The organism is Agarivorans sp. 1_MG-2023 (assembly GCF_030548385.1).
GTDB lineage: Bacteria > Pseudomonadota > Gammaproteobacteria > Enterobacterales > Celerinatantimonadaceae > Agarivorans.
Map to the genome: position 1 here is coordinate 57,672 of NZ_JAUOSJ010000010.1, position 57,671 is coordinate 115,342.

Sequence of the window (57,671 nt, forward strand, 5' to 3'; positions counted from 1 at the left end):
TGACGCCAAACCTGATGCTTACGATTGGCACAATGTTAAGGAATGGAAGGATTTAGCGCCTAAATACATCTTAATGTTGCTACGTCATTATCGTTTTCATGATGACAAAACCCTATTAAGCGATTGCTGGGAAGCGTGCCAAGCAGCCATGCATTACTTGCAAGCCATGGTAGAACCCGGCCAGTGCTTCCCACTGACTCGCGGCACTGACGATACCTTTGATAACCTATCTTCACACGGTATTTCGGTATATTGCGGGTCACTGTGGATCGCCAGCTTAGAAGCCTACGCCACCATTGCAGAACTACTAAACAAAACCGGGATCCCGCAGGAGTACCGCTACCTAGCGTCATGCGCACGTAAGCAGTTTCACAGCAGCTTATGGGACGAGCAGGCAGGCTACTTTCATTTCTATGTGACTCCGCTGCAAATACGCGACATTAAGGAACAACAACTCGAGGCCTTAAGTGATGCCTTAAAGCAGTCTCCCTTTGCTGGGCAACTTAAGCTGCAGAGCAAACCCTGTTCAGTGGAATTAGTGGAACGGCTTAACCAATGGTTAAACGAGCCAAGCCTGCCAGAGTTAGGCGATTTAGCCGAAAATGTGCAGCAGTTATGGGCCGAGCACTGCACGCCACTTAGCTGGCCTACTACTCAAGGTAACCCCAAAACGCTTCGCCAAATACGAAAACTAGCACTCCTCGCGCTAGGCGACTTTTGGCAAAGCTCTTGGCACGCCAAGTTACAACTAGATAGCGATGATAGCTTTGCCGACCAACTGTTAGCCGACAGTTACTGTCGCATGCTGCAGTTACCCGCCATTGCTAGTGAGCAACAACAGCGCCGCAGTTTGGCCTATGTTTATCGCCACAACTACCAAATAAACAGCGCACGAGTAGGCGCAGCCAACTTAGTCACACGCTTAGGTGAACCTAAAGAGTGGGATAATTTCCAAGCTCACGACGTGTGGATTGGCGTGCAATACTCCTTAGTCACGGCGATGGCAGCCTTGGATATGCAGCAGCAAGCCGCTGATTTACTCAGCGCCACTTATCGCAATCTATATCAAGATGCACGCATTCCGTTTGCTGCTCCAGAAGGGTTTAATGCTAGCTGCCGCTTTAACAGTAAGCAGTTCTCCCACTTGAAAGACGGCGAAACCGAGCAGCTTCATCAGGCGCTAATAGACTTAGGTTTACTCTACTCAGATGGACGTATTGCTGCAGATATTCCACGTCAGTTTAATGAGTTCAAACTGCGCAGTGCCGCCTTATGCCAACAATTTCAGTTAAACAGCCAAACGCTGTTCTACGCCTTACACCATACCGGACTTAAGTACACCGCAGGTCGTTACTTCCGCCCCGGCATGATCTTTTCTTTAGCCTTGGTTAAGCCTTTGACCAACGCCGAACAGCATTCAGCTTAACAATTCTGAGGTAAATATGAGCAAGCAATACGGTTATTTCGATGACCAAAACAAGGAATACGTACTAACTACGCCGAAAACGCCGATAAAATGGGCGAACTACGTGGGAACTCTCGACTTTGGCGGTTTAGTGGATACCACTGGCGGCACCGTTGTGTGTAAACAAGATCCCGCCTTAAACCGTATTACTAAATACATTGCCCAGTTGCCACAGTCTGAGTTTAAAGGCTCAACGGTGTATATTCGCCGCAAAACTGCGCAAGGTTACCAACTGTTTTCTCCGTTCTTTACGCCAACGTTAGAAGCCTTAGATAAGTTTGAATGTCGCATTGGTTTGTCTTACACCCGCTGGGTAGTTGAAGCTCAAGGTTTACGTATCGACCTTAAGATTTTTGTTCCTCAAGGTTCTAGCACCTTAATTCAAGATATCCAGGTCACTAACATTAGTGAGCAAACCCAAGCGGTAGATGTAGTTCCGGTTTACGAGTTCACCCACTTTGATGCTTTAAAACAGCTAGTGAACGCCGATTGGGTACCGCAAACCATGGCGCTAAAAGCGCACCCAGAAAGCACTGGCCACGTAGTATTAGAGCAATATGCTTTCATGAAGCGAGATAGCGCCGTGAACTACTTAAGCTGTAACCGCCCAGTTGATTCTTGGGAGGGTGACCGTCGTGCATTTTTGGGCGATAACGAATTTGGCTCTTGGTCAAAACCCTTATCACTAATGGAGCCTAGCTTAGGCAACTCTGAATGTGACCGCGGTGATAACGTAGGCGCGCTATTGGTGAACTTGGGCGAACTTGCGCCGGGTAGCACCGAGCGGGTAATTACTCAGTTAGGCCAAGTAAGCAGTTTGGCCGACGCCAAACCAAGCATTGATTTATATCGCCAAGAAAGCGCTGTAGACCAAGCCTTTGTTGAGCTATCTGGATTTTGGGAAGACTACCTACAAGTGATGCAGGTAGACACCCCAGATACAGCCATGAACTCAATGCTCAACGTACATAATCCTCGCCAATGTCACACCACTAAAAACTGGTCTCGTTACCTGTCTTTATACCAGTTGGGCTACGGCGCTCGCGGTATTGGCTTTAGGGATTCATCGCAAGATTTAATTGGTGTGATGTCGCACATGCCGCAAGAAGCACGCGAATTTGCCGAGCGTTTATTATCGGTTCAACTCGCCAACGGCTCGGCCATGCACCAGTACTTCCCACTCACTATGGAAGCCAACGAAGGCGACTCACGCGAAGAGCCAGAGTGCCCTAACTACTACGGTGACGACCATTTATGGATCGTTCTCACGGTTGCTCAATACCTAAAAGAAACTGGCGATCTGGATTTCTTAAATAAACCTATTTCTTATTACAGCAAAACCCTAGAACCTGAAGAACGCCCGCAAGCCAGCGTTTATCAACACTTGCTTAAAGCCGTTGATTTTACGTGGAACAATGTAGGTGAACATGGCCTACCACTACTCGGTTTTGCCGATTGGAACGATACTGTTAACTTGCCAACTGGTGCTGAGTCTCTGTTTGTTGCTAACTTATTTGGTAAAGCGCTAAAAGAGTTGTTAGACATTGCCAAGACCTTAGATGACCAGAGCAGCTACGATTTGCTCAATGGTTACTATCAAGAAATGAAGCAACGCGTTAATCAGCACGCTTGGGACGGCGAATGGTGGGTACGTTACTTTACTAACGAAGGCCAACCGATTGGTTCGCATAAAAACCAACATGGTAGTTTATACACCAACGGACAGTCGTGGCCGGTAATCTCTGGCTTTGCTGAAGGCGACCGCATGCTAGCCGGCCTTGATGCTGTCAATCACAAGCTAAACACCAAGTACGGCATTATGTTGTCTGGCCCTGGTTACAATGGTTTTGACCCACAACTGGGTGGTGTAAGTACTTATCCACCGGGTGCTAAAGAGAACGGCGGTATCTTCTTACACTCAAACCCTTGGGTAATGATGGCCGAAACCATAGCCGGTAACGGCGACCGTGCCTTTGAGTACTACAACCAAATTAACCCTGCTTTCCACAACGATAACTTGGATGTATTCCAATCCGAACCTTATTGTTACCCACAAAACATTCTAGGTGCGGAACACAAACAATTTGGTATGGGTCGCAACGCCTGGTTGTCGGGCACCTCTGCCTGGACTTATGTAGCTGGTACTCAATACATCTTGGGTATTAAACCCACGCTAACGGGGCTAGAAGTAGACCCTTGTATTCCAACGGCATGGCCTGGCTTTAGCGTGAAACGCCGTTACCGTGGCGCACAATACAACATTAAGGTTAGCAACCCTAACGGCGTAAGCTCGGGTGTGGTAAGTGTCACCGTAAATGGTGACGCGATCGATGGAAAAGTGCTACCTGTCTTTAGTGAAGGCGAGCATCAAGTAGAAGTGGTACTAGGCTAAACCGAGTACAGCAATAAAAAAGCCAGCGCTATGCTGGCTATTTTTGTATTTAAAATAATGACTTACTATGGCAGAGCTAAAGACTTTTGCGTCTCAGCATCAAACAAGTGCACGAAGGTAGCATCTAAAAATATCTCTAGAGACTTGGGCAATTGACCATGCTCCGCTGGAGCTTCAATCACAATATTCTGCCCGCCCATTTCTGCTTTTACGTGCATGGTCGCGCCTAATAATTCACTATCAGAGAAGGTAGCTTTGGCCGCTATAACATGGCTAGCTTCTAGCTGTTTCTCATGTAAATGAATATCGTTAGGGCGAATGCCTAGCGTTAGTGCTTGACCTTCTTGTAGCTTACCTACAAATTTCTCTGGGGCTTTAATCACCTGGCCAGCTAATTCCAATAGCCACTCGCCGTCTTGCTGTTTAGCAGTCGCTGGGATCATATTCATAGACGGTGAACCGATAAAGCTCGCTACAAACTGATTTTTAGGCTGAGTAAACACCTCATAAGGCGTACCAATTTGTGCGGTAACCCCTTTGTTCATGATCACGATGCGATCTGCTAGGGTCATCGCCTCTACTTGGTCATGCGTAACATACAAGGTAGTTACACCCAATTTGTGGTGCATGTCTTTTATTTCTGCACGCATTTTACCGCGAAGCTTAGCGTCGAGGTTAGATAAAGGCTCATCAAACAAAAATAGCTTAGGCGTGCGCACCATGGCCCGGCCCATAGCGACCCGCTGGCGTTGCCCACCAGAAAGTTGTTTAGGTTTACGATGAAGATAGTCGGTTAACTGCAGCATTTCGGCTGCCCAATCCACCGACTTTTTAATCTCTTCTTTCTTAACCCCTTGAACTTTAAGCGCAAAGGCAATGTTTTCGTACACTGTCATGTGGGGGTAAAGCGCATAGCTTTGAAATACCATGGCAAGATCGCGATCTTTTGGGTCAACGTCGTTGAGGCATTTTTCATCCATACAGATTTGACCCGAAGAAATGGTTTCTAAGCCGGCCACCATCCTCAAAATGGTGGATTTACCACACCCAGAGGCTCCGAGTAATACCACAAATTCACCATCACTCATCTCTAAGTCGAAACCTTTTACAATTTCAACTTTGCCGTAACTCTTACGTAGATCTTTAAATGACAGTGACGCCATAATTATGCTCCTGCGCGTTGTTGTAAAAATTGTTGGAAGTATTTAGCACTTTGCTTAAGCACTCGTTGCTGGCTTGCATAATCAACATAAACAATGCCAAAACGTTTCTCATAACCGAAGGCCCACTCAAAGTTATCCATTAAACTCCAAGCAAAATAGCCACGCATATCCACGCCCTGCTCCATTGCCACAGCCACCGCGTCTAGGTGCGATTGGTAGTAGTCACAACGTTGCTGATCGATCACTTCACCATTTTCCAGGCTGTCTGCACCGGCCATGCCGTTTTCAGTAATGAAGATCGGCGGCAAGGTATAGCGCTGATTAAGTTTTACCAATAAAGCGGTGAGTGCTTCAGGGCACACTTCCCAACCCATATCTGTACGCTCTACATCTGGCAACACCACTTGGCGCGGACCATTTTCACTGGCTTTAATCACGTGGCGGGTGTAGTAGTTAATGCCTAAGAAGTCGATGGGTTGGCTAATTAAGGCCAGATCGCCAGGTAAAATAGTCGGCCACCATAATGGTTGCTGCTGGCGAATCGCTGCTGGGTATTCCCCTTCAACAATTGGTTGTAAGAACCAATGAATGCCTTGTTGCTCATCAAAATCGGCAGCTAATACATCAGCCGCGTTGGTTGGGTCTGCTGGGTAAGCAGGGGTAAAGTTAAGTACAATACCGTGCTCTGCTTTAGGGGCGTTTTCACGCATTTTTGGCAGTGCTAAACCGTGAGCTAGCAATATATGGTGAGCAGCTTGAAAACCTAGCTTATCCTCTGTTAAACCGGGGGCATGCTGACCAAAGCGGTAACCTAAAAAGGCACTACATAGTGGTTCGTTAAAGGTAGCATAACTAAATACTGAATCACCTAAGGCTTTTGTCATGATGTCGGCAAATTCAGCGAATTTATAGGCTGTTTCGCGACTTAACCAACCACCTCGGTCTTCTAGATACTGAGGTAAATCCCAGTGATAAAGGGTAACAAATGGCTTAATGCCTAATTCATTAAGTTTGGCAATTAAGCGTTTATAAAACTCAATTCCTTTACTGTTTACTTGCCCTTCTACTGGCATAATACGCGGCCAAGCAATCGATAAACGGTAAGCGTCAACACCTAACTCGGCGATCATCTCTAGGTCTTGTTCCCAAAGATGGTAGTGATCACATGCTACCGTGCCGTCGTCGCCATTAGCCACTTTTCCGGGAGTGGCACAAAAACGGTCCCAAATAGACTCACAACGTTCATCTTCTTTATTCGCGCCTTCAATTTGAAACGCAGCGGTAGCCACACCAAATACAAAGTCACTACGACGAAAAGGAGACGACTCGGGAAATTCAAAAGACATAACACAACCTCAACACTACGCCTTTACTGACGCATATCATTATATTCATGGGATAAAAAAGAGACTGCCAGCAGATTTACTGCTGATCGACCTTAGCTATACATTCACAAAAACGCATAGCTAACATCAAGCAAGGAGTCGATTAAGAGTAACTGGGACAGGTCATATTCAACTCCTTAAATTGGGTAGGTAAGCTAACCGACGGGAGGTGCCGACGATTCTCGCACTATAAGTTGTGGCTCTAACTGCACACCTTTAACTAGGTCTACATTTGATAAATTCTGTAACACCATATTTGCTGCGATGGTGCCCATTTCTTCAATTGGAAAACGAATAGTGGTCATCTTTGGTCGCAAATAGCGCGAATAAAACATGTCATCGTAGCCCACCACCGAAATTCGCTCCGCTGGTGATTCATTGTCTAGCGACAAAATGTCGTATACGCCAATAGCAATGTTATCGTTACCGCACACCACTCCGGTGAACTCAACATCACGCTGGAATAACTTAGCCGCCGCTTTGTTGCCGCCATCTTCTTGGTACAAACCTTCTACGACTAACTGTGCGTCGTATTCTATGCCTGCTTCATTAAGGGCATTACGGTAACCTTGTAAACGCTCTCGCGCATCAAGGTGAACTAATGGGCCCGTGATCGAAGCGATTTTTGTATGACCTAAATCGATAAGATGTTTGGTCGCCAAATAACCACCTAATTCATTGTTCAAATAAATGCAGCGATTGGCTAACTCCGGCACATAGCGGTTTAATACAAAAATATTAGGATTACGCTGACACATCTCTATCAGCTCATCGTCACCCATGGCCTGTACCACCAGCAAAATAGCGTCGACACGACGAGAGTTTAAAAAGCGAATCGCATCTCGCTCTTGTTCTAAATCATCGTGGCCACTGGTAGCGATAAGGTGCTGGCCTTCGTTTCGCAATACCGATTCAATACTGTGCATCATGGGACCATAGAACGGGCCAGATAAGGTACCTACTACAATCCCCACGCTATAAGAGCGGTTGGTCGCCAGAGCTTGAGCAAATGAATTAGGTTGATAACCCAATTTATCCATTGCAGCCATAACACGCTCTCGGTTAATTTCCGATACCTTGTTATTGCCATTCATCACTCTAGATACGGTTGCTTGCGATACACCCGCTAGATCAGAGACTTCCTTGATCGTTGCCATTATTACTTTAGCCTCGCTGTATTAGTAAGCGCTGACACTATAGTTTCTCCGGGCACAGTCAGAGTTAACCTATCCCCGTGAAAGCGCTTTCTCTTAATATGACTGATTGCAGTTATTTATGTCAATTGCCTTTGGGGGCAGCAAATCTGATATGTGAGCCGCCGCAAAGTTTCGATTTCATTGGTGAAAATTAGATTTGAAGCCAAAAAGTCATTGGCCCGTCATTTACTAAAGACACTTGCATGTCGGCAGCAAAGACTCCGGTTTCGGTAGCTAGGCCGCGGTCTTTACAGGCACTTACAAAATGTTCGTAAAGATGTTTAGCTTGCTCCGGCGTAGCCCCTTTAGAAAACCCGGGGCGCAAGCCTTTATCGGTATCGGCCACTAAAGTAAATTGCGACACCACCAATAAGCTTCCCCCAGCTTGCTGCACATTCAGGTTAGTTTTACCGTTTTCATCGGCAAAAATGCGGTACTTAATAACCTTTTCACAAAGCTTCACCGCTTTGCTTTGATCATCGGTTTGTTCAACGCCTAGCAAAACTAATAAACCAGGGCCAATGCTGCCACTTGTTTCACCACTAATTGTGACACTGGCCTGCTGAACCCGTTGAATTAAAGCAATCATAACGACTCCTCTATGTTGCTATCTATTGCTTGTGCTTGTTGTTGCTGCTGTGAAAACTCGCCAAGAGCGGCGGTGATCTCTGCGCCTATCAATACCACTACCCAACTCACATAAACCCATACAAATAATATGGGAATACTTGCTAAGGCACCGTAGATCACTTGGTAAGAAGGAAATGAAGCCACATATAAGGCAAAACCACGCTTGCCCAACTCAAATAGCAAAGCGGCGACAACCGCACCGGTTAAACCATGTTTAAAACGAATTGATTGGTTAGGCACCAATAAGTACAACAAGCAAAACGCACCAATGGAAAACAACAAAGGCACCATACGTAACAGTTGATTCCATATTCCCAACAACGTTTCATCGGCAAACAGCTGCATAGAGAAAATATATGAACTTAAGGCTAAGCTGCCTCCCATTAACAAGGGGCCTAAAGTAAGAATCATCCAATACATAGGAAATGCGCTGCTCCAGCGTCGCTTCACCTTTACTCGCCAAATCATGTTTAAACTTTTGTCGATGGTAGAAATCAACATCAGCGCTACTACCGCCAATGCAGCTATTCCCACCGCGGTCATTTTTGAAGCGTTCTCCACAAAACCGCGCAGATTCTCTTTAACCACCTCGCCAGAGGCTGGCACAAAGTTGCTGAAGACAAAATCTTCAATATGAATTTGAAATCCAGCAAACACCGGAAAAGCACTGATAATTGAAAAAGTCACCGCCACCAAAGGCACCAGCGACAGCAACGTGACATAAGCAAGTGAGCCGGCAATCATCGTGAGTTTTTCTTGTTTGATACGCTGAATCAGAAAATGGCTAAAGCTTTTTGCGGTGGCAAAATAACCTTGCCAATCAAGCGTTTTTAAACGGCCACTCATGATTAATTTCACTCCTTTGTTTTTTATGGCTAAAGAATGACTCAGATATGCGCTCAACTCAAGTTTAACAAGGGCTTAAGCCTCTTATTTAACAAAAAAAAACTAAACAAAAGCTGATGTTTTTTTGAACTGAATCACATAAAGTGCTAGACTCCCGCCCCATTTCGTTTTGTTCTTTTTTGGATCCTAAGAACCATGTTTGAATTTCCTAAATTTCGGGGAGCTACGGTTAAAAACGACCTACTCTCTGGTTTAACTGTAGCGCTTGCGCTTGTTCCCGAAGCAGTAGCCTTCGCTTTTGTTGCTGGTGTAGAACCTTTAGTCGGTTTATACGCGGCCTTTATGGTGGGTTTAATTACCGCCGTAATTGGTGGTCGCCCGGGGATGATTTCTGGTGCCACTGGCGCACTTGCGGTAGTAATGGTCGCCCTAGTCGCAGACCATGGGGTACAGTATTTATTTGCCACCGTGGTATTAATGGGGATCCTGCAAGTGCTTGCGGGGGTATTCCATCTCGGTAAGTTTATTCGCATGGTACCCCACCCAGTAATGCTAGGCTTTGTTAATGGCTTAGCCATTGTGATTTTCTTAGCGCAATTAGGGCAGTTTCAAGTGCCTAATGCCTTTGGTGAAATGGAATGGATGCAAGGTAGCCAACTATGGATTATGTTAGGTCTAGTGGCGATTACTATGGCAGTAATCCACTTTTTACCGAAGCTTACTAGTGCAGTACCTGCTTCTCTAGTCGCCATTGTGGGAGTAACGGTATCAGTGCATGTACTTAACTTAGATACCCGCACCGTAGTAGATTTTGTACGCAGTATGACTGGCGACGCTAATGCGACAATTGCCGGCGGCCTGCCAAGCTTCTCTATTCCAAGTGTGCCTTTCAACTTAGAAACCCTAAAAATCATCTTCCCTTATGCTCTAGTATTGGCGGCAATTGGTTTGATTGAGTCTCTACTAACCTTAACGGTAGTTGATGAGATGACAGGCACCCGTGGTCACGGTAACAAAGAATGTATTGGCCAAGGTGTGGCTAATGTAACAACAGGCTTCTTTGGCGGTATGGGTGGTTGTGCAATGATCGGTCAGAGCATGATCAACATTCGCTCTGGTGGTCGTGGTCGACTGTCTGGTATTACCGCTGCTTTAGCCTTATTAGGCTTCATTTTATTTGGCTCTTCGCTAATTGAAATGATTCCTTTAGCTGCTCTAGTTGGTGTGATGTTCATGGTTGTACTAGGTACCTTCGAGTGGGCGAGTCTGCGCATGATTAACAAGGTACCAAAAGCAGATTTCTTTGTGATTGTATTAGTATCGGTTGTCACTGTATTCACTGACTTGGCGGTAGCCGTAGTGATTGGTGTAATTGTGTCGGCTTTGGTATTTGCTTGGAACCACGCAAAACACATCTACGTGACTACGTCTAGCGATGATGAAGACCACAAGGTGTATCAACTAGATGGCCCATTGTTCTTTGGTTCTGCGGCTAACTTCTTAGATTTATTTAGCCCAGCCAACGACCCAAAAGATGTTGTGATTGATTTTGCTAAATCGCGAGTGAGTGATCACTCTGCAATTGAAGCCATTGATACCTTGGCTGAGCGTTACGAGAAAGCAGGTAAAACTCTGCACCTTAAGCACCTTAGCCCTGAATGTCGCAAGCTACTAACTAAAGCAGGCAGCGCAGTTGAAGTGAATTTGATTGAAGATCCTAGCTACAAAGTTGCCAGCGATACGCTAGACAACTAAGTGCGTTAAACCTCTTCAAGATAAAGCCGTTAACTCCGAGTGAGTTAACGGCTTTTTTTGTGCTCGCATGCTAGATTAAACAGAGGTTGTGCAGGGTTAGGGGCCACAGTGCTAGATTCATTTTTGTCTGACTTAGGTTTGCTCATTTATGTTTTGCTGATTATTGCAGTGGCCCTGCAAGTGATGTTAAAACGCCGCCCAGTAGGCGTAACCCTTACCTGGCTACTACTGATTTTTGCCGTACCTTTACTGGGTATTATTTGCTACCAGCTATTTGGTGAGCGCTATTTGGGCCGCTTGCGCGCTAGACGAGCGCGAGTAATGGAAACCAAGTACAAACAAAGTGTACACCAATTCAAGCGTTCTCCTCACGCTGTAGAGCGATCCTGTTCAGAACAAGCAGAACCCCTAAATAAACTCACCCGGCGCTTGCTTGGCTTGCCAATATTGGGAGGGAATTTATTACAAAACCTTGAAGATTCCCTCTCTACGCTAAGCCAGCTAACCCAAGATATACACCAAGCAAAAACCACCATCTACCTTGAGTTTTACATTGTACAACTCGGTGGATTAGTCGACCCCTTGTTAGACGCTTTGGCGCTTGCTGCCCAACGAAAAGTAAGTGTGTACTTACTGGCTGACTCTGTAGGCTCAAGAGAGTTTTTAAGCTCTGAAAAAAGAACCCAACTCGAACATGCTGGCGTAAATGTGATTGAAGCATTACACGCCAACCCCATTCGAATGCTACTACAACGTATAGATTTAAGGCTGCACCGAAAAATTGCTGCCATTGACCAACACGTGGCGTATACCGGCTCTATGAATCTCGTAGACCCACGCTTATTTAATCAGCAGCGTGGCCTTGGCCAATGGGTTGATTTGATGTTGAGGGTGGAAGGTCCCGCTGCAGTAAACCTGCAAGCGGTGGTCGCTTACGATATTGAAATGGAAACTGGCTTGGCACTTATCGAGCAATTGGATTTAGTCTCCCCTGCCGCCTCTGCTGGCCAGCAGCTCATGCAGATTATGCCTTCAGGACCTGGCATCTTTGGCGACCATATTATTCAGTTACTGCTTTCGTCTTTATACTTAGCCAAGCAACAAATTGTATTAACCAGCCCTTACTTTGTACCTGATGAAAGCCTGCAAATGGCTTTAGTGACAGCCGCTAATCGCGGGGTAGAAGTTAACCTAATTTTACCCGCAAGAAATGACTCCTTTTTGGTACGGTATGCCAGCCATTCCTTTTATCAGCAACTATTAGATGCTGGCGTTAATATCTTCAAATTCAATGGCGGTTTATTACACACCAAAAGCCTGCTAATCGATCAACAAGTTGCTTTGGTGGGCACCGTAAATTTAGACATGCGCAGTTTATGGCTTAACTTTGAAGTGACATCGATTATTGATGACAAAGATTACGCCAAAGATTTATACAGAATCATGCAACACTACTTACAACAGAGCAGTAAAGTGGATGCTATTGCCTGGCGAAAACGTCCCGTTTATCGACGGTTGATGGAAAATATCATCCATATTTTTAGTCCTTTACTGTAGCAATTAAACGGCCTAAGTCCTAGCAAGGCACATTATTCACTACTGAATTTTTATTCAAGCGCAACACTATTACAGGAAGTAATCATTCGAGCTAAGGACAATATTCTTCAATACAATACTTAGCTAACAAGCCCTAAACGCCGAGCCTCCAACTGTTATCCACTACAATACATTTATAGCATGAATAAGGCTTTCAGCATCTATAAACTGAGCTACCGCACATTTCAATCACAAAAACATCTAAATAAAGTGACTAAATAGCCATTTAAGCATGTAATCGATTCCCCCATAATTATACATTTTCGCTCGTTATGCTTGGCGATTTATAGGATATATCTAGGTTTTCATGTGAGTCATCAACAACCCAGTTCCATTGCTCCGCGTAAATTGCAACTAAGCGCCTCCTCTGTAAAGCAATTAGCACTTCAGCACCAAGGCGAAGAACTCGCACAACGCTACCAACGTTTTTTTCAAGCGAGTATCGCGAGTAACGATTCTGAAGTGAAGAAGGTCTATCAATTACGCCATCGTGTTTATTGTGAAGAGTTTAAATTTGAACCTAGTAATAAGCTGCAGCAGGAAAAAGACAACTACGATAGCTACTCTCAGTATTGCCGAGTACAACATTTAACCAGCGGGCTTGATGCCGGTTGCTTAAGAATGGTGCACCCAAAAGGTCAGCAGAGCCTGCCTATTTTGGATGCCTGCGGTTCGGCTATTACTCATCAAGCATTGCACCCAGATAATTTTGCCAGAGAAAGTATTTGCGAAGTGTCGCGCGTGGCTTTAGATACTCAATTTCGTCGTAGGAAAATTGATAACAAAAGTGGTAATCGGCCTTCAGGCATGACCTTAGCGGAATTTAGCCAGAAAGAGCTGAGAACCTTTCCCTATATCACCATGAGCTTATATTTAGCAGCATCGATAGTTGCTGAACAAAGTGGCATTAAACACGCTTACGTGATGGTTGAACCCAAACTCGCTCGAAGCTTGTCCTTGTTTGGCATTAAGATGACGCGCATTAGCCCAAATATTGATTACCACGGTATTAGAGCGGCTTACCACATCACTCTTGAGCGCTTTCAAGAGCAACTCCCTTTGTTATACCAACCTTTGTTTGAGCTGATTAAACAAAGCGTTAACCCTAAAATAGGCTTACTCACCAACTCCCCCGCTTAACAAAAATTTTTACAAAAACTAAAAAAGGCAGCCTAAGCTGCCTTTTTTCAATCACCTTATAAGCGCTCGCTTATGGTGCTTTAGGTGGGCGACCCGCACGCTTACGTTCGTTTTCGGTAAGCAAACGCTTACGAATACGAATGCTTTCAGGCGTCACTTCTACTAGCTCGTCATCATCAATAAACTCAAGCGCTTGCTCAAGAGTCATAAGAATCGGTGGCGTTAGTACTTGTGCTTCATCAGTACCTGAAGAACGTACGTTAGTTAGCTGCTTACCTTTCAGACAGTTTACTGTTAAATCGTTATCACGGCTGTGAATACCAACGATTTGACCTTCGTATACTTCGTCGGCATGTTGAGTAAACAAACGTCCACGGTCTTGTAGGTTATACAATGAGTAAGTCAGGGCTTTACCGGTAGCATTTGAGATCAATACGCCGTTTTGACGCTGACCAATCGTACCGCCCTTATGTGGACCGTAACGTTCAAAAGTATGGTAAATCAAACCTGAACCTGAAGTTAGCGTCATGAATTCAGTTTGGAAACCCATTAGACCACGGCTTGGCATCAAGAAGTCCATGCGAACACGGCCTTTACCATCTGGTGCCATATCAGTAAGGTCACCCTTACGTAAGCCCATTTGCTCCATAACACTACCCTGATGCGCTTCTTCAACATCAATGGTTACTGTTTCGTAAGGTTCTTCAAGTTTGCCATCTACCGTACGCAGAATTACTTCTGGGCGTGATACCGCAAGCTCAAAACCTTCACGACGCATGTTTTCGATAAGGATACCTAAGTGAAGCTCGCCACGGCCAGATACGCGGAATTTATCCGGATCGTCCATTTCTTCAACACGTAAAGCAACGTTATGAACCATTTCTTTTTGCAAACGCTCAAGAATGTTTCGAGAAGTAACAAATTTACCTTCTTTACCAGCAAACGGAGAGTTGTTTACTTGGAAAGTCATGTTAACCGTAGGTTCATCAACACTCAGTGGTGTTAAGGCTTCAACGTTGTTGGTATCACAAATGGTGTCAGAGATTTTAAGCTCGCCAAGACCTGTAATAGCAATAATGTTACCGGCTTCAGCTTTCTGTGTTTCTTGACGCTCTAGGCCCAAGTAACTTAGCACAAGGCCAACTTTACCATTGCGGGTTTTACCGTCAGCGCCCACTACAGTCACTTGTTGGTTAGGCACAACACTACCGCGGGTAATACGGCCTACACCGATAACACCAACATAAGAGTTGTAATCTAACTGAGAAATTTGCATCTGGAAATCGCCACTTGGGTCAGCAGCTGGAGGAGCAACATTGTCAACAATTGCTTGGAACAATGGTTCCATGTTGTCTGATGGCTCATCTAAATCCATAGTTGCCCAGCCGTTAATCGCTGATGCGTAAACCACTTTAAAGTCTAACTGATCGTCAGTTGCGCCAAGGTTATCGAATAAATCAAATACTTGATCCATAACCCAATCAGGGCGAGCACCTGGTTTATCAATCTTGTTAATGACTAAGATTGGCTTAAGGCCTTGAGCAAACGCTTTTTGTGTTACAAAGCGTGTTTGCGGCATTGGGCCTTCTTGGGCATCAACAAGTAGCAACACTGAGTCAGCCATAGACATAACACGCTCTACTTCTCCACCGAAGTCGGCGTGTCCAGGAGTATCAACAATGTTGATATGGTAGTCGTTCCATTCAATAGCAGTATTTTTTGCAAGAATGGTAATACCACGCTCTTTCTCAATGTCGTTAGAGTCCATGACTCGCTCTTCAGCATCACCACGAGTAGTTAGCGTACCGGATTGCTGCAATAACTTGTCAACTAGGGTCGTTTTCCCGTGGTCAACGTGAGCAATAATGGCGATGTTTCTTAACTTATCTAGCACGGCTCTCAGCCCTTTTATAATGAGGTAAAAGTAAAAAGTGCGCTATTGTACATATAAACGACAACTTCTCATAGTTTTAAGTTGATCACGGTTTTTCTCCTACCCACTTAGGGTATGATAAGTGCGGCTAGAAACTTAACGCACCAAAATGGACAAGAACAGCACCACAAAAGTGCATCGCATTGCACTAAATTGATGCCCCTTCCCATAACAACCATATATATCAATATCTTATGTGTTGGCACAGTTTTAGCTTCAAGCAACACAACAGCGTTAATTCGTTATAAATACTATTAAATCGATTGAACCATCAATTTTGATGACACCGGAGGTTAAAAACATGTCTGCAGAAGTTTTAGCTTTGCTTAAAGAGCAAGAGGTTAAATTTGTTGACTTACGCTTTACCGATACTAAAGGTAAAGAGCAACACGTATCTATTCCATCTCACCAGGTTGACGAAGATTTCTTCACCGACGGCAAAATGTTTGATGGTTCTTCTATTTCAGGCTGGAAAGGTATTAACGAATCAGACATGGTATTAATGCCTGATCCTGCTACTGCAGTACTAGACCCGTTCACAGAAGAAAACACTCTAAACCTTCGTTGTGACATTCTTGAGCCAGCAACTATGCAAGGTTACGACCGTGACCCACGCTCTGTAGCTAAGCGCGCTGAAGAATACATGCGTTCTACCGGTATTGCAGATTCTGCATACTTCGGTCCTGAGCCAGAGTTCTTCTTGTTTGATGACGTTAAGTACAAAACTGACATGTCAGGTTCTATGTACAAAATTGATGCTGATGAAGCGTCTTGGAACTCAGACAAGCATTTTGAAGACGGTAACACTGGTCACCGTCCTGGCGTTAAAGGCGGTTACTTCCCAGTAGCACCAGTTGATTCTTCACAAGACCTACGCTCAGCAATGTGTTTAGTACTTGAAGAAATGGGTCAAACTGTTGAAGCGCACCACCACGAAGTAGCAACAGCTGGTCAGAACGAAATCGCCACTTTATTCAACTCAATCGTTGAAAAAGCTGATGAAACTCAAGTTCTTAAGTATGTTGTTCACAACGTAGCTCACGCTTACGGTAAAACAGCGACTTTCATGCCTAAGCCAGTTGTTGGTGATAACGGTAGCGGTATGCACGTTCACCAATCAATTTGGAAAGACGGCGAAAACTTGTTTGCTGGTGATCTATATGGTGGCCTATCTGAAACTGCATTGTTCTACATTGGCGGTATCATCAAACACGCTAAAGCGATTAACGCTTTTGCTAACGCATCTACCAACTCTTACAAGCGTTTGGTACCAGGCTTCGAAGCGCCAGTTATGCTAGCTTACTCAGCACGTAACCGTTCTGCTTCTATCCGTATTCCAGTAGTACCTTCGCCTAAAGCGCGTCGTATCGAAGTACGTTTCCCTGACCCAACAGCTAACCCATACTTAGCATTCTCTGCAATGTTGATGGCTGGCCTTGACGGGATCAAAAACAAAATCCACCCTGGCGATGCTATGGACAAGGATTTATACGACCTACCTGCAGAAGAAGCAGCTGAAATTCCACAAGTGGCGACCTCACTTGAGAATGCACTAGCTTGCCTAGATGCAGACCGTGAATTCTTAACTGCTGGCGGCGTATTCAGCAACGATTACATCGATTCTTACATCGCATTGAAATCAGCTGACGTTGAACGCATCAACATGACAACTCACCCAGTTGAGTTCGAATTGTACTACAGCGTATAAACAAAACGTTACACAGCTTAAAAAACCCGCTTTAAAGCGGGTTTTTTTATTGCTTTTCAATAGGTTTTTGCCCACCGTTAGCAGGTTGAATGGAGGAATTATCAATGAGCAAATGGTTTGCTATCATTTTTTTTATCAGTTTCGGACTAGTAAGTGTTCAAGCCGCCGACACTATTTACCAATGGGTAGATGAGAATGGCATCACCCACTTTTCAGATCGCCCCCAAGTTGGCGCTACCGAATTACAGGTAGACGTCGCTCCGCCAGCCACCGATGGCCCCTTGGCAACTCCGCGTACACCCCTGAAAAAGAAACAAAAACCAGTTAAGTATCAAGTACAAATTACCAGCCCAAGTCATGAACAAACTATTCGCGACAACGAAGGCAAAATTTCGATTACAGCAACCACTACGCCACTGCCGTTAAATAGCATGGGCTACAAGTTGGTGCTTGATGGTGTCCCCCAAGGGCAAATCACTAAAATGGGGAGCTTTAACCTCACCAATATTGATCGTGGTGCTCATACTATTCATGTGCAGTTGGTTGATGATTCGGGCAAGGAAATTGCATCGTCTAAACCCATTACCGTATTTTTGCACCGCGCTAACGCATTTGGCGCTGGAGCAGCTGCAGCAGGGGGAGGCTAACTAGCAACTCTCTGCCTTTTGAGGTTAAACTCAGTGCAGAAGCACCAACTTGGTGCGCGCATTCAGGAGAGAGTAGTGTTAGAGATCTCTGGCTTAGAACGTTTAGTATTGGAAAATCAAGTTACCGCCATCGTGCTGCTTGATGCTGAGTTAAAAATTCAATACGTAAACGCTTCTGCCGAACAGTTACTCGGGCAAAGTGCCAAGCGGCTTATTGATGAGCCGCTTGCCATGCAGGTTAAGCACAGTTCTCTAGACCTCAGCAAGCTTGGCAGTGTGTGTAGCTCTGGACAGAGCTTTACCGATAACGAAGTGACCTTAGTGTTTGATAGCCACCATGCATTAGTCGAGCTCTCGGCCACACGCATTAATAGTCAGCAATACAACTTGTTGATGTTAGAAATGCGCGCTATCGGCCAACAGAAGAAAATTTCCCAAGAGTTATACCAACACGCCCAACAACAAGCCGCAAAGGAATTAGTTCGCGGCTTAGCCCATGAAATTAAAAATCCATTAGGCGGGCTGCGCGGCGCTGCGCAGTTGCTCGAAAAAGAGCTAGTTAATCCAGAACTCAAAGAATTCACCGGCATTATTATTGAGCAAGCCGATCGGCTGCGAAAGCTGGTCGATCGCTTGTTAGGGCCACAGCGCCCTGGCTTACATGAGCTACACAACGTGCATTCGGTACTCGAAAAGGTCCGCCAGTTGGTCAAACTTGATTTGCCTTCAGGGATAAGCGTAGAGCGAGACTACGATCCAAGCATTCCCGATTTTGAAATGGATCACGAGCAACTCTTACAAGCCTTTCTCAATATTGTACAAAACGCTGTGCAAGCACTGGGCGAAAGTGGTGGCAAAATAGACATAGTTACCCGCACCGCTCATCAAGCAACAATTGCCGGGCAGCGTTTTAAGCTGGCCGCAGAAATCAAAATTATAGATAACGGCCCGGGGATACCTACTGAACTACTCGATACCCTGTTTTACCCCATGGTAACCGGGCGTGAAGGCGGTACAGGTTTAGGTTTATCAATCGCACAGAATTTAATAAATCAGCATAAAGGGAAGATTGAATGCGCCAGCTGGCCAGGACATACCGAGTTCACCATTCACCTTCCACTACGACGTTAAGGATGTACTAACATGGCAGCAACTATATGGGTCGTTGACGACGACAGCTCTATTCGGTGGGTGTTAGAAAAAGCGTTAAAAACGGCAGGCTATGATTGCCTAAGCTTTGCTGACGGCGAAATGATGCTGCAGCAATTAGACTATGAACAACCTGACGTAGTCATTTCAGATATTCGTATGCCAGGCATGGACGGATTAAGCCTACTGGAAAAAATTCAAAGCCATTTCCCAGAAATGCCGGTGATTATCATGACCGCCCATTCAGATTTGGATAGCGCGGTAAATGCCTACCAACGTGGTGCATTTGAATACTTGCCAAAACCCTTTGATATTGACGAAGCGGTTTCGTTAACCGAGCGTGCGGTGACGGTTTCCAGAGAGCAAAAAGGCAGTAAGGCAAATAACAAACCTAGCTCTCCAGCGCCCGAAATTATTGGTGAAGCGCCTGCTATGCAAGAGGTGTTTCGAGCGATTGGTCGCTTATCGCGCTCCAGTATCTCAGTGCTTATTAATGGCCAATCGGGTACAGGTAAAGAGCTTGTTGCACATGCCCTGCATAAACATAGCCCACGCGCCAGCGGCAGCTTTATTGCGCTTAACATGGCAGCCATTCCAAAGGACTTGATTGAATCTGAGTTATTTGGCCATGAGAAAGGTGCATTTACCGGCGCCAACAATATTCGCCACGGTCGCTTTGAACAAGCTAACGGCGGAACCCTATTTCTTGATGAAATTGGTGACATGCCCTTAGACATTCAAACCCGTTTATTACGGGTGTTAGCAGACGGGCAGTTTTACCGGGTTGGCGGTCATTCTCCAGTACAGGTGGATGTAAGAATCATTGCAGCTACTCACCAGAACTTAGAGAAAAAAGTGGCTGAAGGTGATTTCCGTGAAGATTTATTCCACCGCTTAAACGTGATTCGTATTCATTTACCTTCATTGTGTGAGCGCCGTGAAGATATTCCCGCATTAGGCAAACACTTTTTAGAAATTGCCGCCAAAGAGCTGAATGTAGAAAGTAAACTGCTACACAAAGACACTCAGCGCTTTATGATGCAACTGGCTTGGCCAGGTAATGTAAGGCAGCTAGAAAACGTTTGTCGCTGGTTAACCGTAATGGCTAGTGGTCAGGAAGTACTACCAGCAGACTTACCGCCAGAGTTAAGCCAACCAGTTATTACCGAGCAAGGGGAAAGTGCCGATACTAACTGGCGCTCACTACTCAAAAGTTGGGTGTCTCAGCAATTGGTATCTGGGCAAATCGATATATTAGGTGAAGCCATGCCTGACTTTGAACGCATCATGCTTACCACAGCACTTGAGCATACTCATGGCCACAAGCAAGAAGCCGCTCGATTATTAGGCTGGGGCCGAAACACCCTAACTCGCAAGTTAAAAGAGTTAGATGTAGAAGCTTAAGTTGCAGTATGCCGAGTAAAGCTTAACCGCCTTGGTTAAGCTTTACTCAAAGATAAGCGAATAGAAAAAAACATAAGAGACTTTGCCACCACTTAGGCTACGATTGAGGCTTGCCCTACCGTAAAGCCATTTTCAGCTAAAAACTCAAAACCTTCTGCTGCTGAAGAAAAATTGCGATTAATATGATCTTCTGGCTGCTGCCCTATCATCCTTTGCAGTTGATAGTCTTTTAAAGTGTTTTTTTTGTAGATACGTACCGAATGAGTCATATTTCGCATTATCGCCCATTGCAGCATCTCATGGATTAATGGTTCAACTTCTGGGACGGCCAAGGTCCAGTCATCAAAGTAAACGAAGTGAGCCCAGTTGTCATGGCACAAGCCATTAGCGTAGGCTTTATAGTCCTTAATAAATGCCTCAGCAGTCTTCACGTCCCAAGAGCCAATAATACTAATAATCATCACTTGTTGGTCTGTTCGTAAAGTATAAAAGTTATCTATTATCACTTTAGTTTTGCTACCTGCTCAATCGAAGCTTCTTCGATTATAGGCAACTTATCTCTATTAAGAGCTATTTCCTAAAGTTCAGAACACTAAAACTTATAACTCAACTAGAGGCGCGCTTTTGTAAGAACAAGATTTTTGCGGGCACACTTCCCGCTTTCCTGCTGCAGTTTTCTTCAGTACTAATAACTTCCAACCACAATCAGGGCAAGGCTTAGCGATGGGCTGATCATTTACTGCATATGAACATTTAGGATAGGCGTTACAGGCATAAAAGGTTTTACCAAAACGTGATTGGCGAGAAGCAAGCTTACCTTTGTTGCAAGAGGGGCAAGTAATCTCGGGGGCGCTTTCTGCTTGCGGTTGTGCTGACTCAATGTGCTGACAACTTGGAAACGCGCTACAACCAATAAACATGCCGTAACGCCCTTGGCGTAGCATCAGCTCCTCACCACATTTAGGGCATTCAGTTCCAGGCAGTACTTTCTCTAGCGAATGATCTTGTTGGTGCAATGCTCGGCTGTAGTCACAACTTGGATATTGGCTACACCCTAAGAAGGGGCCCGATTTGCTATTGCGATGTTGCAGCTCGCCACCACATTTGGGGCAAACATCGTATTCTTTTTCTAAGGCGTGCTCGTGTGCGGAAAATAATTTAGGATCAATCTTAGACATGCTTACACCTCGTTGAACTTTGCTAAGCATAACAAAATAGCGCCAATAGGCTATTGATTCGACGCAAGCAAAGCTCTATCGAGATGATAAGTTGGCGTAACACCGCTTGGCAGCGGTGTACTTAAGCCTTAATGCAGTGGACCATCACCCAGATCGAATAATAGTTCTTCCATTTGTTGATAAGCCGATTCACTACCTGGAACATTAAACAGCACCATTAAAATGATCCATTTTAAGTCTTCCAGTTCAAGTTCTGGCCCATCTAGCTCCATCACTCGGTCAATTACCATTTCACGGGTTTCTGCATTGAGTACTTTCATTTGTTCAAGGAACAACAAAAAGCCTCGGCAAGACACGTCTAATTTGGCAATTTCAGGTGTGGTATACACCCTTAATGAGGGAATCTCAGAAGGATTTAAATAAGGCTGCTTGTCGCTATCTTGCAGGGCAGCAAGTTGCTCCAACCAATCTAATGCCTTATAGATTTCTTCTTTATGAAACCCTGCGCGACTGAGCTCTTCTGTGAGCTCATCGTGATCCATCAACAGCTCTACATCACTATGAATGTAAGTTTCGAATAGATACATGAGGATATCAAACATAGTTAGTTCCTCCTCAGCTTGACGTAACCACCTGGCACAACGGCCACAACACCCAATATCTCAAGCTCAGTTAACTGAGCGAGAACAGCATCAACAGGTTGTTGAGTGCTTAAGACGAGTTCATCAATTGACGTCGTCTCATAAGATACGTTATCCAACAATTGACGATAAGGCAAATCTTGTTCCTGCATATTTTGCTCCACCGCGGGTAAAGCCAAGGGACTTTGACCGCCAAATCCGCCTAGCTCTTCCATTATATCGACCGGAGAAGTGACCAATTTAGCGCCTTGCTGAATCAAATGGTGGCAGCCTGCGTGTAAAGGGTCGTCTATTGAACCCGGTACTGCGAACACATCGCGGCCCTGCTCCGCCGCATAATTAGCGGTTAACAGCGAACCACTCGGCAAGCCAGCTTGCACCACCAACACGGCTTGACTTAAGCCGCTAATAATTCGATTACGACGAGGGAAGTGATTCGCTTTAGCCGCTGTACCAGGCCAAAACTCGCTCACTATAGCGCCTTGCTGCACAATCTCGTGCGCTAGCTGCTGGTGTCGCTTCGGGTAAACCCTGTCTAGTCCTGTAGCCACCACGGCAATGGTAGCGTCTGGCCTAGCCAACAGCGCGCCTTTATGTGCGGCAGCATCAATGCCTAAGGCCATGCCACTGGTAATAGTTAATCCTTGCTGAGCCAACTGCTGGGCGAAATCTTTTGCATGATTAAGCCCCGATAAACCTGCATGACGGCTTCCCACCATTGCCAATTGAGGTTTAGCTAAGAGCGCTGGATTACCACGCACAAACAGTAAAAGCGGTGGGCGCTGAATATTGCGTAAACACTCTGGGTATAAGGCATCAAAGCAGCCTATAAGGTGGCAATCGCTTTGTTCTAACCACGCTAGCGCTAGGTTAATACGAGCTTGATTGGGTTGACGAAGGGCAGAAATTTGTTGCGGGCTAAATTGCCAAGCCTGTAACTGTGTTTCATCAGCACTGAGCAGTTGGTCAATGGAGCAATGAGATAAAGCCGCTTGCAGGCGCTGTACCGAAAACCTAGGCACACCTGCAAGCAGTAGATATTGAACTACCGATAAACTCGGTAGCAACTATAGGTTCTCCACCAAATAGTTAGGACGAAGAATCACTTTGCTATCAGTAATAATGGCATAGCTTAGTTTTTCATAAGACTTAAATACCATCAGCTCGCCGACTTTTTCGTTAGGTAAGCTAACGCGTTGCTCGTCGTTATTAAACATGCGGTCAAAATGGTTGGCCGTATCTTCATAAGATTTACGCTTAACTTTATCAATCATCACCTTACCCGGCTGAGCCACGGCAAACATATCGCCCGGCGCCACGTTGTCACGAGTCCCTTTGTTAATAATCACTACGTCGTAGCGACTCATTACAGAGGTATCGGTTGCCGCAGAGATAATATAACCACTCTCTTCTATCTGCTTGTTGTTAGGAACAAAGTAAGCAGGTAGGCGATCTTGGTCAGGCAGCTCCAACATGATGTCGCCTTGGTTAATCTCTTTTAGTACTTGAGTGACCTTAAACTGAGTAATGTTGTCTTCATGTTTGCGTTCAGATACACCAATACCGATAAAGGTAAGAATCTGGCCTAACTCTTCTTTGGTTTCCGGATCGCGGTATTTGTTACCAACACGGTAAATACCGTAATACTGCCCAGGCTTGGTTTCTCCACGCGCATACATGGCACGACCAATAGCAATACGCGATTGCGCATCATTGTCGCCTAGTACGTAAGGAGCGCCTTTCAAGGTATCTTCATCAACAATATGGTCATGTGTCAAAAAGGCACTAATTGAAGCCAGTGGTACCGTTGGAATCGGAGGAGCTTTTTCTTCGATACGCGCTTTTGGCGTAACTTTAACAATGCGTTTGCGCACTAAACGTGGCTCGCCATTTTCATATACCAGTGATAAACGATCACCAGGATAGATTAAATGTGGGTTTTCTACCTGCGGGTTAAATTGCCATAAACGTGGCCACAACCAAGGAGAGTGTAGATACAAAGCAGAAATATCCCACAAAGTATCACCTTTTTTTACAACGTAAACTTCGGGAAAATCCTCCTTTAATTTTAAAGTGTCAGCAATTGCGCCTCCAACTAACAACAACAAAGAGGCCCAAAGCCAAACTAATTTTTTCCCTTTCATAGTGTCTCCCAGCGACATCCCTATATCCAAAGCTGTTTTTTAGTCACATAAATGACTAGAATTACCACCAATCTACCAAAACCTAATTAAAGACAGAAGCTATGGCTGTACTCGAAGTATTGTGTTTTCCAGACGAGCGTTTGCGTACTATAGCGCAACCCGTTAATAATATTGATGATAATCTTAGAACTATAATCGAAAACATGTTTGAAACCATGTATCTAGAGGAAGGAGTTGGCCTAGCTGCGACACAGGTCAACATTCATCAGCAAATTGTTGTAATCGACGTCTCTGAGGAGCGAGATCAACGACTTGCGCTAATAAACCCAGAAATTATTGAAGCCGACGGCGACGCGCTTAACGAAGAGGGATGTTTGTCTGTTCCTGAGTATCGCGCGCAAGTGCCTAGAGCCGAAAAAATCAAAGTTAAATCTTTGGATGTCGACGGCAATGAGCAAATTTTTGAAGCGGAAGGTTTACTGGCTATTTGTGTGCAGCACGAACTCGACCACCTAAAAGGTAAGTTGTTTATCGATTACTTGTCGCCGCTTAAACGCCAGCGGGTAAAAACCAAGCTAGAAAAACTTGCTCGCCGCAAGTAAGCCTTAACCAATTTGTGGAAAACAGCATGACGCCATTGCGGATCATCTTTGCTGGCACGCCTGATTTTGCAGCGCGCCACCTTTCAGCCCTTATCAATAGTCAACATCAAGTGATTGCGGCTTACACGCAGCCCGATCGTCCAGCAGGCCGAGGCAAGAAGCTGCAAGCCAGCCCGGTTAAGCAACTCGCCGAGCAACACAATATTGAAGTATTCCAACCAGAAAACTTCAAAAGTGAAGACGCTCAGCAGCAATTGGCAGCGCTTAACGCCGATTTAATGGTGGTAGTGGCTTATGGCTTATTGTTACCGCAAGTCATCCTTGATACGCCCCGTTTGGGATGCATCAACGTACACGGCTCGTTACTGCCACGCTGGCGCGGGGCTGCGCCAATCCAGCGCGCAATTTGGGCTGGCGATAGCCACTCAGGTGTCACCATTATGCAAATGGACATTGGCTTAGATACTGGCGACATGTTGCTATTAGAGCAAATAGAGATAGCGAGCGATGAAACCAGCGCCTCACTGTACGATAGGCTCGCTGAAGTAGGTCCACAATCTCTCATTAAAGCTGTAGATGGCATCGCCAAAGGCGAACTGACTGCAACACCACAAGATGATGCAGATGCTAACTACGCTAAAAAGCTGAGCAAAGCTGAAGCCTGTATTGATTGGCAACAAGATGCTGAATTTATCGAACGTTGCATTCGAGCATTTAATCCATGGCCTGTGAGTTATTTCACCCTAGCTGAACAGAACATCAAAGTATGGCAAGCCAGTGTAGTAGCCGATGCGAGCCATCAGGTGCCGGGTACGATTATTAGCGCCAATAAACACGGCATTACCGTAGCCACCGGCAAAGACGCCTTGCGTTTAGAACAGATCCAACTCCCAGGTAAAAAAGCGCTCTCTGCAGCTGACGTATTAAATTCGCGCAAAGAGTGGTTTGAAGTAGGTACTCAATTGGAGAGTGCAAATGGCTGAACAGCCACAAGTAAAACAAATTAATGCCCGTGCCGCTGCGGCTAACATTTTATTTCAAGTGGTTGACCAAGGTCAGTCACTGAGTCAAATGTTGCCACGCGTACTGCCTCAAGTAGTCGCTCGTGATCATGCCTTAGTGAAAGAGCTATGTTTTGGCGTATTACGTTGGTTGCCGCGCTTTGAATCGGTGCTGCAGCAGCTCATGGACAAGCCCTTAAAAGGCAAAATTCGCAATGGCCATTTCTTATTAATGGTGGGTTTATACCAACTGTTTTATATGCGCGTGCCTGCCCATGCAGCGGTATCAGAAACTGTATCTGCTACCGGCCAACTAAAGCTGCATAGTTTAAAAAAACTGGTGAATGGTGTATTGCGCAATGCAGAACGTCAACGTGAGCAGTTAGAGCCACAACTTACCGCCAACGACAGCTTACAATATTGCCACCCAAGCTGGATAAGCAAACGACTAAAAGCTGCTTACCCTGAGCGTTGGCAAGACATTTTAGAGGCTAATAATCAGCACGCGCCAATGTGGATTAGGGTAAATGCCCTGCAAGGTGAGCGTGATAATTACCAAAAGCAACTCAACGAGTTAGAAATAGCCAGCCAATCCTCTGATTTAGCTAAACAAGCATTATGTTTAGAAAAAGCGCAAGCCGTATTCAAATTGCCTAACTTTGCTGAAGGTGCCTCCTCAGTTCAAGATGGCGCTGCGCAAATGGCCGCCAGCCTGCTAGACGCACAAGCCGGTGAAAGAGTGCTTGATGCCTGCGCAGCTCCCGGAGGAAAGACTTGCCATATTCTAGAGCTACAACCCGAGTTAAGCGAATTGGTGGCAGTAGATACTGAGCAAACGCGCCTCAATAGAGTTACCGAAAACCTAGAGCGAATTGGCTTAAAGGCCACTTTGCATTGCGCCGATGCCAGTAAGCCTGAAGAGTGGAACAAACAGCCTTTCGATCGCATTTTATTAGACGCACCCTGTTCGGCCACAGGGGTTATTCGCCGCCACCCAGATATTAAGTGGTTGCGCCGAGAAGCCGATATCGCCGAGCTAGTGAAACTACAAAAAGAGATTTTGCAGGCACTGTGGCACGAACTGAAACCCGGCGGCATCATGTTGTACGCCACTTGTTCGGTATTGCCCGATGAAAATAGCCAGCAAATTGCCGCCTTTTTGCAACAAACTGAGGATGCTGAGTTAATTCCAATTAACCCTGATGAAACAGCCGAACAACCCGGTTGGCAACTTTTACCCGGCGACAATAACATGGATGGTTTTTATTATGCGCGTTTGCGTAAAAGCCTCAGTTAAGCTTGCCTTTACCCTTTACAACGGTAACACTAAAAAATAGCAATAAACGCTTAAGGTATTGTTAGCAAATGAAAATCATTATTCTTGGAGCGGGCCAAGTAGGCGGCACGCTAGCGGAAAACTTAGTGGGTGAGAAATCAGACATTACCCTGGTAGACACCAATCAAGACCGCCTTCGTGAGCTGCAAGATAAGTTTGATTTACAGGTAGTATTTGGCCATGCCGCCCACCCTAGCGTGTTGCGCGAAGCAGGGGCTCACGATGCTGACATGTTAGTGGCAGTCACCAACAGTGACGAAACCAACATGGCAGCCTGCCAAATAGCGTATACCCTGTTCAATACCCCAAACAAAGTCGCACGGATCCGTTCAGAAGAATTACTCGCGGAGAAAGACGCGCTATTCTGCAACGAAGCGGTACCGCTGGATCATCTCATTGCCCCTGAACAGCTGGTAACCGACTACATCAGCCGCTTAATTGACTACCCCGGCGCTTTGCAAGTGATGCAATTTGCTCGTGGCCGGGTGGGTTTAGTGGCGATTAAAGCCTATTACGGCGGCCCGTTAGTGGGTAATGCCTTATCGGTATTGCGTGACCACATGCCCGATATCGAAACCCGTGTGGCGGCTATTTTTCGTCAAGGTCGAGCCATTCGCCCTCAGGGCACTACGGTGATTGAAGCCGATGATGAAGTGTTTTTTGTTGCCGCCAGTGACCACATTCGTAAGGTGATGGCCGAGCTGCAGAAGCTTGAGAAGCCCTATCGCCGTTTAATGATTGTAGGCGGGGGAAATATTGGTGCAGCGCTCGCGAAGCGCCTAGAAAGCCAATACAGCGTTAAACTGATTGAACGAAACCAACGCCGCGCCGAACAACTGGCTGAAATGCTCAACAATACTATTGTGTTTTGTGGTGACGCTTCAGACCAAGAGTTACTGAGCGAAGAAAACATTGAGCAAGTTGACGTATTTATTGCGGTAACCAACGACGATGAAGCCAATATTATGTCGGCCATGCTCGCTAAGCGCATGGGCGCTAAAAAGGTAATGGTACTGATTCAACGAGGCGCTTATGTTGAATTAGTGCAAGGCGGCACCATCGACATCGCCATTTCTCCGCAGCAAGCCACCATCTCAGCGCTACTCACTCATGTACGTCGCGCCGATATCGTTAACGTGTATTCGCTACGACGCGGCGCAGCAGAAGCGATTGAAGCGATTGCCCATGGCGATAGCAACACGTCGAAAGTGGTCGGTCGCAGCGTAGGCGAGCTAAAACTTCCTCCAGGCACCACCATTGGCGCGGTAATGCGGGGGAACGAAGTCATTATTGCCCACGACCATACCGTTATTGAACAAGACGACCACGTGGTGATGTTTTTAGTGGATAAGAAGTTTATCCCTGAAGTAGAACGTTTATTCCAACCAAGCCCATTCTTCCTGTAGGCTAAATTTCACATGATGATTACCCCCGATCTTCGGCCCATCATGTTTGTTACAGGCATTGTGCTGTCTAAACTCAGCCTACTCATGTTAGCCCCGCTTGCTTTAGGCATGGCTTACGACGAATCCGGTTACGTTGAATTCTTTTACACCATCATAGTGACCCAAACCGTGGCCTTTGCTCTGATTCGCTGGGGGAAAAAGCCATCTTTTAAACTGTCAGTTCGTGGCATGTTTCTGCTTACCACTACCGTATGGCTAGTGGCCTGTGTATTTGGGGCATTGCCGCTGTATCGTATCGATCACATCAGCTTTACCGACGCTTTTTTTGAAACCATGTCGGGCCTCACCACCACGGGCTCAACGGTACTGGCAGGTTTGGATGAGATGCCCAAAAGCGCGCTACTATGGCGCTCTATGCTGCAATGGTTAGGCGGTATCGGCTTTATTGTTTTAAGCGTAGCCATTTTGCCATTTTTAAATGTTGGCGGTATGCGTTTATTCCAAACTGAATCTTCCGATTGGTCTGACAAAAATACCCCTAAAACCAAAAATGTGGCCAGCAATATTCTTAAAGTTTATCTGCTGTTATCGATGCTATGCGCGTTGGCTTACCACTTAACCGGCATGGATTGGTTTGAAGCCATTAACCATGCCATGACCACCATATCCACCGGCGGCTACTCCACTTCAGACGAATCAATGGCGCACTTTAGCAATGCCAGCCACTGGGTGGGCAGCGCCTTTATGTTATTAGGTGGTTTGCCATTTCTACTATTGGTGCAAACACTTCGCCATAAAGATATACACTATATTTGGCGCGACGCGCAGGTAAGAGGCTTTATCATCCTAATCGCAGTAGTGGGCGGAATGATGAGCTTATGGCTGTGGTTACATGGCACATTTTCGCTGCTGGATGCATTGCGCATCAGTATCTTTAATATTATCTCTATTGTCACGACCACTGGCTATGGCTTAACTGATTTTAGTCATTGGGGTAACTTTACGACCGTACTGTTTATCTTTTTGATGCTGGTGGGAGCGTGTTCTGGTTCAACCTCTGGCGGGATTAAGATTTTCCGTTTTCAGCTGGCCAGCGGTTTATTCTCACGCCAGTTAAAGCAGCTGGTTCACCCTAATGGTATATACCCTCATCGCTACAACGGCCGATTAGTTAGCGAGCAACATGTACGCTCACTGGTAGCGTTTATTTTCGCCTTTTTCTTCACCTTAATTCTGCTCGCCAGTGGCTTAGCCTTGCTGGGTTTAGACCCCATTACTGCGCTGTCTGGCGCAATGACCGCTTTAGCCAATGTAGGGCCAGGATTAGGAAGAGTGATCGGCCCCGACCATAACTTCCATTTGCTGCCTGATTCGGCCAAATGGTTGTTGTCATTGGGGATGTTATTAGGCCGCTTAGAAGTGCTCACAGTATTGGTGCTATTTTTACCTGCTTACTGGCGCTATCGTTAAGCTTGGCGACGACCTCGCAAGAGATAAGGGTTCGCCCACCACCAAATCCCTAGGTAGACAAAGTACAGCCCAATAATAATCATTTTGTGCTGATTACTGCCGGTATCCACTGTTTCAAAATCAACGCCAGCGATACGGCAATACAACAAGGTAATCACTACAATGCTGTAGATGGTGGAAAAGCGCCACAAAGTGAGTAATAAAGAACGCAGCGCCCCAAGTAACATAAATCAGCCCAGCCTATGCAAACATGCCAAGAGGCGAGCGGCTAAACGCCACGGCCAATAATTGAGCAAATACCGCTATTGCCGCTAAACCCGCCACTAAACGTACCAACTGATTTGGCGCGCGCTTAAGAGCAAATATACCCAGCACAATATATACCACCAACAACACTACTTTTGCGCTCAGCCAATCTTGAGCAATAGGATATTGCTGCAACATAACACACAATAAAATAGCAGCTGCCAACAAGCAGGTATCAATGATGTGTGGGGTGATTTTCAGCCATTTCTTATTAAGCATAGGTGATTTGAGAAGCGCTAAAATCCAACGAAAAATAAAGCCGAGAATACTGAGCATAGCCAAGGTCATATGCAGGTGTTTTACCATTGGGTAGTACTCGAGCATTTCATATCCTTATTTTAGTAAACAATTATCACAGCGCTCAGTGTATTAACTTGGCTTTAATACCACAAACTTTTTTCATCAGTAACAATTCAATAACTAAAGCTAGGTGCCTGATTATAAAAACAATAACTGGGCATACCTCACATTAACCTTTCCGTTTTGCCGATTTCGCCACCAATTCATCACAAATAACGTGATCTAGCTCTCTTGGGCGATCTGCTAAACTATGGGAGAGTGTTGCTACTTTATTATCTTTTCATTAACAAATGCCGGAGTCGGTCATGTCAGAAGCGCCAAATATGCTACCTGCCATCGATATTTTGATGTGCCACACTGGGGCCTCATTTTTAGATGCCTGCCAAGAATTGGGTGTAGACCCAAATGAAATGTCCGAGTTTGATCCAATAGATTCAGAAGATAAATAAAAAATCGGCAGCCTAGGCTGCCGATTTTGTTTAAGCCTCTACTAACAAGCCTCATTTTTTAACCCTAATAACAAAAAACATAAACCCATAAAGCCCACCGAAAACAAATAGTTAAATCGCTTTGTAAAGATTGTGAATTTGCAGCGGCAGCGCTAGCTTTCGGCTTGTGATTGTAGTTACAATTGATATCTTTAATGCCTATTTATAGGTAGATTTATAAAGCATCAAAGCTGTTAACTTATCACCCAGCGAGTAACGGAATGTCGCAGTTATACCGAGTAAGCTTTATTAGTAATGGAAAAACCTACGAGTTGTACGCTAGGCAGGTTAATCAAGGCACTCTGATGGGTTTTGTTGAACTTGCAGATTTTGTGTTTGATGCGCGCGCTCAACTGATCGTTGACCCTGCGGTAGAGAAGTTGAAAACAGAATTTTCTGGAGTGTCGAAAACATTTGTGCCTATGCACAATATACTGCGCATTGATGAAGTAGATAAACTAGGGCTTGCCAAAATTCATGAAGATGCCACCATTACCCCCTTCCCCTCAAATCTGTATACCCCTAAACAATGAGCAACGATTCAATCATTGATTGGTTTAAACTAAAAGCCCAATTTGGTCACCAAGACCTACTAAAACATTGGCTGACAGATTTTATCGCCGGTAGCGATCAAGAATTAGCACAACTTCAACTAGCAGTCAGTAATCAGCAATGTCCTGACGGATTGTTATTGCAGTTGCAAGGTATGGCGGCGCTAGTGGCTAGCCCAAGTTTACATCGCTGCGTTCAACAATTGAAACACAGCGAACAACTAACAGTCGATTTAGAGAGTACTTTGCGTTGCTATCAGCAGCTAGTGAGCGAAATCACTCACTACCTACATCAACACTAAGGTTTTTTCAGCCAATCGCCCGACGGTGATTGCACATAAGCGCCACTACTACTGCGCTCAATGGCTTTTTTACCTGCCAAGGTTGCCACCTGTTGCTCTGTTAAGCCGTTCTCTTTAGCTATCTGCTTGTATTTAGCCAAGCGCTTTTGGTTAATACTCTCCACCAAGCTTTTCACTTCACCGCTATGGCTTACTACACCTAATAAACCGTTGCTTTGCTCACCTACCCAGCCTTTGGTTTTGGCGTCATCTAAATCGATTGCCGCTACAGAAAAGCTTAAGCTCAACAGTAAGGCTAATATCCAGCTATTCCATTTCATCATGCTCTCCTAAAACAGTCCGCTATCGTCACTAAATAAATCATCAAGTTGCTTATCTACACGCACTCGAATCTCATGATCAATTTTTACATTGAGGTTAACCGTAATCGGTTTATCTACCGCCACTTCAACCTTAGGAGTACAGGCCGCAAGGCCGAGTACCATAGTTAAGGTGATGGCGCTGCTAACGAAGATGTGTCGTCTATCCATTGCTGCAGTTGTCCTGACAGTTGTTCGCCAATACGTAAACTACGTAATAGCTGATAAATGTTTTCTTGGTGGCCGTAATTTAAGGTTACCAAGCGCGGGCTGACTTGTTGATTACGCCCAATAAGCTTTACCTGCATATCCAGTTGCCCATCTTCGGCAAAATCTACCTCGGCTGCAAGTGTTTCATAATCAAAGTCTTCTAATAAGCTTAACGCAAAATCAAGAGAAGCATGCTGCGCCTTAACCGCCACTAAGGATTGATGAGTTAGCGAAATATGACCGCTCGGTTCTACTACCGCCAGCTCACCATCAGTAATCGCGATGCCTTGCTCACCAAAGCGCATCGGTAAACGACCCGATACCGAGCCATGCATACTTAAACCCAGCTCAGGATACAGCTTAACTAACTGCTCTAACTGAATTTTCTCTATTTGCAGTAAGGCTGTATTTGGTAACGCTAAAGGCACTTCTTCAAGCTGAGCTTGCCCACCTAATACATTGAAAGAAATATCCTGCAATAGCAGGCTTTGCCATTGAGTTATCGGCGAAAACATAGGTTGCTGCCAGTGCAGGGCAAGCTCTGATAGAGGAATACCAATATCCCATTGTGCCAGCGAAAGCTTACCTTGATGCTGCCAGCCCTGCTGAGGTTGATAGCTAAACGCACTGGTTATGCTGGCATCATCAAAACGTAACTCGCCCCACAGTGCATTGATTGTCGTGGCATCAATGCTCCCTGTTAGCTGCTGCGATTGCCAAGTAAAATCCACGGTAGCGGCAGCGGATAACAAATTTGCAGGCTCAGGCAAATCAATAAAGGCTTGTTGCAGGGGAAGAAGGTTTTCGCTGCTTAAGCGACCTTTAACAGCCAGTTCAGGGCTTAGTTGCCAGCTGCCAGAGCCTTCGGCTTGCCAATCATCAACACTCACCCGCCAAGAGTCGTTGGTTAATTGCCAGTTTGCCGCAGGTAAATTTATGTCGGCAATACTTAAGGGCGAACTTGCTAACCTTAAGTGCCAATTGTTCCATTGGCTTAGCTTGGCGGTAAAAGAAGCATCGATCTCTGGCAAGTTAAGCGCGCCTTTAAGTTTCAGCTCCTGTCCCACTAAACCACTTAACGAAAAATCGAGATTATGTAGTCGCGAATCAACTAACCAACGTTGTTGGCTAAACGTGGCTAAACGCGCTAAAAGCGTATTGCCTAACATGCCGCTCAAAGAGATATGGCTGCTTTTAGGCAGTATCAGTAAACTAAACTGGCTGGTCGAATTGGGGCCTTGCTCTTGATAGTTAAGCTGCCATTGCTGACCTTGCTGTTTTAACCCAAGCTTGCCCTGAGTAATTAACTGCTGGTGAGCGCTAAGCTGCAAGTTTTTCACTTCAACCTGGCTAGCACTCAATGCTTGAGGAAGCGCCAACAATTGATCAAACATTTGCTGGCTGGCAGCCTGTAACATTGGTGGGGAAATAGTCTCAGAGCTAGCGTCTGGCTCGGTATCTAGCAAGCAAGACACATCTAGGTGTACGCTCTCTATACTCACAGATAGTGGGATGGCAGTAATACTCAACCCTTCGGTATGCACAGCCGGGCATCCGCCCCACTCACCTTGAGCCATCGCAGCAAGCAGCTGAGTATTCGCCGAACACACGCTACTAAAAACACACGCCATAAAAACGCATATATTCAAGCTAAGAGTTTGAATAAAACAAGGGCTCTTCAAGGCTGAATGACGGGCCTTTCCACGCAAGCGATTACTTCCATTTTGGCTTAAGGGTATGTTTGAATACTAAGCGTTTTTACCTTGAATAACGAGCAAACAACTTGCTCAATAATTATTTGAGCTTGACGAATCAGCTAAAAGCGACAAAAACTTAAGGCTATTAATCGGTTTAATTAGCCGCCGCATTCTTTGTCTTATCAAGGAGCTACATATATGGGTGTAACAGCAACGCGAGGAACACGTTAATGCCATGGTGGTGGTTTTTGGTCATGACCATCATCATCGGCATGGTGGTTTTTCAACTATGGCGTAACGTGCAGCAGCGCCGCTGGGATTCGCAACAACCCTTACACAGTTTGTGGGTAACAGTGTCTAAACGTGATGAAATTCCGATAACCCGTCCCGGTAAAGAAAATGAAGATTTACACACTCGCTACCGCTATTTTCTTGAATTCACCCCCCTTGAGGGAGGTGAATCGCGCCGCTTTCAAGTTAAGCGTAAGCAGTTTGATCAGCTCACCCAAGATCTTGAAGGCGAACTCACTATTCAAGGTAGCCGTTTAGTGAGCTTTGAAGCGGGCCAAGCGAGCGCGCAAGATAGCGAAGGGCAATAAGGCCACCAGCAGACCCGCGGCTATAAACATCGCTCCCAATGCATGGTAGGCCGCTAACTGTTCGCCCAAAAAACTCACACTAAGCACCGCGCCAAATAACGGCATTAAGTGAATATATTGACCGGCAAGATTAGCCCCAACAATTTTTACTCCGTAGTTCCAGGCTAAATAAGCCAGTAAAGAAGGGAAAATGGCGACATAGGCCAAGGCAGCCATAGCATCAGAACTGAGGTCAAACGCGGCTTGTGGCAGGTTTAGCCAATAGAATGGGCTAAGCACTAACGAGCCTACCACTAAGGTACAACCTAGGAATGCTGCACCACCTAGATCGGCGGGCTTAAAACGCAAACCTATTGAATACAGTGCCCATACTAACGATGACAACACGATCCATGCGTCACCTTGATTAATGCTTAGGCTGGCGAGTTGCTGCCATTGGCCTTTTACCAACAAGGCCAATACCCCAACAAACGACAAACCTATCCCCAACAATTGCCGAGCAGAAATTTTTTGTTTTAGCGCTATCCAGCTCACCAGCAGAATGAATATGGGAATCATTGAATTAATAATGAGGGCGTTGGTAGCTGTAGTGCTTTGCAAACCGATATACACGCAAGAGTTGAAACCTGCCACACCCAAACACGCTAAGGTGCTAATACGCAGCCAATTAGCTTTAATTACTGCTCGCTGGCGCCACATACTGGAATACAACAAAGGCATGGCAATCAACATTGCTAAGGTCCAGCGCCAGTAAGATAAAGACATCGCCGGCACTTGGTCTGAAATATAACGGCCTGTAACAAAATTTCCGGCCCAGAATAGCGGCGGTAAAACCAGTAAACCATAGGCCAACAGCTTTCCTTTCATGAAACCTTCCTTTCCCACTCTAGACCTCAAGCACTTAGGGCTGTTAGGGTATAGCATCAGCCGGTGATTTGCAGTACTATCCGCCATCGCGCTGATAGCGTTTTCTACTACAACATTAATTCATGGATAACGATCAATGAGTCTACTCGAGGCTATTAATGCAGGATTGCATGTAACAGCAATTATTTTGCTGGCTGGTGCGCTGTACTCTGAAGCCTTTCTGTTTCGCCGTGGAATGAACGAAGACGACGTTAAAAAGCTGTTATTAGCCGATGCTACCCACGCATTTTCTACCGTGCTGATTTTTATTACTGGCGCGCTAAGATTATTTATTTTCCATAGCACCAGCCAAACTTACCTAGACAATCCATTTTTTGCCTTAAAAATGCTGCTATTTTTTGTGGTAGTGCTGTTATCTCTTTACCCTTCATCTACCTTTTACCGTTGGCGCCGAGCCTTAAAGCAAGGTAAACCTTCAATGATTAGCTACCGCCAACACTCGTCGGTCATTTGGCTAATTCGTTTAGAACTAGGGGTGTTATTGTTAATCCCAATGTTGGTAACGTTAGCGCGTGCAGGGTTTGGTAACTAAACACCGTTTTACCTCTTAAACGAGCAATTAAGATCTAAAGTTACCTTTAGGCTGTTTTTGTTGTCGAGCCTGTTGTATAGATAAGCACAGCGAACAACACTTAGCGTTTGAGGTTTACGATATGCCTACTCCATCTTTCCGGCTCAGCCAAGAGCATGAGCTCGACACGGTGTATCCAGAGAAGATTGCTCCCTATTGGCAAAAGCATGCTCAGCCAGCCAGCTTTACTGGGGTGAATGGCTTAAATATTCACTATGTAAAAGTCACTGCAGAGACACCAAACCAGCAGGCAATAGTAGTATCTCCCGGGCGTACCGAAGCCTACCTAAAATACGATGAACTGGCCTACGACTTGGCTCAGCAAGGCTATGATGTATTTATTGTCGACCACCGTGGCCAAGGGCTATCAGACAGAGAGTCGGCTCGCCAACAACCTGGTGATGTGGCGCAGTTTCAATATTATGTAGACGACCTGGCTCAGCTTATTGAACAACAGGTGCTTAGCCAAACCTACTCACACCGTTTTATATTGGCCCACTCTATGGGTGGCGCGATTGCCGCCCATTACTTACAGCAGCACCCCGGTATATTTAACGCGGCGGCGCTATCTGCGCCTATGTTTGGTATAAACCTAGGATTAGTGCCCAAATTTATTGCCACCTCTCTTGCTGCAACATTGAGTCGATTAGAGCACTCATTACAACGCGGTCCTTATTATGCGGTAGGCCAATCTAACTACAAACACTGTGGTTTTAACAACAATCATCTTACCCACAGTGAAGCGCGTTTTAAGCAAATGCAGCAGGTTTATCTTAACTACCCACAAATACAACTTGGCGGCCCAACAAACCGTTGGCTTCACCAAAGCTTTACCGCTATGCAGCAGATAATAGAACACGCCAAGAGCATTAATCTTCCACTATTATTACTACAAGCTGAGCAGGATTCTATAGTTACCGCAGCTGCCCAACGGGCCTTTTTTAAGGCGATGACCAGCTCGAATGAACAGGGGCAATTTAAGATTATCGCCGGTTCACGACACGAGATACTGTTTGAGCGCGATACTCTTCGTAACCCAGCGTTAAACAACATTCTCGCGTTTTTTGCTCAGCATTCTAACTAGCTGTAACCCGCTTTAGTGGTTTACCAAGGAGCTAATATGTATCAACTTATCGCTACTGATTTAGATGGCACGCTGTTAAACGGCGAACATCAAATATCTGAACATACAATGCAAACGGTTACCCGCTTGTACCAGCAAAACGTGAAGTTTTTAATTGCTACTGGCCGCCATTATATTGATGTAAGACCGATCGCCGATCAATTTGATTTCCCCATGTATTTAATCACCTCAAACGGTGCACGAGTGCATAACAAACAAGGCGAAGTGCTGTATCGAGCCGATTTAAACTCTGAGCAAATCCAAGGCATTTTAGATATTTCAGCTAAGTATCCACTACACCGAAATATTTACCATGAAGACAATTGGTACGTTGAACAAGAAAACGAATATGTGCGCTCGTTTAACCAACACTCCGGCTTCAATTATCAGGTCACGCATTTTGAAGATTTAGAGCATCAGCATATCTGTAAGCTATTTTTTGTTGCCGACCATGAAATATTGCTTGAGCTGGAAAAAGAACTGGTGGCGAAGTTTGGCGATGCACTAAACATCACCTTTTCCCTTACCGATTGCCTTGAAGTAATGACCGCTAAAGCTAACAAGGGCGAGGCCCTAAATGCAGTGTTACAACAAAAATCTATCTCTGCTGAAAATTGCATTGCCTTTGGCGATGGCTTAAATGATAAGGAAATGCTGGCTTTGGTAGGAAAAGGTGTGATCATGGCCAACGCGCATGACCGTTTAAAGTTGACTTTACCTCATTTAGAACAAACACTTAGCAACAAAGAAAATGGAGTCGCTGAGTTTCTTATCGGCACTTTCAAGTTGTAGCGGTATTTAAAAGGGAAAGGTAATGAGGTTTGTTAAGGTACTTGGCATTGCAGCAGTAAGTTGTATCAGTTTATTTGCGTGTTCTCAAACGCCACCTCCCGCCCCACCCAAAAAGGTTGAGCCAGTTAAAGTAGCGGTTAAACTCAACCCCGCCACTCAGCTTACCGGCCAACTTCAGCTCAACAAACAAGGGGCTATATTTACCCCCTGCCAAGGCAGTAGCCAGTACTGGGTAGAGTTTTCTTCAGCAGACAAACAACTGCTAGAACGCTTTGCCGACAACAGCCAACTACACGTAGAAATGATGGGCCGCTTCGATAACGTAAGCAAGCAAGCCCCGCAGGCTGACTATATTGCTAAAATTGTTCCTGAAAGCTGGCAGTACCTAGCGTCTGAAGGCCCAGGTTGCGAGTTTAGTGTTTCCGAGCTTAGCGCTTGGGGTAACGAACCTAGCTGGCGAATAGATGTAGAAGAAAACAAAATTCTGCTCAGCACGATGTCTGGCGCAGCCAACCAAGCAATTACTCGCAGTGGTATAGATAAAGGCGTTCATTTTTGGCAAGCCGGTGCTGACCTTTACCTTAGCGTAACCAAGCAGCAGTGCATGGATACCATGGCCGACAGCGTGTATCCCTATACCGCAGAGCTCACCTACAAGGGTAAAGTATACCAAGGTTGTGCCCGCCGCCCCTTCAAGCAGCATGTAGACTTACTCGCCGGTTATTATCAAGTAAAACTGCCTACTGCTTCGGGATCTGGCCGAGTGGTGGATTTAACCCTAAATGGTGATTTTAGCGCCCAGCTACAAAACACCTATTTAGAACAAGACAAAAGCTTTGTTGAAAAAGGTTATTGGTACCCACTAAACCAAACTAGCCTGGCATTTACCGTTAGCCAAAGCCGTAATCAGCAAGTTAAAAGCGATATGATTTTTGATTGGGACGGACGTCTACTGCGTTTACGCAACCCAGAGTCTCAGCAACAAGGCAGCGCTGGCCTTAACATGATGAAAATGAACGGCCCAGCCATGGCGCATAACAGTAAAACTAAAAAGACTTACCATCAACGCAGCTTTGAGCCTGCCACCTTAAAGGCCAGCAGCGAATACGACCCTGAGGTAGAGGCGGCATTAAAGCAGTACTTCAAATTGCATCGCACCGAGCTAAATGGCACCAAGTACCAATGGTGGAAGTTTGATTTAAACGGCGATGGTAAAGACGAAATTATTAGCTACGTAGACTGGTGTGGTAGCGGCGGTTGTAGTTTATTGGTATTTGAAGCCAAAGATAACAATCACCGTTTCTTAAGCAAAACAACGTTAGTACATACGCCGTTCTTTCTGGCCACATCAAGCAATGCCCGCTGGCAAGATTTATTAATACAAGTATCGGGCGGCGGCGCCACACCAGGGCTGCGTTTATTACGCTTTGACGGCCTAAGTTACCCGCTAAACCCTAGCGTTCAACCAGAGGCTCCTTCGCCAGCCCCTGTAAGCGGTATTACCTTTCAAGCTGAAGCCTTCAGCTCTGGCGCAGGGCGAGCGCTTAACTAGCCACAGACATTGCTAGCTCAATCTCAGCGCTAGCGTTACAATGCCCCTGATTTTTCAGGGGCAAGTTATGACACAGCAATTCGACGTAATCATTATTGGCGCAGGCGCCGCAGGTTTAATGTGTGCTGCTACTGCAGGCTATCGCGGCCGTTCGGTATTAGTCATTGATAATGCTAAAAAAGCTGGTCGAAAAATTCTGATTAGTGGCGGTGGCCGTTGTAATTTTACCAATCAACACGTAGCGCCAGACAACTTCCTGTGTGAAAACCCTCATTTCGTTAAATCGGCATTAGCCCGCTACCCTTCTAGCAACTTTATAGAATTAGTAGAACGCCATGGCATTGAATACCACGAGCGAGACCACGGCCAACTATTCTGCAATGACAACGCGAAAGAGATTGTAGACATGCTGCTTACCGAGTGTGATTGGGCAGGTGTAACCATCAGCCTACGCAGCGAAATTAAGTACATTAAACAGTTAGCAGAACAACAGTTTGAAGTAAGCGCTGGCGGTCAAACTTACCAAAGTAACGCCTTAGTGATTGCTACGGGCGGCTTGTCTATGCCCAAATTAGGCGCTACGCCTTTTGGCTATAAAGTGGCTGAACAATTTAGCTTAAAAGTGCTCCCTACTCGCGCAGGTTTAGTGCCATTTACTTGGCATACCGAGCAGAAAGAACGCTTTGAAGCACTCTCGGGTATTGCTGTTCCTAGCTGTATAACCGCTGCCAACGGCAAGCAATTTAGCGAAGCCCTATTGTTCACTCATCGTGGCCTCTCTGGCCCCGCTATTTTGCAAATATCTAACTATTGGCAACCCGGCGAAGCCATTGGCATTGATTTGCTCCCTAAGCAAAATGCCGCAGCACTGCTAGAACAAGTATTGCTACAGCACCCCAAACAAAGCCTTAAAAACACTCTAAGCCAATGGTTACCCAAACGTTTAGTAGAAGCCCTGTTTGAAGAAGCCATACTAGCCAAAGCACTAAACCAACTCGGCCACGGCGAACGCGACAACATTGCCGCTAAACTCAACAATTGGCAAATCACCATGAACGGCACCGAAGGCTATCGCACAGCCGAAGTAACATTGGGTGGTGTAGATACCAACGAACTTAGCTCTAAAACTATGGAAGCAAACAAGGTAAAAGGTTTGTACTTCATAGGCGAAGTAATGGACGTAAGTGGTTGGTTAGGCGGGTTTAATTTTCAGTGGGCGTGGGCCAGTGGTGTTGCTTGTGGGTTGGATTGTTGATTTTATTGAAAGCAGTCACTTTTAAACTCAATGGCTGCTCTGATTAAATCTGCGTCACCGACTAATTATAATTTTTAGCATATTGATAAAGCTGAATGACTCGCGCTTTAACCAATTCTGCTTTATAAGCATTTCTTGAAAGATTGTAAGAACTACCAAAATTGACTCTGTTCCAGTTTTCACTAATAAACTGTAGTTCTGAGTCTCTATAGCTTATCCATTTTTTTGCGAAACTTTAAGCAGTGCAAACTCTTTATCATCAAGGGAGTTTTGTCAAAGTTTATAAGCTCTATTCAACTCTCCGTCTAAAAACGAGTGGTATGCATTATACTGCTCTAAGATGTCGACGCTTTTGCTCGTACTGTTGGCTAAATCTGTTTCATATACTTTAGCTGTACTCTCGAAACTGCCTAGATAATCAGGTGCATCAGGATTATCAATGGCCTGAACCGCCACCACACATAGACTTAAACCAACAGATAAGGCACTACGTAAATATTTTTTCAATACAACCTCAAGGTAGCTCAGCATTTTACTCTTTGGAACCTTCCAATTTCGCTAGTTCACTATAACTAGCGCCTTCGCAAATAAAAGACCTACTTTTAGCGGCTTTCTTTATAGTAACGCTTAATACAACCTCAGGCTCTCCGAGCTCTTCACTGCGATAATCACTTAATACAACATCTAACATGCCAACCTTAAACGTAAGGCTATGCTCATCAACCCGAGCACGGTGATAACTTGACTTCTCCGTCTCAACTCTAGAACTATCTTCTACAACTTTTTGGTTCTGAATCTCGAAGTTTTGAAAGTAAAAGGCGTTTTTTGATCGGCACAAGCTCAGGGCAAGCTTTTCAGGAGAATTGGTATCGCATACAAAAACGTGACTCTCGCAAGCCAAAGCAGATTGCGGAGTAAAGCAGTACGAGACTAAGATTATAATTAGTAATTTATACACGAGAAAAAAGCTCTGTTACCAGAGCTTCGCTTAATCTACCATTGTTTAAGTAAGGTATAGGGGGCACTTTCACTTAGGCGGGTAAGCACATAAGCATGCACAGAGGAGTAACTCCCACCTTCAACGCTGTTTTCCATATACAAAAGTAGGTCTTCTATACCATCGCCGTTGTAATCGCCTTTGGCCATTAACGTTAACTTCTGAATGCTCCCTTCACTATAGAAGATAGCTTGCTCTTCGTTTAACTCTTCCACTCGCTCGATTGAAAACATGTCGTCCCAACTAACAGCAGTAGCTAAGCGTTCTTCAGTTTCATTTGAAATAACCAGAGCAAGCTGCGGAGGAACATTTTTCGCGAATGACTCATTAAAACTTAAATCAGCTAAAAATGACTTTTTAGCTGAAGATAATTTTGACAACTCAGACCAAGACTCACATATATGATTAGATGCATAAACATAGCCATACTCATAATCATTTAAAGAGGTGTATCCATTTTGAAGATTAGCGACTAAATCAGTGCAAGTAGACACTTTTACTACATCTCCCTCTTGGTTTTTTAGGTCCGCATCAAAGTACCATTTCGACTTATACATAGAAGAAAATGCTTCTGGCTTATCGGTTTTTACCGCGTCCATAAAAAATGAAGTAGATTTATTGTATTCACTAAAATAGGCAGGAATACTAACATCTGCGCCAACCGTCTGGCAGCCGAAAACCGTTAACAAACTCAAAAATGTTAATTTATTCTTCACTATTTTGCGCTCCTCAATAAACTACGAACGTAGTCATTTCTTGATACACTAACCTGAGGTCTATTGCACTCTAACGCTGCTTTATCAAAGTCTTGGTTTTTTATATGAGTGTTAAATCTAGGGAAACCATTTTTTAGCGTTGTCATTCCTAAATTAAAAATCATGTCAAACAAAGCTAATTTCACATCATTTGGATAGGTAGCAAAAGCAGCGGCCCCATAAACGACCTTAAGCTCTTTCTCAAAACTCTTAATATGCTTATCTATCTGCTCATCCATTAATGATTCAGCCACGATGAGATTAGTAAACGGCTTAAATTTAAAATGAGGCTCCGATTTGCCAAACGGTCTAGCTTTGATGGTATTGAACTCATTCTCAATTTCTTGAGTACTCGCTGCTTTACCACTAGCTCGAACAACGAACGATACTTTTTTTGCCTCGCTTGCATCCTTCATCATATGGCCTACACCCACCGTAACCTTACCCTCGGTGCACAGGTACATATGCGGTATTCGACCTTCTTGCTGCTCAATAGCCTTTATTAGCTTAGCTTTCATAGCGCCAGCTATAGGTATCACAGCCTTAATTGCATTCGCGCTCAACTTATCATTAATCTTACGGTGGCTACCGCCATTAGCATCGATTCTTCCATCAGGGAGAGCCATACCAACTACTTTCTTTTGGAATGCTTTAATCGCTTTAACCGTATTAGAGTTTTCTGGTCTAGAGCCTAACTTTCCGTCTACCACTAGCTTCTTAGTCGGTGGAATTTGTCCCAATATTTGGTTCAAAGCAGCTTGTACTGCTTTTACATCGTTGGGTTTATTTATGCCACCCATACCGACTGATTGGGTGATTTGTAACTTAGCCATTGTTATTCCTTATACTTTAAGCTAATTCGAATACCAAGCAGCATTACTGCATTATTTTATGTTGTCTAAAAATGAATAGTCGACTTCGACCAGTGATGGTTCCTTAACCAAAGCTTCTAGTTCAGGGTGTACTTCATCAGCATCTTTCGCGACTAAGTAGAGTAAGAAATCGGTGAAATTGTCATAAACTGAAACCTCTTGGCCGAAGGTTTCAGTTAAAAACAAACCCACTTCGCCAGCTCGTTCTGACTCTTTAGAAAACAAGAAGTAGTACCCGCCTCCAGCATAACGATTTATGACAACACCTTGATTGGGTAAAGATTGATATTCGGGAGTACTATACTTCTCTTGGTAAGATAGGGTAGTTTTCAATACATGCCCCAATCTATAGTCAATGGTTCCCTTTTCAGCCAATCCCTCAACGGAATCCCCAAACCACCCAACAAAGCCATAATTAGATAGAAAATGGCGGTAATCATTAGGCAAATGAATATTTAACTCTTTTTCTAGCTCGGTAATTTCAGACTCGGGTGTGCCACCGTCCCTACATTCGAAATTTTTTATATCTGCGGCTTTTTCTAAAATTTGATCAATCGTTAACGCTTCTGTCTTTTCACTCATTTTACTGCCTTAAATCACTAAATTCCCTAAACAAGGTCCATTACCATTTTTATCATAAAGACACTCGCCATCCTCATACCAATGTAGTTCTTTGTTGTTTTGGCTATGAAATTCTTCTGGTAACAGTTCCAGATTCCCTTGCTGATTAGGATTAACGTTTGGCTCACATCTAAATATCGGCTGTTTGTGATGAACATTAAAACCATCTGGCACTTCACCTCGTCGGTACATCCTCGTCAACACATCATCAATTTCTTCCGGACTCTTATCTGAGAACTTTTCTCGAAACACATGATTATCATCAGCCAATACCTCTTCAGCATAATTGGAAATGTATTTTTTTCGTTCTTTATCAAAAACTTTTCTGGCTTGTTCTACTTCACCCACCGTCCGCTTATGGTACTTGGTCGGTTTCGAGTTTGGATCAACCTTAACCTTTTGACCATTAACAATATGCTGCTCAGCAAACTCATCAATGCCAATTGTTTCTTTATATTCACCTGACTTATTAACTTTCTTAAGGGTAACTAAATTGTTTTCTTCGTCGATTGAGTGGACGTCATATTCATGAAGTTTACGATTAGTAAAACCTTCGGCTTTTAAAGGTAAACTACCTTTTTTAGCATCGCCATCAATACCTGTACTGGTGGCTGCGGTGTCTAATATCTTACTTACCGTATCTGCGCTTAAGCCATCTTCTGAAATAAGCGTACTCAGCATTCGGTTCAACTTTCCTGCGCCGTCTTTACACAACAGCCCCAGTGGATCTACCCACGTGGTGGGGTTAGCGGCATATTGGTAATGATTTATACCGCCCACTAAACCGATAGGGTCTTGATGAATAAAGCGCCCTTGCTGCGGGCAGTAGTAGCGATGGAAGTTGTAGTGCAAGCCGCTTTCATCATCAAAATACTGGCCTTGAAAACGCAGTGGGTTGTCTATTTTGTTGATGCTGAGTTGTTCAATCGCGCCATAGGCTTGGTAGTGGGCTTGCCACACTATGTTGCCTTGCTCTTCACTTAAACGAATAGGCGTACCGATATGGTCTAAGTGGTAGTGATAAACCTGGCCCTGTTTAATCATCGCCAGTGGACGGTGGCTATTTGGCTCGTATACATACCAAGTAAACTGGCCTTGGCTGTGTTCACCGATTAGCGTTTGGCCTTCCCACAAGTAATCTACTTTGCCTGCGGCGGTAGTTTTGCTGGCGCGGCGACCCAAAGCATCGTATTGGTAAAGGGTATTGCTGCCTGCTTGGCTAATGCTTACCAATTGATTTAAGCCATTAAATACTCGCTGTTGGCGAGCGTTGGCTTGGCTGGCGCTAACTTGGTTGCCGTAGCGGTCGTAGCGATAACTGCGCTCATTAAAGCTAATCAGTTTATCGCCCACCCGTTCAGCTTGTTTTGGGTTGGCAAAGCTATCAAACTCAAACTGCTGGTTGCTTTCACTTAAGCTGTTGGCTTTAGTCAGCTGACTCAGTGAATCGTAGGCGTAGTTTTTACTGCCTAGCTCGCTGTCGTTTACACCGATAAGTTGGTCGCCCGCATCAAAGCGATAGTCACGCGCGATGTTGGCCGTTTCGCCTTGGTCGGTGTCTGTTATCCATTGCTGCTTAAGCAAGCGGCCTTGTGGGTCGTATTCGTTATGTAAATAATGACTGTTGCTTAAATGGCGTCCCGCTTCTTCGCCCGCGTCGGTAAAGTGGCGTTGCATAATGGCTTGCTGGTTAAACTTAAGCTCGATTAATCGGCCTTGCTCATCGTAGTGGTAACTCAGTTCGCCACCGTCGGGTAAGGTGGTGTGGCTACGTAAGCCCTGCGTATTTAGCTGGTGCAAGGTTTGCCAGTTATCTTGCCAGTGTTCTTGTAATTGCCCATTAGCAAAATAGCTAAAACGGCTCTTTCTAGCAGCGTTATTGGCAGACGCTGTACGGCCGTTAATATCATAGGCAAAACTATTGATGAGACTAATGCCGTCGCTACCGGTGCTGCGCTGCTCTGTCACTTGGCCGATGGCATTGCGCTTTAGTTGAACCAGCCGCTCGCTGTTTTCAACGACTTGGGTAAGTTGGCCAGCCAAATTGTATTGGTAAGCCTGTTCGCGCCCATCAAAACCAATGGTTTTGTTAATCCGTTCGCAGCTGTCATATTCCAGTTGGTAAGTTTGGCCGTCACTACGTTCAATGCTGGTAAGGTTACGCTCTTTGTCATAAGAAAAAGCCAACCACGAGCCGTCGGCGTTTATCTGTTTACTCGGCTGCGATAAACCCTCGTATTCAAAGCTGGTGCTGCGACCCAATGGGTCGGTAACGCAGCTAACGCGCCCTGCATCGTCATAAGCATATTTGCGCTGCTGCTTATTCCCTGGTGAGTCTTGGTGATAACCCACGACGCTAATCACATTGCCTTGTGCATCGCGTTCGAACTGGCTTACCCAGCCGCTTACATCAACTTGGCCATTGCATTCACCAATCGCGTTATAGCTATAACGTGTTAACGCTTCACCTTCTTGCTTGGCACTGAGTAAACCTTGTTCGTTCCACCAAAACAATTGCGTAACTTGGTTGCTGGCCGACTTATTGACTAAGCGGCTTTGTGCATCGTAACGATAATGCGTTACTACACCCTGTACGTCAGTTTCCTGAGTTAATAAGCCAAGGCTATTAAATTCACGCTTAAGGTTTGAACCGTCGGCATAATCAATCTGAGAGATAAAACCCAAACGGTTATAGTGGTAACGAGTAAGGCTTTTGTTGGGATGTTGCTCTGCGTCTAGCTGGCCTACGCTGTTGTAATGAAAACGACGAGTGGCACCGTTTGGGTCTACTTCAGCCACTTTTCGTTGCAGCTCATCATATTCATATTGCCAGCTTGCGCCGTCGGGTGCGGTTTTCTTAAGGATTTGCCCCTGAGGATTGTGCAAGTAACTCCAGCAGTGATTAAAACTGTCGAAGCTGCGGCTAATACCCTGCTCAAGCTCATATTCAAAGCGATAGTGATAGTGCTCGTTATCGCCCCACTGCTCTATACATCGAGCATGCTGATTTGAGCCATCCCAACGAAAATAATGAGAAAAACCTGAAGCGCGGGTACGTTGAATCAACAAGCCTTGCTGGTAACGGTATTGCTCTTGTTGGTTTAAACGATTGGTGGCGCTAACTAACTGATTGTCATCATCATAAGCGTAACTGGCATAAATCTGCGCATCCGTTGCTTTACTGCTACGCGCTTCCACCAATCTGCCTTCTAAGTCGTAACGTAAGAACAATTGCTGGCTGTGATTCACCTCAACACTGGTTAAGCGCTGCGCCGCTGAATAACGCAAGCGGTAGGTAGTCTCTACACCCTCAGACATTTTGCTTAATAACCAATGTTGCTGATCTTTGGTAAATCGCAACAATTTGCCGTCGCTACCGCTAATAGTGATTTCGTCAGTTTGATGCTGCAGCACTACGCCAGATTTTAGCTGGCTACTTTTGCCGCCCAGGGCAACATAAGGGAAAAATTGCTGATGACCCAAGGCATCGGTAAATAGCCAACCGGCTTGTTCACCGGTTTGCTCTTCTAGAGAATAATGAAAGTTGTGGCGCCAACCTACTCCCATCCCCTCGTTAATATGAGACAAGCTTGAGCGATAACAACGCTGCCAACGCAGAGCGACATGCCCGCTTAAACAAACATCTTCTAGCTCCAGTACTTCCTCGCCGCTGCTCATTACTACTGGGTCGCCACAGGTTTGAGTATCCTGGTGGTCTACCGCTTGCTCTACCGCATCGTCACTGTGTTTATCTTTGCCGTTACTTTGGGTCTTCGAGCGCCCTCCCGAAGCTTTGGGTTCATTCAGGACGGATGAACTTCGGGAGGGTCTCGAAGAGGGGTTATGGCTAGGCAGTTGCTGCTCTTTTTGAGCATAAAACCACACCTCGCCATTAAGCAATGCACTAATCAATTGTTGGTGTCGGTCACCGTTGTTTTGATTAGACACTAAGCTATATAATCGTTGTAATCCTTTACCGTTCGCATCGGCTACGCCGCCAAAGTTAGCTAAAAAGCTGTCGGCTGCATTTGAGTCGTTAAAAGTCGGAGCGATTGAAGAGCGCTTAGTGCCAGAGAAAAACTCATAGGCGTAGCCGTCTATCCCTTTAACTACTTGTTTTTGGGTTCCATCCATACTGCTGCTCTACACCACTAAGCGACCCAAGCCAGCATCATTGCGCTGCGGTAGGTCTTATCAGAAATATCTAATTGAAAACTCACACCAGCATGTTTCTCTCGCTGGTAATGCATAAATAAGTGACACAAATTGTACAAGCCGCTACATACACCCAAATCGCCAACGCGGGCATCGGCAAAAATAACTTGGCTACGCGAACCGACGCAGTCTTGAAACTGCTGATAAGCATTTAGCCATGCATCCATTAATTCAGTATTTAATGCGCTGGGTAAATAACATTGCGTTAAGCTTTCGCCGCACTGTTGTCGGTAGCGTTGAATAAGTGCGCTGACCGTGGCTTCAACACTCTTGTCGGGCGTTTGTACCTCGTAGCTCGCCCATGGGATCGTAAATCCTTTTTTAGCCGGTTGAAGGCTAGCAGCAATAAAACACTGGCTGGCCACACTCGGCGATTCACTCTCGGCAGCATTTGCTTGCAAACGTTCGTCTTGGTGATACGCAACCAGCTGAATCGTGCTAATTTTTTGTTGCTCGAACAACTTCAAAGCTTGTCGAAGCGCCAACTGCATAGCGCTTCTCCCATAAGGAAACAAATACACTTTAGTGGCTTTTTCCAAGGCTGGCGCTAACGCTAACAGCGCTTGATAAGCCTCACCTTTGGCTTCTTCTAACGGAGCCTCTGGCAGCAGAACAAATACCGCATCCGCACTAAAATAAAGGTTTTCAATGCGCTTAACGACATCTTCTGAAAAACTAAAATGACGCAAGCAGTGCTCATCACTCACCCGCAGTTGTGGCTCAAGCACTTGTTCGCTTAGCCCCAAAATATCGTCAAGTTGATGGTGTTTTCCGAGCAATAGCGCATCGATATTAAGCTGTAGGTTCACCGCTTAACCTATTAACACAGTAGGATTACCCACAACAATTTTGCCACCATGTGAGGTGGAATCACCTAAACGAGCCACGGCTTTGCCGCCCACCGTTACCGATGAAGATCCAGCTGAAATAGTATCCGGCGGACCAATACACACCAGTTTGTCGCCAACACATGCCACTGGCATACCGCCAGCGGTCACCGTGCCATTTCCACCCACTACTGGGCCGCCCACATGTGGCACCTTATTCTGAACTTTAGGACACACGTGAAATGACCCAAGCATTGCTACTGGCTTACCCATTACCGTTCCTAATTAAGTGAAATAGCTGGCGCTTTTAGCGCGATAGACGTGCCATTAATTGAAATAGAGGTGCCTTTGATATCGATACTGCCACCGCTAGAAAGGGTTATAGACGCGCCTCCTGCTTTAATGGTGATATTGCTACCAGCCACTAAATCGATGTTTTTACCTACATCAATCACTAGGTTTTTACCCACTTTTTCAGACTGGTTCTCAGCCACTTCTACGCTGAGGTCTTTACCAATTTTTTCCGACTGGTTTTGCTTAATCTCGGTTTGCAGATCCTTCTCGGCCTGCATATACAGCAACTCTTTCCCGGTATCGTCGTCAAAACGAATTTCGTTAAAGTTACTGTCTCCACCACCTTTGGTAGAGCGCGTTTTGATTCCAGATTGAGATTTTTTGCTCGGTAAACCGTACGGCGGCATCTGATCGCCGTTATACAAAGCACCAGTAATGACTGGCTGATCCGGGTCGCCTTCTAAAAAGCTCACCAATACTTCTTGGCCTACTCGAGGTAAGAAAAACGCGCCGTAGCGGCTACCCGCCCAACTTTGCGACACACGGATCCAACAAGAGCTGTTGCCGTCTGATTTACCTTCGCGATCCCAATGGAACAACACCTTAATGCGACCATATTTATCAACATGGATTTCTTCGCCAGGATCTCCCGTTACCAAAGCCGTTTGGGCGCCATGAATCACCGGCCGGGCAGTGGCTTGGGAAGGTCTAAACAACACATCTGAGGGAATACAAGAAAACTGATTGTGCAATACTTGACCACTATTTTTAGCCGCACCAGTTTGGCTGGCAATAGCGACACTCAAAGACAATTGAGTGATCAAGTAAGTTTTATTCACTTGAGCCGGATCTTCATGCGACTTAAAGCTAAAATATTGGCCAGCGGTAAAGGTGGCGCAGGTACTACCGCCGCTGCAAATAAGCGCATCACGCTGCATTGCTTCTAACGCAACGTTAGCCGATGTTTGTAACTGTGGATTAAACTCTGAGCCAGCGTAGTATTCAAATACTTCAGCGCTTTTCTGCTGCTTGGCTAAGGCGGTATTTTGATGCTCACCCTTAGGTTTAGCACTAGGTTTTACAAAATCAAACCCCCCTTTACTTACCCGACCTGGCGTAATATTAAGGTTACCGCTCCAAGAAAATACGTGAGACTCCGATAACGATCCCGTGGTGAAGGCCACTTTGCTTTCATCGGCTTCACGATAGGCACTTAAGGCATCAGCCAATACCACGCTATGATTTGCCTTGGTATGTTCGATGAAGTAGAAAATACCCACTTCTTCTAACAAACGGTGAACAAAGGCAAAATCACTTTCGTTGTATTGCACCTTAAAGCCTAAGGTTGGATAGCTCGTTTTAAGCTCACTTTTAACTTGCACACCGTGTTCTGCCAATACCTTTTTAACGATTTCATCAGCACTTAAGTTCTGAAAAATTCGGCAGTTGGTGCGTTGCTTTAAAAAATGTAAATGAGAGACAATTTGTAGCTGATAATCTTGAAATTTCTCACCATCAGCTTCACTGGGCACACGGCTCCCTAAAGAGGTCACACTTGCCACAACGCCATTAAAAAAACGGGTAACAGTCGATTTACCTTTTAGATAATCTAAATTAATGGTAACCGGCTTTCCAATAACGTCTTCTTCAGCAATTACTTGCCCATTTGTATAACAAGAAACATTAATTAAGAAAGGCGCAGAAATACCTTCCTGAATATCAAACTGAGTAAGATGAAGAACATCTTTACCCAAAGGAGTTTCTATTTGGATGATATTCTTACTTTGACTTGCCTTTTCCATATGCTTCATGTTCACACTATTTAAACAAAAAAAGCGGGATGGCAAGCCACCCCGCAGAAAGCCAATTACATTTGTTGGCCTTTAACACCGCTGTAACCGTAAACAAGCGGAGCTTGAACGTTACCTTGGTCATCAGTAGGAGTAACTGTCATCATCATTTCTGTGTAAGAAATAGTGATGTTTTCTACTGGACGGTCATCTTGAATTGATACTGAGTAGCTAGAAACCATAGCGTCAGTTAGTTCAATTTTCATGATTTCTTCGATTTTCTCGCCTTGCTTAGTAATATGGAAAACCGCTGGTTTACCTTTACCAATAGTGGCTTCTTTGAAAAGATCTGGAGAAGCTTTATCTTGCAGTTTTGAAATAGTGATATCACAAAGACGTGTAGAGCTAGCTTCACGATCTTGAGCAGTACCAGTGTGAGAAGAAATCTCACGAGCAACAGACCAATCTACTGCTAGTAGAGTAATCATGTCTTTATACTGTTCAGCTGTCGCTTCACCTTTGATATCGCCGTACTTCAAATAAGTATTCGCTTGCATGCTAATTTCCTTTAGCTAATTAAATAAAATTCACCCTAATGGGTTAGTTTTCAAATGCGTCGATTTTAAAAACGCGCAAATTCTTTATTACAGTCATCAAATTTTAATAAAAGTGATAAACACATAAACAAATAAAATGACAACCATAAACATGGTAAGAGCCACATTATAGATATTTAGATCAATAGAAGAAACACTAATTACAACATTTCAACAGAATAAGTGTCATCTACCATATCAACGCTTATTTTCTGTATATCTTTACGCTGAGATATTGTTTCCAACACCACATTTGAAATTATTGGTAACAATTCATTCTGGATATTATTCTGAATTGCCCGAGCCCCCACATCTGCGTTTTGCGATTGAGCATTTAAATGCTCAACCACGTCCTCTGAAAAACTCAATTCAGCTTGGTAATTACGTGCAAAACGCTGCTCTACTCGACTTAGCTGTAGGCGAACAATTTGGTTGAGGGTGTCGCGATTAAGCGGCACAAAGGGGATCAGGTTTAGGCGGCCAATAAAGGCAGGCTTAAACACGGCGAGCAAATCATCACTTAAGGCTTGCTTTAAACCTTCAATGTCAGGGGCTGTTTCTTCATCCTCAAACAAGGCAGTGGTGGTTTCGGTTCCCACATTTGAGGTCATAATGATGATGGTGTTTTTGAAGTCGATGTCTCGACCTTCGCCATCTTTGATGGTGCCTTTATCAAACACTTGATAAAACACGTCTTGCACACCTGGATGAGCTTTTTCCATTTCATCAAGTAGTACTACACTGTAAGGCTTGCGGCGCACTGCTTCGGTCAGCACTCCACCTTCGCCATAACCTACGTATCCCGGAGGTGAGCCCACTAAAAGAGATACTTTGTGCTCTTCTTTAAACTCCGACATGTTAATAACCGTTAAGTTATCTTCGCTGCCATACACTTGTTCGGCTAAGGTAAGCGCCGTTTCGGTTTTACCGGTGCCACTTGGGCCGGTAAGTAAAAACACACCATTAGGTTTACGCTCATCACTTAACTGCGCGCGCGCGGTTTGCACCACTTTACTAATCAGCTCTAAGGCGTGATCTTGACCAACAATTCGCTCGCCCATTTTTTGCGGTAGGCTAAGAATGGTTTCCACTTCGTCCGACTGCATGCGCCCTAAAGGAATCCCCGTCCAATCGGCGATAACTTCAGCCACTAATACTTCGTCAACTTCTAGAAAAACCATTGGCTGAGCCACTTCAGCTAAGTTCGCTTTCAGCTCAATCAGTTGCTCACGGGTATCGTCTTCTTGCTGTTCTTCGGTGTTTAAAATGGCATCAGAATGTTGCTTGGCTTGTAGCACCATACCTTGCTCGTCACGCCAAGTGCTTTCGGCTTGCTCAAAGGCGGTATTGGTGTCCACTAATTCTGCATTTAGCTGACTTAATAACTCTTGGTGCTCTGAGCCAGTTAATTGCTCACGTTCAAGCTGCTCAATTTGTGCGGTAAGTTGCTGCTGCTTACGTTGTAAACGCTCTACTTGAGCTGGCGTAGAAGCTTGGCTCATTGCTACACGTGCACAAGCGGTATCTAACAATGCCACTGCTTTATCTGGCAGTTGACGACCATTAATGTAACGGCTTGATAAACGCACCGCGGCTTGTAAGGCTTGGTCGCTAATTGCTACTCGGTGATGCTTCTCCATTACCGGCAATAAACCACGCAACATAACAATCGCTTTGTCTTCGCTAGGCTCTTCTACTTTGACCACTTGGAAACGGCGGGTTAAGGCAGCATCTTTTTCGAAATACTTTTTGTACTCTGCCCATGTAGTCGCAGCAATGGTGCGCAGCTCGCCACGCGCTAGCGCCGGCTTAAGAATATTAGCAGCGTCGTTTTGGCCTGCCTGCCCGCCACTACCAATCAATGTGTGGGCTTCATCGATAAATACCACAATCGGTGTAGCAGAACTTTTTACTTCGCTAATCACCGCTTTTAGACGATTTTCGAATTCGCCTTTCATGCCTGCGCCTGCTTGTAACAGGGCTAAATCAAGCACGTGAATTTTCACATTTTGTAGTGATTCTGGCACGTCGTTGTCGGCGATACGTTGGGCCAAACCCTCTACAACGGCTGTTTTACCTACACCCGCTTCACCAGTAAGGATCGGGTTGTTTTGGCGACGACGAGTAAGAATATCAATCATCTGACGGATTTCTTCGTCACGGCCTAAAATCGGGTCTAACTTGCCAGAACGTGCTTGCTCTGTAAGGTCAATAGTAAATTGATCAAGGTTTGGCGTTTTGCCTGAACCGCTAGCTTTGTTGGCAGGTGCCGCTTCAGCATTTTGGCTTAACGTTGGCCAAACCTGCGCTAACTGGGCTGGGTCTACACTTTCTAAATGCTTTAGAAAGTGCATGGTATTGAAGCTAAGCGTATCGTCATTCAATAAAGCATGAATGATGTGAATAGGGGCAATGTTGCCGCTGTCATATTCAATGGTGGCCGCCATCCAAGCTGCACTTAACAAGCTAACGATTTGCGGTGACAGGCCCGGAGTTTGCTGATTACCGGTTTTAGCACGCTCCAAATTGCGATTTAAATCGCTAGTAAGGCCATCCAAATCTACGCCGAAGTGCTCTGCCACCAGCATTAAATCTTCGGTTTGGCCTTCACACATGGCCAATAACCAATGTTGGATTTCTACACTAAAATGGCTACGGCTATTAGAGAGAGCAGCAGCCGCTTCTAAACTTTGTTTAGCTGCTGGTGATAGCTTCTCTACCATTGATTTTAAAGTCATTGTCGACATCTATACTTCCTATAATCCTTTAAACAAAATCGTTTACGCGATGGGGATTTTGGTTTGTTCGTCCATACGCTTACTATTAATGGTTAGCGCGCTACCTTGGCCTAAGCCCAAGCCGCTTTTACCTAAACGCGAACTAGGCATATCGCGATAACGAGCCATTAAGCTCCAACGCGGTCGCACATGTGCAGGTAGGTATTCGGCTACTGTTTTTTGTAATAGTGTTAATGTTTTACTGCCCGGCAATAATTGCTGAGCCCGCAACTGATTGGCGGCATGAATTTCAATCTCAAGGGCAGAACCTACATCCCATACCTTGCTACCCAAGGTGGCGCTGCGTCCAAGCTGGGCATGCTGGCCTTCAGGATTTACGCGGCTAGCTAAGCTGCTTTGCTCTTCTTCGGTAAGCGCCAACCACTGGCCTAAGCGCTCATTTATCACTACCTTGCAGCCAGAAAGCGCCTCTACAATTTGTTTTAAACCTTGAGCACTACGAATTGACTGCGCAAACAAACCACCCAAAAACTGTTGGGTGTGATCAGAGGTGCCAGCCAAAGAATGCAAGGCCATAGAAATTGGGTCTTTCTTATCGGTTTGTAGCTGACGCTGGTACTGCAGTGGAAATTGATACTTTTCCCAGGCGCGGTGATACAGCGAAATCAATCGATGATGAAAAATGTCTAAGAAATCACGCATTGATTCATCTTTTTGCTTACAGCGATCCATCACCCATTCGCTGTAATGCCTAGGCATTACGCCACTTGGCCCAGTTAAACCAAAGAAATTAACGTATACCTCGTAAGGCTGCTCAGCCGTATGAGGAACATCTACGCGCTCTAAAGCTTTACCAGGAAAACCTAAGTTTTGCGGCACCTTAAAGCGCAACGCTTCATGCTTTGGCAAGGTGTCTGAGCCAACACCACTATGCTGCGCGCCGCGACTCGCTTGAATCGCCACTACACTATGGTGGAAATCTTGCTCGCTACCGCTGTTTAAGGTATCAAATAGCTTCATATCAGTGCTTAAGCCGCCTTGTATAAACTGCGTTGAAAGCTAGCACTTTGCTGCTGATTACAGTGCCAAGTAGCCTCATATCAGCTCCTTGTCACCAGCCATTGCTGGCCAGCGGTGCAATACATTGCTATCACCTAGCAATTTAATCGACAGACGAGTAAAGCTATTAATCGTGGTGTACTGCGCAAAGAAGTGCGCCAATACATTGCCAAAGAAAAACAGGTTAATACCAGAGAGATCTTGATTAACGAATTCCAGAATAATGTCTGAACCATGGCAAAAGCCTACTCGACCATTTTGCACAACCCGTGCAGTGGCGCGTTCAATATTCACTTTTGCGATGGCTTCAATCAGCACTTTGGTTTGTGGTGATTGTTTAAAATCATAGAGTTGCAGCAACTCTTGCAACAGTTTTACCGCATTAGGCTGACTAAAGTGATTCAGCGTTAAATGGCTAGCCAATTGCCAACGAGATGCATCAAACATTGCTGGGCGGATGGGTTCACTAAACGGCAGTAAACAACGTACATTTTTTAGTGAGTCAGCTCTGCTCGGAACCAAAATTGAAGGTTGACCGCCACCAAACGGTAAACGCGCCGGTAAATTACGGTTGCTGCATAAAGCTTTGGCCGATACTAGCCATTGGTCATGCTCATCTATATCCAGCGGCTTAGCGTTACCATCAACCACTGCTAAATAGCTTTCCACGCCTGGCTCATCATGTCCGCCCGCCCACTTATTTAACTCACGACGCAAGGTCCAGAATAGGTTTCCAGCTTGCGGGTAGTGCGGCAGTTGGCTGCCATAAAACGGGGTAACATCCACACTATTGTCGTGTTGGTCAAAGGCTTCAACCTCTGTCACTCTCACGACTTCGGAGATATCAGCATCACGATAACGTGGCACTAAACGGTGCTCAAAACGTGCAGGGTCTAAACGTAAGGGCTCTAACTCGTCTTCAAACAAATTAATCACAGGCACACAGCCCAGCATAATGTTGTCGGAGGTTAATTGTTTAGCCAGAATGTCTGAGTCGGAATCCAGATAGATGTATAAATCCACTTCATGTTGCTCACCAAACCAGCTTGGATCTAGATCTTGTAGCTCAAAGAACATGAATTTTTCTGGGCAAAGGAAGTGCTCAACCAGCAAGCGATAACCATTAAAAGTACGTTGGTCATAGGGCACTACTTTTTCATCGTCGCCAAAACCTACCGCACTAATATGCCGTGCTTGTAGGTATTGAGTGGCAGTTAAACTGCCCGGCGCCGCAAACGCCATACCGACACTGGATTGAAATATCAGTTGATATAGCTGATAACTTAATTGCGACTGACCATGAATATAAAAACGTAATTTATCGACACCTAAGTCACTAAACGCGACATCATCAAACTCACAACTCAAACGCAGCTTTATTACCGCAGAAGCGTTCTTTTGAAAGTTAGGTCGTGGGGCTTTAAACGGGGCCCCTTCAAATTTGGCTTGAGTCACTTCAACCGGCCACATTTGGGTGTCGTAACAGGTATTAAAACGGCAATTTTTGTATCCCGGAACCTGAGTTTCTAATTCAGTGCCTTTAGGGATCATCAAGCTATAGTCGGTGACGTTTTGCGTACTCATTTTAATCACTGACATCGACGGAATAGGCGCGTGATAATCAGGGTAAAGCTGACCTAACAAGGCTTCTGTTAACTCAGGAAAACTGTCGTCTAACTTCTGCCTAA

At 45.2% G+C, this 57,671-nt stretch carries 53 protein-coding genes (2 of these 53 cut by a window edge); 23 read left to right on the forward strand and 30 right to left on the reverse strand.

The features are described 5' to 3' along the window. A protein-coding gene (locus Q4592_RS14995) for a GH116 family glycosyl hydrolase (RefSeq protein ID WP_303514575.1) crosses the window boundary here: on the forward strand, positions 1-1,426 show its 3' portion. The gene continues 1,802 nt to the left of window position 1, outside the view; 1,426 of the gene's 3,228 nt are visible here — the last part of the coding sequence; its start codon lies off the left edge, out of view; the stop codon is at positions 1,424-1,426. 16 nt (positions 1,427-1,442) lie between these two features. Continuing rightward, the gene (locus Q4592_RS15000; RefSeq protein ID WP_303514578.1) at positions 1,443-3,857 is read left to right on the forward strand and encodes a glycosyl transferase; all 2,415 of its coding nucleotides are present in this window, start codon (positions 1,443-1,445) and stop codon (positions 3,855-3,857) included. A gap of 65 nt (positions 3,858-3,922) precedes the next feature. On the opposite strand, the gene Q4592_RS15005 is transcribed toward Q4592_RS15000, so the two are convergent. The 5 genes from Q4592_RS15005 to Q4592_RS15025 all read right to left on the reverse strand — a co-directional run bounded on the left by Q4592_RS15005 (position 3,923) and on the right by Q4592_RS15025 (position 9,077). Beyond that, positions 3,923-5,020, reverse strand: a complete 1,098-nt coding sequence (locus tag Q4592_RS15005) for an ABC transporter ATP-binding protein (protein WP_303514581.1) — start codon at positions 5,018-5,020, stop codon at positions 3,923-3,925. Positions 5,021-5,022: 2 nt separating this feature from the next. Next, positions 5,023-6,366 (reverse strand): GH1 family beta-glucosidase, encoded by a 1,344-nt coding sequence (locus Q4592_RS15010; protein ID WP_303514584.1) that lies wholly within the window; start codon positions 6,364-6,366, stop codon positions 5,023-5,025. Between the two features lie 194 nt (positions 6,367-6,560). Then, positions 6,561-7,562 carry a LacI family DNA-binding transcriptional regulator gene (locus Q4592_RS15015; RefSeq protein WP_137672435.1) on the reverse strand — a complete coding sequence of 334 codons (1,002 nt, stop codon included), beginning with the start codon at positions 7,560-7,562 and terminating at the stop codon, positions 6,561-6,563. Positions 7,563-7,752: 190 nt separating this feature from the next. Next, positions 7,753-8,190: a D-aminoacyl-tRNA deacylase gene (gene dtd, locus Q4592_RS15020; protein ID WP_303514585.1), complete on the reverse strand. Its 438-nt coding sequence runs from the start codon at positions 8,188-8,190 to the stop codon at positions 7,753-7,755. Further along, positions 8,187-9,077, reverse strand: a complete 891-nt coding sequence (locus Q4592_RS15025) for a virulence factor BrkB family protein (RefSeq protein ID WP_303514586.1) — start codon at positions 9,075-9,077, stop codon at positions 8,187-8,189. Before Q4592_RS15025 ends, dtd begins: the two co-directional genes overlap by 4 nt. Positions 9,078-9,272: 195 nt before the next feature. On the opposite strand from Q4592_RS15025, the gene Q4592_RS15030 reads away from it, so the two are divergent. The 3 genes from Q4592_RS15030 (at position 9,273) to Q4592_RS15040 (ending at position 13,568) form a co-directional block, all read left to right on the forward strand. Continuing rightward, positions 9,273-10,832 carry a SulP family inorganic anion transporter gene (locus tag Q4592_RS15030; protein WP_303514589.1) on the forward strand — a complete coding sequence of 520 codons (1,560 nt, stop codon included), beginning with the start codon at positions 9,273-9,275 and terminating at the stop codon, positions 10,830-10,832. Between the two features lie 108 nt (positions 10,833-10,940). Beyond that, positions 10,941-12,389: a cardiolipin synthase gene (cls, locus tag Q4592_RS15035; RefSeq protein WP_303514592.1), complete on the forward strand. Its 1,449-nt coding sequence runs from the start codon at positions 10,941-10,943 to the stop codon at positions 12,387-12,389. 348 nt (positions 12,390-12,737) lie between these two features. Next, the gene (locus Q4592_RS15040; RefSeq protein WP_303514593.1) at positions 12,738-13,568 is read left to right on the forward strand and encodes a PEP-CTERM/exosortase system-associated acyltransferase; all 831 of its coding nucleotides are present in this window, start codon (positions 12,738-12,740) and stop codon (positions 13,566-13,568) included. 70 nt (positions 13,569-13,638) lie between these two features. Here Q4592_RS15040 and typA read toward each other — a convergent pair whose 3' ends face one another. Continuing rightward, a complete protein-coding gene (gene typA / locus Q4592_RS15045; protein ID WP_303514594.1) occupies positions 13,639-15,462 on the reverse strand; it encodes a translational GTPase TypA in 1,824 nt (607 codons plus the stop codon). 340 nt (positions 15,463-15,802) lie between these two features. Between typA and glnA the strand changes: the two genes are divergently transcribed. From glnA to glnG, 4 genes are all read left to right on the forward strand, one after another. Further along, positions 15,803-17,209, forward strand: a complete 1,407-nt coding sequence (glnA, locus tag Q4592_RS15050; protein ID WP_137672442.1) for a glutamate--ammonia ligase — start codon at positions 15,803-15,805, stop codon at positions 17,207-17,209. Positions 17,210-17,313: 104 nt separating this feature from the next. Further along, entirely contained in the window at positions 17,314-17,856 is a 543-nt protein-coding gene (locus tag Q4592_RS15055) for a DUF4124 domain-containing protein (RefSeq protein WP_303514596.1), read from the forward strand. A gap of 75 nt (positions 17,857-17,931) precedes the next feature. Then, entirely contained in the window at positions 17,932-18,987 is a 1,056-nt protein-coding gene (gene glnL, locus Q4592_RS15060; RefSeq protein WP_137672610.1) for a nitrogen regulation protein NR(II), read from the forward strand. 12 nt (positions 18,988-18,999) lie between these two features. Further along, positions 19,000-20,409 (forward strand): nitrogen regulation protein NR(I), encoded by a 1,410-nt coding sequence (gene glnG / locus Q4592_RS15065; RefSeq protein ID WP_137672444.1) that lies wholly within the window; start codon positions 19,000-19,002, stop codon positions 20,407-20,409. A gap of 92 nt (positions 20,410-20,501) precedes the next feature. Here glnG and Q4592_RS15070 read toward each other — a convergent pair whose 3' ends face one another. The 5 genes from Q4592_RS15070 to Q4592_RS15090 form a co-directional block, all read right to left on the reverse strand. After that, entirely contained in the window at positions 20,502-20,873 is a 372-nt protein-coding gene (locus Q4592_RS15070; RefSeq protein ID WP_303514600.1) for a hypothetical protein, read from the reverse strand. Between the two features lie 135 nt (positions 20,874-21,008). After that, positions 21,009-21,587: a type I DNA topoisomerase gene (locus Q4592_RS15075; RefSeq protein WP_303514602.1), complete on the reverse strand. Its 579-nt coding sequence runs from the start codon at positions 21,585-21,587 to the stop codon at positions 21,009-21,011. Positions 21,588-21,715: 128 nt separating this feature from the next. Continuing rightward, positions 21,716-22,189, reverse strand: coding sequence for a DUF494 family protein (locus Q4592_RS15080; RefSeq protein WP_137672447.1), 474 nt, complete (start codon positions 22,187-22,189; stop codon positions 21,716-21,718). Positions 22,190-22,191: 2 nt separating this feature from the next. Beyond that, positions 22,192-23,295: a DNA-processing protein DprA gene (gene dprA / locus Q4592_RS15085; RefSeq protein WP_303514606.1), complete on the reverse strand. Its 1,104-nt coding sequence runs from the start codon at positions 23,293-23,295 to the stop codon at positions 22,192-22,194. Next, positions 23,296-24,372 (reverse strand): LysM peptidoglycan-binding domain-containing protein, encoded by a 1,077-nt coding sequence (locus tag Q4592_RS15090; protein WP_303514607.1) that lies wholly within the window; start codon positions 24,370-24,372, stop codon positions 23,296-23,298. It lies immediately after the preceding gene. Between the two features lie 101 nt (positions 24,373-24,473). On the opposite strand from Q4592_RS15090, the gene def reads away from it, so the two are divergent. The 5 genes from def (at position 24,474) to Q4592_RS15115 (ending at position 30,187) form a co-directional block, all read left to right on the forward strand. After that, entirely contained in the window at positions 24,474-24,974 is a 501-nt protein-coding gene (gene def / locus Q4592_RS15095; RefSeq protein WP_137672450.1) for a peptide deformylase, read from the forward strand. A 26-nt stretch (positions 24,975-25,000) separates the two neighbouring features. Beyond that, positions 25,001-25,957: a methionyl-tRNA formyltransferase gene (gene fmt, locus Q4592_RS15100; RefSeq protein ID WP_303514609.1), complete on the forward strand. Its 957-nt coding sequence runs from the start codon at positions 25,001-25,003 to the stop codon at positions 25,955-25,957. Next, positions 25,950-27,272: a 16S rRNA (cytosine(967)-C(5))-methyltransferase RsmB gene (rsmB, locus tag Q4592_RS15105; protein WP_303514611.1), complete on the forward strand. Its 1,323-nt coding sequence runs from the start codon at positions 25,950-25,952 to the stop codon at positions 27,270-27,272. Before fmt ends, rsmB begins: the two co-directional genes overlap by 8 nt. Positions 27,273-27,340: 68 nt before the next feature. Beyond that, positions 27,341-28,717 (forward strand): Trk system potassium transporter TrkA, encoded by a 1,377-nt coding sequence (gene trkA, locus Q4592_RS15110; RefSeq protein WP_137672453.1) that lies wholly within the window; start codon positions 27,341-27,343, stop codon positions 28,715-28,717. Between the two features lie 15 nt (positions 28,718-28,732). Further along, on the forward strand, positions 28,733-30,187 hold the full coding sequence (locus Q4592_RS15115) for a TrkH family potassium uptake protein (RefSeq protein WP_137672611.1): 1,455 nt from the start codon (positions 28,733-28,735) through the stop codon (positions 30,185-30,187). On the opposite strand, the gene Q4592_RS15120 is transcribed toward Q4592_RS15115, so the two are convergent. Both Q4592_RS15120 and Q4592_RS15125 read right to left on the reverse strand, forming a co-directional pair. Further along, a complete protein-coding gene (locus Q4592_RS15120; RefSeq protein ID WP_137672454.1) occupies positions 30,184-30,414 on the reverse strand; it encodes a hypothetical protein in 231 nt (76 codons plus the stop codon). The genes Q4592_RS15115 and Q4592_RS15120 overlap by 4 nt on opposite strands. Positions 30,415-30,427: 13 nt before the next feature. After that, a complete protein-coding gene (locus tag Q4592_RS15125; RefSeq protein WP_303514615.1) occupies positions 30,428-30,817 on the reverse strand; it encodes a SirB2 family protein in 390 nt (129 codons plus the stop codon). Positions 30,818-31,098: 281 nt separating this feature from the next. Between Q4592_RS15125 and Q4592_RS15130 the strand changes: the two genes are divergently transcribed. The 3 genes from Q4592_RS15130 (at position 31,099) to Q4592_RS15140 (ending at position 32,134) form a co-directional block, all read left to right on the forward strand. Beyond that, the gene (locus tag Q4592_RS15130) at positions 31,099-31,242 is read left to right on the forward strand and encodes a hypothetical protein (protein WP_174235929.1); all 144 of its coding nucleotides are present in this window, start codon (positions 31,099-31,101) and stop codon (positions 31,240-31,242) included. A 260-nt stretch (positions 31,243-31,502) separates the two neighbouring features. After that, complete coding sequence (locus Q4592_RS15135; protein WP_137672456.1) at positions 31,503-31,814, forward strand: DUF1820 family protein; 312 nt, start codon at positions 31,503-31,505, stop codon at positions 31,812-31,814. Continuing rightward, positions 31,811-32,134, forward strand: coding sequence for a hypothetical protein (locus tag Q4592_RS15140; RefSeq protein WP_303514618.1), 324 nt, complete (start codon positions 31,811-31,813; stop codon positions 32,132-32,134). The genes Q4592_RS15135 and Q4592_RS15140 overlap by 4 nt, the downstream gene beginning before the upstream one ends. On the opposite strand, the gene Q4592_RS15145 is transcribed toward Q4592_RS15140, so the two are convergent. The 3 genes from Q4592_RS15145 to Q4592_RS15155 are packed head-to-tail and all read right to left on the reverse strand — an operon-like array spanning position 32,131 to position 34,334. Then, positions 32,131-32,457: a YdbL family protein gene (locus tag Q4592_RS15145; protein WP_303514619.1), complete on the reverse strand. Its 327-nt coding sequence runs from the start codon at positions 32,455-32,457 to the stop codon at positions 32,131-32,133. The two genes, Q4592_RS15140 and Q4592_RS15145, sit on opposite strands and share 4 nt — an antisense overlap. Positions 32,458-32,463: 6 nt before the next feature. Beyond that, a complete protein-coding gene (locus Q4592_RS15150; RefSeq protein WP_174235933.1) occupies positions 32,464-32,619 on the reverse strand; it encodes a YnbE family lipoprotein in 156 nt (51 codons plus the stop codon). 2 nt (positions 32,620-32,621) lie between these two features. Further along, positions 32,622-34,334: a YdbH domain-containing protein gene (locus Q4592_RS15155; protein ID WP_303514622.1), complete on the reverse strand. Its 1,713-nt coding sequence runs from the start codon at positions 34,332-34,334 to the stop codon at positions 32,622-32,624. A gap of 296 nt (positions 34,335-34,630) precedes the next feature. Between Q4592_RS15155 and Q4592_RS15160 the strand changes: the two genes are divergently transcribed. Next, positions 34,631-34,999, forward strand: coding sequence for a DUF2500 domain-containing protein (locus Q4592_RS15160; RefSeq protein WP_303514624.1), 369 nt, complete (start codon positions 34,631-34,633; stop codon positions 34,997-34,999). On the opposite strand, the gene Q4592_RS15165 is transcribed toward Q4592_RS15160, so the two are convergent. Next, entirely contained in the window at positions 34,946-35,866 is a 921-nt protein-coding gene (locus Q4592_RS15165) for a DMT family transporter (protein WP_303514626.1), read from the reverse strand. The genes Q4592_RS15160 and Q4592_RS15165 overlap by 54 nt on opposite strands. A gap of 136 nt (positions 35,867-36,002) precedes the next feature. Between Q4592_RS15165 and Q4592_RS15170 the strand changes: the two genes are divergently transcribed. The 5 genes from Q4592_RS15170 to Q4592_RS15190 all read left to right on the forward strand — a co-directional run bounded on the left by Q4592_RS15170 (position 36,003) and on the right by Q4592_RS15190 (position 41,219). Continuing rightward, complete coding sequence (locus Q4592_RS15170; RefSeq protein WP_137672462.1) at positions 36,003-36,458, forward strand: DUF2214 family protein; 456 nt, start codon at positions 36,003-36,005, stop codon at positions 36,456-36,458. A gap of 121 nt (positions 36,459-36,579) precedes the next feature. Continuing rightward, a complete protein-coding gene (locus Q4592_RS15175) occupies positions 36,580-37,581 on the forward strand; it encodes an alpha/beta fold hydrolase (protein WP_303514630.1) in 1,002 nt (333 codons plus the stop codon). Positions 37,582-37,617: 36 nt separating this feature from the next. Then, a complete protein-coding gene (locus Q4592_RS15180; protein ID WP_303514631.1) occupies positions 37,618-38,412 on the forward strand; it encodes a Cof-type HAD-IIB family hydrolase in 795 nt (264 codons plus the stop codon). A 22-nt stretch (positions 38,413-38,434) separates the two neighbouring features. After that, entirely contained in the window at positions 38,435-39,964 is a 1,530-nt protein-coding gene (locus Q4592_RS15185) for a copper resistance protein NlpE N-terminal domain-containing protein (RefSeq protein WP_303514634.1), read from the forward strand. Between the two features lie 67 nt (positions 39,965-40,031). Continuing rightward, a complete protein-coding gene (locus Q4592_RS15190; protein WP_303514636.1) occupies positions 40,032-41,219 on the forward strand; it encodes an NAD(P)/FAD-dependent oxidoreductase in 1,188 nt (395 codons plus the stop codon). A 61-nt stretch (positions 41,220-41,280) separates the two neighbouring features. Here the strand turns inward: Q4592_RS15190 and Q4592_RS21815 are convergent, their stop codons facing one another. From Q4592_RS21815 to tssF, 13 genes are all read right to left on the reverse strand, one after another. Next, positions 41,281-41,436, reverse strand: a complete 156-nt coding sequence (locus Q4592_RS21815) for a hypothetical protein (RefSeq protein WP_368509301.1) — start codon at positions 41,434-41,436, stop codon at positions 41,281-41,283. A gap of 56 nt (positions 41,437-41,492) precedes the next feature. Further along, a complete protein-coding gene (locus Q4592_RS15195; RefSeq protein ID WP_303514639.1) occupies positions 41,493-41,750 on the reverse strand; it encodes a hypothetical protein in 258 nt (85 codons plus the stop codon). 462 nt (positions 41,751-42,212) lie between these two features. Then, on the reverse strand, positions 42,213-42,932 hold the full coding sequence (locus Q4592_RS15200; protein WP_303514641.1) for a hypothetical protein: 720 nt from the start codon (positions 42,930-42,932) through the stop codon (positions 42,213-42,215). Next, the gene (locus Q4592_RS15205; protein ID WP_303514644.1) at positions 42,932-43,804 is read right to left on the reverse strand and encodes a hypothetical protein; all 873 of its coding nucleotides are present in this window, start codon (positions 43,802-43,804) and stop codon (positions 42,932-42,934) included. Before Q4592_RS15205 ends, Q4592_RS15200 begins: the two co-directional genes overlap by 1 nt. A 51-nt stretch (positions 43,805-43,855) precedes the next feature. Next, positions 43,856-44,425, reverse strand: coding sequence for an SMI1/KNR4 family protein (locus tag Q4592_RS15210; RefSeq protein ID WP_303514645.1), 570 nt, complete (start codon positions 44,423-44,425; stop codon positions 43,856-43,858). 9 nt (positions 44,426-44,434) lie between these two features. Beyond that, positions 44,435-48,598: an RHS repeat-associated core domain-containing protein gene (locus tag Q4592_RS15215; protein WP_303514647.1), complete on the reverse strand. Its 4,164-nt coding sequence runs from the start codon at positions 48,596-48,598 to the stop codon at positions 44,435-44,437. Between the two features lie 17 nt (positions 48,599-48,615). Then, positions 48,616-49,488 (reverse strand): hypothetical protein, encoded by an 873-nt coding sequence (locus tag Q4592_RS15220; protein WP_303514650.1) that lies wholly within the window; start codon positions 49,486-49,488, stop codon positions 48,616-48,618. Positions 49,489-49,491: 3 nt separating this feature from the next. After that, positions 49,492-49,779: a PAAR domain-containing protein gene (locus tag Q4592_RS15225; RefSeq protein WP_137672473.1), complete on the reverse strand. Its 288-nt coding sequence runs from the start codon at positions 49,777-49,779 to the stop codon at positions 49,492-49,494. 8 nt (positions 49,780-49,787) lie between these two features. Beyond that, positions 49,788-51,602, reverse strand: coding sequence for a type VI secretion system Vgr family protein (locus tag Q4592_RS15230; RefSeq protein ID WP_303514654.1), 1,815 nt, complete (start codon positions 51,600-51,602; stop codon positions 49,788-49,790). 65 nt (positions 51,603-51,667) lie between these two features. Further along, the gene (locus Q4592_RS15235) at positions 51,668-52,147 is read right to left on the reverse strand and encodes a type VI secretion system tube protein Hcp (protein ID WP_137672475.1); all 480 of its coding nucleotides are present in this window, start codon (positions 52,145-52,147) and stop codon (positions 51,668-51,670) included. Positions 52,148-52,347: 200 nt separating this feature from the next. Further along, the gene (gene tssH / locus Q4592_RS15240) at positions 52,348-54,933 is read right to left on the reverse strand and encodes a type VI secretion system ATPase TssH (RefSeq protein WP_303514657.1); all 2,586 of its coding nucleotides are present in this window, start codon (positions 54,931-54,933) and stop codon (positions 52,348-52,350) included. Between the two features lie 33 nt (positions 54,934-54,966). Then, positions 54,967-55,944, reverse strand: coding sequence for a type VI secretion system baseplate subunit TssG (gene tssG, locus Q4592_RS15245; RefSeq protein WP_137672477.1), 978 nt, complete (start codon positions 55,942-55,944; stop codon positions 54,967-54,969). A 75-nt stretch (positions 55,945-56,019) separates the two neighbouring features. Further along, positions 56,020-57,671, reverse strand: the 3' portion of a protein-coding gene (tssF, locus tag Q4592_RS15250) for a type VI secretion system baseplate subunit TssF (protein ID WP_303514663.1). It continues 178 nt past the right edge of the window; 1,652 of the gene's 1,830 nt are visible here — the last part of the coding sequence; its start codon lies off the right edge, out of view; its stop codon occupies positions 56,020-56,022.

Bases quoted from the DNA above. Each gene is read 5' to 3' on its own strand.
- Q4592_RS15000 (WP_303514578.1), top strand. From the start codon at position 1,443: ATGAGCAAGCAATACGGTTATTTCGATGACCAAAACAAGGAATACGTA.
- Q4592_RS15005 (WP_303514581.1), bottom strand. From the start codon at position 5,020: ATGGCGTCACTGTCATTTAAAGATCTACGTAAGAGTTACGGCAAAGTT.
- Q4592_RS15010 (WP_303514584.1), bottom strand. From the start codon at position 6,366: ATGTCTTTTGAATTTCCCGAGTCGTCTCCTTTTCGTCGTAGTGACTTT.
- Q4592_RS15015 (WP_137672435.1), bottom strand. From the start codon at position 7,562: ATGGCAACGATCAAGGAAGTCTCTGATCTAGCGGGTGTATCGCAAGCA.
- dtd (WP_303514585.1), bottom strand. From the start codon at position 8,190: ATGATTGCTTTAATTCAACGGGTTCAGCAGGCCAGTGTCACAATTAGT.
- Q4592_RS15025 (WP_303514586.1), bottom strand. From the start codon at position 9,077: ATGAGTGGCCGTTTAAAAACGCTTGATTGGCAAGGTTATTTTGCCACC.
- Q4592_RS15030 (WP_303514589.1), top strand. From the start codon at position 9,273: ATGTTTGAATTTCCTAAATTTCGGGGAGCTACGGTTAAAAACGACCTA.
- glnA (WP_137672442.1), top strand. From the start codon at position 15,803: ATGTCTGCAGAAGTTTTAGCTTTGCTTAAAGAGCAAGAGGTTAAATTT.
- Q4592_RS15055 (WP_303514596.1), top strand. From the start codon at position 17,314: ATGAGCAAATGGTTTGCTATCATTTTTTTTATCAGTTTCGGACTAGTA.
- glnG (WP_137672444.1), top strand. From the start codon at position 19,000: ATGGCAGCAACTATATGGGTCGTTGACGACGACAGCTCTATTCGGTGG.
- Q4592_RS15075 (WP_303514602.1), bottom strand. From the start codon at position 21,587: ATGTCTAAGATTGATCCTAAATTATTTTCCGCACACGAGCACGCCTTA.
- Q4592_RS15080 (WP_137672447.1), bottom strand. From the start codon at position 22,189: ATGTTTGATATCCTCATGTATCTATTCGAAACTTACATTCATAGTGAT.
- Q4592_RS15090 (WP_303514607.1), bottom strand. From the start codon at position 24,372: ATGAAAGGGAAAAAATTAGTTTGGCTTTGGGCCTCTTTGTTGTTGTTA.
- def (WP_137672450.1), top strand. From the start codon at position 24,474: ATGGCTGTACTCGAAGTATTGTGTTTTCCAGACGAGCGTTTGCGTACT.
- fmt (WP_303514609.1), top strand. From the start codon at position 25,001: ATGACGCCATTGCGGATCATCTTTGCTGGCACGCCTGATTTTGCAGCG.
- rsmB (WP_303514611.1), top strand. From the start codon at position 25,950: ATGGCTGAACAGCCACAAGTAAAACAAATTAATGCCCGTGCCGCTGCG.
- trkA (WP_137672453.1), top strand. From the start codon at position 27,341: ATGAAAATCATTATTCTTGGAGCGGGCCAAGTAGGCGGCACGCTAGCG.
- Q4592_RS15115 (WP_137672611.1), top strand. From the start codon at position 28,733: ATGATTACCCCCGATCTTCGGCCCATCATGTTTGTTACAGGCATTGTG.
- Q4592_RS15120 (WP_137672454.1), bottom strand. From the start codon at position 30,414: ATGTTACTTGGGGCGCTGCGTTCTTTATTACTCACTTTGTGGCGCTTT.
- Q4592_RS15125 (WP_303514615.1), bottom strand. From the start codon at position 30,817: ATGCTCGAGTACTACCCAATGGTAAAACACCTGCATATGACCTTGGCT.
- Q4592_RS15130 (WP_174235929.1), top strand. From the start codon at position 31,099: ATGTCAGAAGCGCCAAATATGCTACCTGCCATCGATATTTTGATGTGC.
- Q4592_RS15135 (WP_137672456.1), top strand. From the start codon at position 31,503: ATGTCGCAGTTATACCGAGTAAGCTTTATTAGTAATGGAAAAACCTAC.
- Q4592_RS15140 (WP_303514618.1), top strand. From the start codon at position 31,811: ATGAGCAACGATTCAATCATTGATTGGTTTAAACTAAAAGCCCAATTT.
- Q4592_RS15145 (WP_303514619.1), bottom strand. From the start codon at position 32,457: ATGATGAAATGGAATAGCTGGATATTAGCCTTACTGTTGAGCTTAAGC.
- Q4592_RS15150 (WP_174235933.1), bottom strand. From the start codon at position 32,619: ATGGTACTCGGCCTTGCGGCCTGTACTCCTAAGGTTGAAGTGGCGGTA.
- Q4592_RS15155 (WP_303514622.1), bottom strand. From the start codon at position 34,334: ATGGCGTGTGTTTTTAGTAGCGTGTGTTCGGCGAATACTCAGCTGCTT.
- Q4592_RS15160 (WP_303514624.1), top strand. From the start codon at position 34,631: ATGCCATGGTGGTGGTTTTTGGTCATGACCATCATCATCGGCATGGTG.
- Q4592_RS15165 (WP_303514626.1), bottom strand. From the start codon at position 35,866: ATGAAAGGAAAGCTGTTGGCCTATGGTTTACTGGTTTTACCGCCGCTA.
- Q4592_RS15170 (WP_137672462.1), top strand. From the start codon at position 36,003: ATGAGTCTACTCGAGGCTATTAATGCAGGATTGCATGTAACAGCAATT.
- Q4592_RS15175 (WP_303514630.1), top strand. From the start codon at position 36,580: ATGCCTACTCCATCTTTCCGGCTCAGCCAAGAGCATGAGCTCGACACG.
- Q4592_RS15180 (WP_303514631.1), top strand. From the start codon at position 37,618: ATGTATCAACTTATCGCTACTGATTTAGATGGCACGCTGTTAAACGGC.
- Q4592_RS15185 (WP_303514634.1), top strand. From the start codon at position 38,435: ATGAGGTTTGTTAAGGTACTTGGCATTGCAGCAGTAAGTTGTATCAGT.
- Q4592_RS15190 (WP_303514636.1), top strand. From the start codon at position 40,032: ATGACACAGCAATTCGACGTAATCATTATTGGCGCAGGCGCCGCAGGT.
- Q4592_RS15195 (WP_303514639.1), bottom strand. From the start codon at position 41,750: ATGCTGAGCTACCTTGAGGTTGTATTGAAAAAATATTTACGTAGTGCC.
- Q4592_RS15205 (WP_303514644.1), bottom strand. From the start codon at position 43,804: ATGGCTAAGTTACAAATCACCCAATCAGTCGGTATGGGTGGCATAAAT.
- Q4592_RS15210 (WP_303514645.1), bottom strand. From the start codon at position 44,425: ATGAGTGAAAAGACAGAAGCGTTAACGATTGATCAAATTTTAGAAAAA.
- Q4592_RS15215 (WP_303514647.1), bottom strand. From the start codon at position 48,598: ATGGATGGAACCCAAAAACAAGTAGTTAAAGGGATAGACGGCTACGCC.
- Q4592_RS15225 (WP_137672473.1), bottom strand. From the start codon at position 49,779: ATGGGTAAGCCAGTAGCAATGCTTGGGTCATTTCACGTGTGTCCTAAA.
- Q4592_RS15230 (WP_303514654.1), bottom strand. From the start codon at position 51,602: ATGGAAAAGGCAAGTCAAAGTAAGAATATCATCCAAATAGAAACTCCT.
- Q4592_RS15235 (WP_137672475.1), bottom strand. From the start codon at position 52,147: ATGCAAGCGAATACTTATTTGAAGTACGGCGATATCAAAGGTGAAGCG.
- tssH (WP_303514657.1), bottom strand. From the start codon at position 54,933: ATGTCGACAATGACTTTAAAATCAATGGTAGAGAAGCTATCACCAGCA.
- tssG (WP_137672477.1), bottom strand. From the start codon at position 55,944: ATGAAGCTATTTGATACCTTAAACAGCGGTAGCGAGCAAGATTTCCAC.